52 protein-coding genes (2 of these 52 only partly in view) are annotated in these 55,758 nt (G+C 68.6%); 20 read left to right on the forward strand and 32 right to left on the reverse strand.

From position 1 onward, the window contains the following. Window positions 1-3: the end of a Gfo/Idh/MocA family protein gene (locus tag H1Q64_RS23740; protein WP_237906998.1), read on the forward strand. Its footprint begins 1,083 nt before the window's first position; the window shows 3 of its 1,086 coding nt (coding positions 1,084-1,086); the start codon falls outside the window, past its left edge; it ends in the stop codon at window positions 1-3. Between the two features lie 289 nt (window positions 4-292). Here H1Q64_RS23740 and H1Q64_RS23745 read toward each other — a convergent pair whose 3' ends face one another. Continuing rightward, window positions 293-1,147 (reverse strand): LysR family transcriptional regulator, encoded by an 855-nt coding sequence (locus H1Q64_RS23745; protein WP_237906999.1) that lies wholly within the window; start codon window positions 1,145-1,147, stop codon window positions 293-295. 143 nt (window positions 1,148-1,290) lie between these two features. Between H1Q64_RS23745 and H1Q64_RS23750 the strand changes: the two genes are divergently transcribed. Further along, complete coding sequence (locus tag H1Q64_RS23750; protein WP_237907180.1) at window positions 1,291-2,274, forward strand: zinc-dependent alcohol dehydrogenase family protein; 984 nt, start codon at window positions 1,291-1,293, stop codon at window positions 2,272-2,274. Window positions 2,275-2,422: 148 nt separating this feature from the next. Here the strand turns inward: H1Q64_RS23750 and H1Q64_RS23755 are convergent, their stop codons facing one another. The 5 genes from H1Q64_RS23755 to H1Q64_RS23775 form a co-directional block, all read right to left on the reverse strand. Further along, a complete protein-coding gene (locus H1Q64_RS23755) occupies window positions 2,423-2,812 on the reverse strand; it encodes a hypothetical protein (protein ID WP_237907000.1) in 390 nt (129 codons plus the stop codon). Window positions 2,813-2,997: 185 nt separating this feature from the next. Then, entirely contained in the window at window positions 2,998-3,306 is a 309-nt protein-coding gene (locus H1Q64_RS23760) for a hypothetical protein (protein ID WP_237907001.1), read from the reverse strand. A 425-nt stretch (window positions 3,307-3,731) separates the two neighbouring features. After that, entirely contained in the window at window positions 3,732-4,514 is a 783-nt protein-coding gene (locus H1Q64_RS23765) for an ABC transporter ATP-binding protein (RefSeq protein ID WP_237907002.1), read from the reverse strand. After that, window positions 4,508-5,530 carry an ABC transporter permease gene (locus H1Q64_RS23770; protein ID WP_237907003.1) on the reverse strand — a complete coding sequence of 341 codons (1,023 nt, stop codon included), beginning with the start codon at window positions 5,528-5,530 and terminating at the stop codon, window positions 4,508-4,510. Before H1Q64_RS23770 ends, H1Q64_RS23765 begins: the two co-directional genes overlap by 7 nt. A 1-nt stretch (window position 5,531) precedes the next feature. Beyond that, the gene (locus tag H1Q64_RS23775) at window positions 5,532-6,569 is read right to left on the reverse strand and encodes an ABC transporter substrate-binding protein (RefSeq protein ID WP_237907004.1); all 1,038 of its coding nucleotides are present in this window, start codon (window positions 6,567-6,569) and stop codon (window positions 5,532-5,534) included. Window positions 6,570-6,704: 135 nt separating this feature from the next. Between H1Q64_RS23775 and H1Q64_RS23780 the strand changes: the two genes are divergently transcribed. After that, on the forward strand, window positions 6,705-7,016 hold the full coding sequence (locus tag H1Q64_RS23780) for a YdhR family protein (RefSeq protein ID WP_237907005.1): 312 nt from the start codon (window positions 6,705-6,707) through the stop codon (window positions 7,014-7,016). 227 nt (window positions 7,017-7,243) lie between these two features. Here H1Q64_RS23780 and H1Q64_RS23785 read toward each other — a convergent pair whose 3' ends face one another. Then, window positions 7,244-8,560, reverse strand: a complete 1,317-nt coding sequence (locus tag H1Q64_RS23785; RefSeq protein WP_237907006.1) for an oligosaccharide flippase family protein — start codon at window positions 8,558-8,560, stop codon at window positions 7,244-7,246. Window positions 8,561-8,659: 99 nt separating this feature from the next. On the opposite strand from H1Q64_RS23785, the gene H1Q64_RS23790 reads away from it, so the two are divergent. Then, window positions 8,660-9,040 (forward strand): hypothetical protein, encoded by a 381-nt coding sequence (locus tag H1Q64_RS23790; protein ID WP_237907007.1) that lies wholly within the window; start codon window positions 8,660-8,662, stop codon window positions 9,038-9,040. A 17-nt stretch (window positions 9,041-9,057) separates the two neighbouring features. Here the strand turns inward: H1Q64_RS23790 and H1Q64_RS23795 are convergent, their stop codons facing one another. Then, complete coding sequence (locus H1Q64_RS23795) at window positions 9,058-9,888, reverse strand: FkbM family methyltransferase (RefSeq protein ID WP_237907008.1); 831 nt, start codon at window positions 9,886-9,888, stop codon at window positions 9,058-9,060. Between the two features lie 440 nt (window positions 9,889-10,328). Here H1Q64_RS23795 and H1Q64_RS23800 point away from each other — a divergent pair, with 440 nt between their 5' ends. The 12 genes from H1Q64_RS23800 to H1Q64_RS23855 all read left to right on the forward strand — a co-directional run bounded on the left by H1Q64_RS23800 (window position 10,329) and on the right by H1Q64_RS23855 (window position 26,300). Beyond that, the gene (locus tag H1Q64_RS23800; protein ID WP_237907009.1) at window positions 10,329-12,317 is read left to right on the forward strand and encodes a GumC family protein; all 1,989 of its coding nucleotides are present in this window, start codon (window positions 10,329-10,331) and stop codon (window positions 12,315-12,317) included. After that, window positions 12,308-13,048 (forward strand): polysaccharide biosynthesis/export family protein, encoded by a 741-nt coding sequence (locus H1Q64_RS23805; protein ID WP_237907010.1) that lies wholly within the window; start codon window positions 12,308-12,310, stop codon window positions 13,046-13,048. Before H1Q64_RS23800 ends, H1Q64_RS23805 begins: the two co-directional genes overlap by 10 nt. Then, window positions 13,045-13,857, forward strand: a complete 813-nt coding sequence (locus H1Q64_RS23810) for a WecB/TagA/CpsF family glycosyltransferase (protein ID WP_237907011.1) — start codon at window positions 13,045-13,047, stop codon at window positions 13,855-13,857. Before H1Q64_RS23805 ends, H1Q64_RS23810 begins: the two co-directional genes overlap by 4 nt. Then, window positions 13,854-15,176 carry a hypothetical protein gene (locus H1Q64_RS23815; protein WP_237907012.1) on the forward strand — a complete coding sequence of 441 codons (1,323 nt, stop codon included), beginning with the start codon at window positions 13,854-13,856 and terminating at the stop codon, window positions 15,174-15,176. The genes H1Q64_RS23810 and H1Q64_RS23815 overlap by 4 nt, the downstream gene beginning before the upstream one ends. A gap of 250 nt (window positions 15,177-15,426) precedes the next feature. Beyond that, window positions 15,427-16,275: a class I SAM-dependent methyltransferase gene (locus tag H1Q64_RS23820; RefSeq protein WP_237907013.1), complete on the forward strand. Its 849-nt coding sequence runs from the start codon at window positions 15,427-15,429 to the stop codon at window positions 16,273-16,275. Window positions 16,276-16,284: 9 nt separating this feature from the next. Further along, window positions 16,285-17,865 carry an exopolysaccharide biosynthesis polyprenyl glycosylphosphotransferase gene (locus H1Q64_RS23825; RefSeq protein ID WP_237907014.1) on the forward strand — a complete coding sequence of 527 codons (1,581 nt, stop codon included), beginning with the start codon at window positions 16,285-16,287 and terminating at the stop codon, window positions 17,863-17,865. Window positions 17,866-17,915: 50 nt separating this feature from the next. Next, window positions 17,916-18,857, forward strand: coding sequence for a glycosyl hydrolase family 18 protein (locus H1Q64_RS23830; RefSeq protein WP_237907015.1), 942 nt, complete (start codon window positions 17,916-17,918; stop codon window positions 18,855-18,857). Window positions 18,858-19,057: 200 nt separating this feature from the next. Next, window positions 19,058-19,564: a sigma-70 family RNA polymerase sigma factor gene (locus H1Q64_RS23835; protein ID WP_237907016.1), complete on the forward strand. Its 507-nt coding sequence runs from the start codon at window positions 19,058-19,060 to the stop codon at window positions 19,562-19,564. Further along, on the forward strand, window positions 19,564-20,511 hold the full coding sequence (locus H1Q64_RS23840; protein ID WP_237907017.1) for a FecR family protein: 948 nt from the start codon (window positions 19,564-19,566) through the stop codon (window positions 20,509-20,511). The genes H1Q64_RS23835 and H1Q64_RS23840 overlap by 1 nt, the downstream gene beginning before the upstream one ends. Window positions 20,512-20,623: 112 nt before the next feature. Beyond that, complete coding sequence (locus H1Q64_RS23845) at window positions 20,624-23,134, forward strand: TonB-dependent siderophore receptor (protein ID WP_237907018.1); 2,511 nt, start codon at window positions 20,624-20,626, stop codon at window positions 23,132-23,134. Further along, window positions 23,134-24,366 carry an efflux RND transporter periplasmic adaptor subunit gene (locus tag H1Q64_RS23850; protein WP_237907019.1) on the forward strand — a complete coding sequence of 411 codons (1,233 nt, stop codon included), beginning with the start codon at window positions 23,134-23,136 and terminating at the stop codon, window positions 24,364-24,366. The genes H1Q64_RS23845 and H1Q64_RS23850 overlap by 1 nt, the downstream gene beginning before the upstream one ends. Beyond that, window positions 24,363-26,300: a MacB family efflux pump subunit gene (locus tag H1Q64_RS23855; protein WP_237907020.1), complete on the forward strand. Its 1,938-nt coding sequence runs from the start codon at window positions 24,363-24,365 to the stop codon at window positions 26,298-26,300. Before H1Q64_RS23850 ends, H1Q64_RS23855 begins: the two co-directional genes overlap by 4 nt. 343 nt (window positions 26,301-26,643) lie before the next feature. On the opposite strand, the gene H1Q64_RS23860 is transcribed toward H1Q64_RS23855, so the two are convergent. The 11 genes from H1Q64_RS23860 to H1Q64_RS23910 form a co-directional block, all read right to left on the reverse strand. Then, a complete protein-coding gene (locus H1Q64_RS23860; RefSeq protein ID WP_237907021.1) occupies window positions 26,644-26,991 on the reverse strand; it encodes a RidA family protein in 348 nt (115 codons plus the stop codon). Window positions 26,992-27,048: 57 nt separating this feature from the next. Beyond that, a complete protein-coding gene (locus H1Q64_RS23865; protein WP_237907022.1) occupies window positions 27,049-27,828 on the reverse strand; it encodes a transporter substrate-binding domain-containing protein in 780 nt (259 codons plus the stop codon). A 35-nt stretch (window positions 27,829-27,863) separates the two neighbouring features. After that, window positions 27,864-28,226 (reverse strand): RidA family protein, encoded by a 363-nt coding sequence (locus H1Q64_RS23870; protein ID WP_237907023.1) that lies wholly within the window; start codon window positions 28,224-28,226, stop codon window positions 27,864-27,866. 40 nt (window positions 28,227-28,266) lie between these two features. Next, window positions 28,267-29,394 (reverse strand): NAD(P)/FAD-dependent oxidoreductase, encoded by a 1,128-nt coding sequence (locus H1Q64_RS23875; protein ID WP_237907024.1) that lies wholly within the window; start codon window positions 29,392-29,394, stop codon window positions 28,267-28,269. A 17-nt stretch (window positions 29,395-29,411) separates the two neighbouring features. Beyond that, on the reverse strand, window positions 29,412-30,821 hold the full coding sequence (locus H1Q64_RS23880; protein WP_237907181.1) for an NAD(P)/FAD-dependent oxidoreductase: 1,410 nt from the start codon (window positions 30,819-30,821) through the stop codon (window positions 29,412-29,414). Window positions 30,822-30,826: 5 nt separating this feature from the next. After that, the gene (locus H1Q64_RS23885) at window positions 30,827-31,123 is read right to left on the reverse strand and encodes a (2Fe-2S)-binding protein (RefSeq protein WP_035681439.1); all 297 of its coding nucleotides are present in this window, start codon (window positions 31,121-31,123) and stop codon (window positions 30,827-30,829) included. Then, window positions 31,104-32,237 (reverse strand): NAD(P)/FAD-dependent oxidoreductase, encoded by a 1,134-nt coding sequence (locus H1Q64_RS23890; RefSeq protein WP_237907025.1) that lies wholly within the window; start codon window positions 32,235-32,237, stop codon window positions 31,104-31,106. Before H1Q64_RS23890 ends, H1Q64_RS23885 begins: the two co-directional genes overlap by 20 nt. A gap of 8 nt (window positions 32,238-32,245) precedes the next feature. Continuing rightward, on the reverse strand, window positions 32,246-33,046 hold the full coding sequence (locus H1Q64_RS23895; RefSeq protein ID WP_237907026.1) for an ABC transporter permease: 801 nt from the start codon (window positions 33,044-33,046) through the stop codon (window positions 32,246-32,248). Then, window positions 33,043-33,951, reverse strand: a complete 909-nt coding sequence (locus tag H1Q64_RS23900; protein WP_237907027.1) for an ABC transporter permease — start codon at window positions 33,949-33,951, stop codon at window positions 33,043-33,045. Before H1Q64_RS23900 ends, H1Q64_RS23895 begins: the two co-directional genes overlap by 4 nt. A 23-nt stretch (window positions 33,952-33,974) precedes the next feature. Further along, window positions 33,975-35,018 carry an ABC transporter ATP-binding protein gene (locus H1Q64_RS23905; protein ID WP_237907028.1) on the reverse strand — a complete coding sequence of 348 codons (1,044 nt, stop codon included), beginning with the start codon at window positions 35,016-35,018 and terminating at the stop codon, window positions 33,975-33,977. 67 nt (window positions 35,019-35,085) lie between these two features. Then, the gene (locus tag H1Q64_RS23910; RefSeq protein WP_237907029.1) at window positions 35,086-36,120 is read right to left on the reverse strand and encodes an ABC transporter substrate-binding protein; all 1,035 of its coding nucleotides are present in this window, start codon (window positions 36,118-36,120) and stop codon (window positions 35,086-35,088) included. Between the two features lie 161 nt (window positions 36,121-36,281). Between H1Q64_RS23910 and H1Q64_RS23915 the strand changes: the two genes are divergently transcribed. After that, window positions 36,282-37,187: a LysR substrate-binding domain-containing protein gene (locus tag H1Q64_RS23915; protein WP_237907030.1), complete on the forward strand. Its 906-nt coding sequence runs from the start codon at window positions 36,282-36,284 to the stop codon at window positions 37,185-37,187. A gap of 20 nt (window positions 37,188-37,207) precedes the next feature. On the opposite strand, the gene H1Q64_RS23920 is transcribed toward H1Q64_RS23915, so the two are convergent. The 5 genes from H1Q64_RS23920 to H1Q64_RS23940 form a co-directional block, all read right to left on the reverse strand. After that, window positions 37,208-37,972, reverse strand: coding sequence for an amino acid ABC transporter ATP-binding protein (locus tag H1Q64_RS23920; RefSeq protein ID WP_237907031.1), 765 nt, complete (start codon window positions 37,970-37,972; stop codon window positions 37,208-37,210). 52 nt (window positions 37,973-38,024) lie between these two features. Further along, window positions 38,025-38,687, reverse strand: a complete 663-nt coding sequence (locus tag H1Q64_RS23925) for an amino acid ABC transporter permease (RefSeq protein WP_237907032.1) — start codon at window positions 38,685-38,687, stop codon at window positions 38,025-38,027. 106 nt (window positions 38,688-38,793) lie between these two features. Further along, window positions 38,794-39,648 carry a transporter substrate-binding domain-containing protein gene (locus H1Q64_RS23930; RefSeq protein ID WP_040137497.1) on the reverse strand — a complete coding sequence of 285 codons (855 nt, stop codon included), beginning with the start codon at window positions 39,646-39,648 and terminating at the stop codon, window positions 38,794-38,796. Window positions 39,649-39,816: 168 nt separating this feature from the next. Further along, complete coding sequence (gene dapA / locus H1Q64_RS23935) at window positions 39,817-40,716, reverse strand: 4-hydroxy-tetrahydrodipicolinate synthase (protein WP_237907033.1); 900 nt, start codon at window positions 40,714-40,716, stop codon at window positions 39,817-39,819. A 372-nt stretch (window positions 40,717-41,088) separates the two neighbouring features. Beyond that, entirely contained in the window at window positions 41,089-42,243 is a 1,155-nt protein-coding gene (locus tag H1Q64_RS23940; protein ID WP_237907034.1) for an alpha-hydroxy acid oxidase, read from the reverse strand. Between the two features lie 219 nt (window positions 42,244-42,462). On the opposite strand from H1Q64_RS23940, the gene H1Q64_RS23945 reads away from it, so the two are divergent. Then, window positions 42,463-43,899, forward strand: coding sequence for an FAD-binding oxidoreductase (locus H1Q64_RS23945; protein WP_237907035.1), 1,437 nt, complete (start codon window positions 42,463-42,465; stop codon window positions 43,897-43,899). Window positions 43,900-43,964: 65 nt separating this feature from the next. Next, window positions 43,965-44,588 carry a helix-turn-helix domain-containing protein gene (locus H1Q64_RS23950; RefSeq protein ID WP_237907036.1) on the forward strand — a complete coding sequence of 208 codons (624 nt, stop codon included), beginning with the start codon at window positions 43,965-43,967 and terminating at the stop codon, window positions 44,586-44,588. Between the two features lie 203 nt (window positions 44,589-44,791). Here the strand turns inward: H1Q64_RS23950 and H1Q64_RS23955 are convergent, their stop codons facing one another. Genes H1Q64_RS23955 through H1Q64_RS23970 form a run of 4 tightly spaced genes read right to left on the reverse strand, consistent with a single transcriptional unit; the run spans window position 44,792 to window position 48,794 of the window. Beyond that, a complete protein-coding gene (locus tag H1Q64_RS23955) occupies window positions 44,792-46,006 on the reverse strand; it encodes an ABC transporter substrate-binding protein (RefSeq protein ID WP_237907037.1) in 1,215 nt (404 codons plus the stop codon). A 41-nt stretch (window positions 46,007-46,047) separates the two neighbouring features. Then, the gene (locus H1Q64_RS23960; protein WP_237907038.1) at window positions 46,048-46,827 is read right to left on the reverse strand and encodes a 3-hydroxybutyrate dehydrogenase; all 780 of its coding nucleotides are present in this window, start codon (window positions 46,825-46,827) and stop codon (window positions 46,048-46,050) included. 47 nt (window positions 46,828-46,874) lie between these two features. After that, window positions 46,875-47,825: a 3-keto-5-aminohexanoate cleavage protein gene (locus H1Q64_RS23965; RefSeq protein WP_014198993.1), complete on the reverse strand. Its 951-nt coding sequence runs from the start codon at window positions 47,823-47,825 to the stop codon at window positions 46,875-46,877. Window positions 47,826-47,882: 57 nt separating this feature from the next. Further along, window positions 47,883-48,794: a 3-hydroxyacyl-CoA dehydrogenase family protein gene (locus tag H1Q64_RS23970; protein ID WP_237907039.1), complete on the reverse strand. Its 912-nt coding sequence runs from the start codon at window positions 48,792-48,794 to the stop codon at window positions 47,883-47,885. A 275-nt stretch (window positions 48,795-49,069) separates the two neighbouring features. Here H1Q64_RS23970 and H1Q64_RS23975 point away from each other — a divergent pair, with 275 nt between their 5' ends. After that, entirely contained in the window at window positions 49,070-50,497 is a 1,428-nt protein-coding gene (locus H1Q64_RS23975) for a sigma-54 interaction domain-containing protein (RefSeq protein WP_237907040.1), read from the forward strand. Window positions 50,498-50,526: 29 nt separating this feature from the next. Here the strand turns inward: H1Q64_RS23975 and H1Q64_RS23980 are convergent, their stop codons facing one another. The 4 genes from H1Q64_RS23980 to infC all read right to left on the reverse strand — a co-directional run. Beyond that, window positions 50,527-51,096 carry a hemerythrin domain-containing protein gene (locus tag H1Q64_RS23980; protein WP_237907041.1) on the reverse strand — a complete coding sequence of 190 codons (570 nt, stop codon included), beginning with the start codon at window positions 51,094-51,096 and terminating at the stop codon, window positions 50,527-50,529. Window positions 51,097-51,155: 59 nt separating this feature from the next. Further along, window positions 51,156-54,299 (reverse strand): efflux RND transporter permease subunit, encoded by a 3,144-nt coding sequence (locus H1Q64_RS23985; protein ID WP_237907042.1) that lies wholly within the window; start codon window positions 54,297-54,299, stop codon window positions 51,156-51,158. 5 nt (window positions 54,300-54,304) lie between these two features. After that, window positions 54,305-55,447, reverse strand: a complete 1,143-nt coding sequence (locus H1Q64_RS23990; RefSeq protein WP_237907043.1) for an efflux RND transporter periplasmic adaptor subunit — start codon at window positions 55,445-55,447, stop codon at window positions 54,305-54,307. A 205-nt stretch (window positions 55,448-55,652) separates the two neighbouring features. After that, window positions 55,653-55,758, reverse strand: partial view of a translation initiation factor IF-3 gene (gene infC, locus H1Q64_RS23995; protein ID WP_035673684.1) — the 3' portion only. The gene runs 428 nt beyond the window's last position; 106 of the gene's 534 nt are visible here — the last part of the coding sequence; its start codon lies off the right edge, out of view — the gene reads right to left on this strand; its stop codon occupies window positions 55,653-55,655.

Consider the following 55,758-nt stretch of genomic DNA (forward strand, 5'->3'; position numbering starts at 1 on the left):
TGATGCCAACAACGTTTGAACAGTTCCGGCTGCCCGGATGCGACACGTCCTTGGCAGCATCGACTCCTGACCTGAGTGGCAACCTTGATATTGCTAAGGTCGCGAGCACGGGGGACCGATGCGTCGACTCGACCACCTCGGGCTTGATCCGCCGGTAGTCCCCGGCGACTTGGCTGGGCGAGGTCTCTTCGACGACACGCTGCGGATACATCAGCGGCGGGCGCCGGCGCGCCTCGTTGGTTCACGGCGCGGCGAGCCTTCCATGGCAAAGCCGACCGGGCAGAACATGGTGTCAATCTTTCGAAAAACGCTCAATTGTCAGATCGAGCAAGGCGCGCAGCCGCGCCAAACGGCGAAGATCCTGATGATAGCCGATCCAAACATCGCGTCCTGGTGGCGGCTCGCCAAGATCGATGACCTGCAGTCCGTCCAACGCATCCCCAATAGGGCGTGGGAGAACAGCCAATCCGACGCCTAAGGCAGACATATAAGCCTGGGCATCGCGGTTGTTGCTTCGAAACGCGACGCGGGCATTTGGGAGCATTCGCTGGAGCCACGCGACATCCGGCATGCCGCCGAAGGTGGTGTTCATGGTGACCAATGCGCAGCCTGTGCCATCACCAACGGTCGGCGTTGGGCTCCCCGCGACACCGTAAAGAGCGTATTCGATGCGGGTCAGCTTGCGCTGCACCACCTCCGGCTCGTCGAACGGACGGATGCGATACACGAGGTCCGCCTCCCGCCTCGAAAGACTTAAAAACCGCGCATCGGTCAGCAGTTCCACAGTGACGCCCGGATGGCGCTGTGTGAACTCATAAATGAGTGGTGTCAGTATGTGGAGGCCGAACCAGTCGGAGGACGACACCCGTAAGTTGCCCTCCAAACGCCCACCCTGTCCAGCCAGAACGCGCTCCAAGGCAAGGCTTTCCTCCTCCATGCGCTCGGCATGGCGCAGCACGGCAGTCCCTTCATCCGTCAGCACGAGACCATCGCTTGTTCGCTGGAACAGCGTGTGGCCGACCGCCTTCTCCAGCGCGCGCAAACGTCGCCCCATGGTCGGCTGGGTCTGCCCGATGCGTCGAGCCGCCGCGCCGAGCGTGCCCTCGCGGGCAATCGCCAGAAAGACTCGAAGGTCGCTCCACTCCATGTCGCATCATACAGAAATGCATGCCCTGCGAACAAGAATGTTAATTTTCAAACAGCTGTGTTTGGCCGAACCTTTGAACCAGTCGCGGCAACGCACAAATCCCTGGAAGGTTCACGATCATGTCCCATGAATTGAGCAACTCAATGCGCGCTTTGGTGCTGGACGCGTACGACGCCCCGTTTCGTCTGACCGATGTTGCGCGGCCAGCGGCCGGGCCTGGTCAGGTTCTGGTGCGCATCGCCGCCAGCGGCGTCAATCCGCTGGACACCAAGATCCGTGCCGGCGCCGCGGCGCACGCCAAGCACCCGCTGCCGGCGATACTCGGCATCGACTTGGCGGGAGAGGTCGTTGCCGTCGGTTCCGGAGTCACCACCTTCAAGGCGGGCGATCAGGTCTATGGGATGACCGGCGGCGTCGGTGGCCGGCAGGGCTCGCTCGCGGAATACGCCGCGGTCGAGGCCGACTTGCTTGCGCACAAGCCGGCCAATCTGACAATGCGTGAGGCGGCTGCGCTGCCGCTGATCACCATCACGGCCTGGGAGGGATTGGTTGATCGCGCCGGCATCCGAGCCGGCCAAACGGTTCTGGTGCAGGGGGGTGCCGGCGGTGTGGGCCATGTGGCCGTACAAATTGCCCGTGCATTTGGAGCGGCCGTCTGGGCGACGGACTCCGCGGACAAGAAGGCAACCGTCGAGCAGCTGGGCGCCACCGCCATCGATTACCGCGCCGAGACGGTCGAAGCGTACGTTGCCCGTCACACGCAAGGCCGCGGCTTCGACTTGGTTTATGACACCGCTGGTGGGCCGGTGCTCGATGCCTCCTTCCAAGCGGTCCGGCGCTTCGGGCATGTGGTCAGTTGCCTGGGCTGGGGGACGCACGCGCTGTCGCCGCTGTCATTCCGTGCAGCGACCTATTCAGGCGTCTTCACCTTGCTTCCTATGCTGACGGGAGAAGGAATGCGGCATCACGGTGACATTTTGTGCCAAGCGGCCTCCCTGGTCGAATCTGGAAAGCTGCTGCCTCGGCTCGATCCGCACCACTTCTCCCTGGAGCAGGCTGAGGAGGCGCATGTCGCGATCAAGGATGGAAGCGCCAGAGGAAAGATCGTCGTCGACATTGCCGCGTGACTTCGGCCAAGGCGGCAGGCTGCCAATCTGCTTGAGACTACGGCCTTTTCCTGCTTTGAGACGCTTCAGTCCGCGCCACGGCACTGCGTTCGGTGAGCAGGCGGTCACCGTAGCGCAGCACCGTCTTGATGTCCTTCCAGCCGCCGGCCTAGGCGATGGCCGCGACCTCGTGGCCGTCGGCCAGCAGATCCTGGGTGGTGCCGGCGCGCACGCTGTGCCCGGAGAAGCGCTGCAGCACGCCAGCGTCGACGGCGCGGTCGTTGAGCACGCGGATCGCCGCGGTGTCTGAGAGCGGCGCGATGCCGGCGCGGTGCACACGGACGAAGACGACACCGCGCGCCGCCGCGAGGGCGACCCGGCGGGCTTGCACACGGGCGTCCTCCGCGGTAGCGGAGTCCGGGTCTGGAGGCGCCGCGAGCGCTTGGTCGAACGCTGCGGCGTGGGCCTCGCGCCACGCGTCCAAGGCCGTCACCGTCGGGGCGGTCAAGGCCTTCCAGCGCAGCGCGGTCGGCGTTACTGAGGCTCGACCACCGGTCAACCAGGAGCAGCTTCGCTTCTGGCAAATCGAACCAGAAGTGCCGGTCGGACAGATCGGCGAAGACCTGGGCCACCTCAGCACCCGTCCAGAGATCCTGACGCTTAAGGGCGTGAAGATAGAGACGGAGAAACAGGTGGTCGTCGCGCAACGACCACCCGGTGGCGATCCGACGCGCAACCGCACCATCAAGCTGGGCAGGCAAGCTGGGCAAGCTGGGCAAGCTGGGCAAGCCTATCCCATGCGCCGGCGAGGACCCGAACAAGTTCCGTGTGGTCGAGAGCGTGTTGGTTGGGATCGCTGTCGCCCGCCGTGTGGTCTCCGCGCCATGTCCAGTGCGGTGCGGTGGCGACACGGTTGATGGTCTGGTGCAGCCAGTCGCGCTCATCGGGCTGTTGGTACTGGCGCGCGAGCCGATAGACCCGGTCCAGCTCCGCCTCGAGCGCACGCAGGAGGCTCAGCAGCCAGCCAGCCGAGGCTGGCAACGCGGCGACCACCTCCCGGTGTTCCGGATGACCATCCCACGCCAGCCGGACAGAAACGAGGAGAAAATGGATCGAAGGTCTCCGCAGCGCTTGCGTCCGCGGTGTCGGTCCACAACCACCGCTGTTCGATGCGCACGGCGGGACGCAGGAACTCCGCCAACCGGTAGACGTCAGCCTCGTCCGGCGTCTCACCGGCGGCGTGGAGACGCCTGAGGATTTGGTACGCGTAGCGCTCCCGCCCGTGGCGCTGGAGATCATCGGCCACGAGCAGCACCAAAAACCAGAACCGACGGACGGCGGGGGCCATGACGGAGAGGTGTCATCAACCTGCCATTGCAGTTCGACAAGCTCGTCGCGCGAGAACCCCTGCACATCCGTAACAGTGTCGATATCGTTCTGCGCCGCCACAGTTAGGGTGGGGGCGACACGCACCCCACCTACCAGCTCCCGGCAAGGCCCAGCAGTTCCAACGCCTTGTGGCGCAGCTCCACCAGCACCGGGTCGTCGCGGTGGCGGGGATAGGGGCGGTCGACGACGATCTCCGCCTTGATGCGGGCCGGGCGCTCGCTGAACACGATGACGCGGGTGGCCATCAGCAGAGCCTCCTCCACGTCGTGGGTCACCAGCAGGGCGGTGAAGCCGGCGCGCCGCCACAGCGCGACGATCTCGCCCTGCATCTGGATGCGCGTCAGGCTGTCGAGCTTGCCCAGCGGCTCGTCCAGCACCAGCAGGCGCGGGTCGTTGACCAGCGCGCGGGCCAGCGCCGCGCGCTGCGCCATTCCGCCGGAGAGTTGGTGCGGGTAGGCCTTGGCGAAACCGTCCAGCCCGACCAGCCGCAGCGCCTTGTCCACCCGGTTGCGCCGCTGGCGGAGCACGCCCTGCGCCTCCAGCCCCAACGCCACATTGTCCCAGACGGTGCGCCAGGGGTAGAGCGTCGGGTCCTGAAAGACGACCACCCGCGACGGGTGCGGCCCGCTGATCGGCAGCCCGTCGGCCAGAATCCGGCCCGCGCGCGGCGGCTCCAGCCCGGCGACGAGCCGCAGCAGCGTGGACTTGCCGCAGCCCGACGGGCCGAGCAGCGCCACGAACTCGCCCGGCTTGGCGTGCAGACCGACCGTGTCCAGCACGGGCAATGGCGCGCCGTGCAGGTCGAAGGCGTGGCTGACGCCCTGGACCTCCAGTTCCAGACCGGCCGGGAGGTCTTGTTCCAGCGCTACCATTTCAGCAATCCCTTCTGCCAGGCGAGCAGCCGGTCGCGCACCTTGAACAGCAGCGTGACGAGGCTGGAGCACACCAGCGCCATCACCAGCAGCGCCGCATACATGTTGGCGTAGGCCGCCCAGCCCTGCGCCCATTGCAGGTACCAGCCGAGCCCGGCCTTGACCCCCATCATCTCCGCCACCACCAGCACCGCGAAGGAGGCGCCGAGCCCCATGAACAGGCCGACGAAGACGTGCGGCATCGCTGCCGGCACCGCCACCTTCAGAACCAGGAAGCGCGAGGACGCGCCCAACGTGCGGGCGATGTCGTAGTAGGCCGGGTTGACGCCGGACACCCCGGACCAGGTCAGGATGGTCACCGGCACCCCGGTCGCCAGCGCGATCAGGAAGACGCTGGCGCTCCAGCTCGATGGGAAGGCGAAGAAGGCGATGGGCAGCCACGCCGTGGCCGGCAGCGGCCCGATCAGCCGCAGCACCGGATGCACCCAGTAGCCCACGGTCCGCGACCAGCCGATGGACACGCCGGTGACGAAGCCGACGAAGGCGCCGATCCCGTAGCCGAGCAGCAGCAGCTGCAGCGACGCCACGGTGCATTCCAGCAGGCGGGGCCACTCGTCCAGATAGACCTCCAGCAGCGCCTGCGGCGGCGCGAAGAAGGGACGCGGCAGCAGGTCGAGCTTGGCGGTGACCAGCTCCCAGCCGATCACGCCGAGCGCCAGCACCACCAGCCAGGGCGCCGCGGCCCGCAGCCGCTCCCCCACCGCGCCGAACAGGCGCAGCAGCGGCACGGCGAAGGCCAGCGCGCCGCCGACCACCGCGAGGAGGCTGGCGAATTCTCCGGTGCGCACCCATTCCTCCGTTTCCGGCCACAGGGCGGTCAGGGCGGCGGCGGCCAGCCAAGCGGCACTGGCCGCCACCCCGCCCAGCCACAGGCGCGGAGGCGCGGGGGAACGGCTGCGGTCCACAGCAGCACCCCCGCCCGCTGCCAGCGCCGCGGCGTCATCGAGGCTGCTCATCTCAGCCCAGCACGTCGGCGTAGACGCGGTCGGCGAACTTCGCCGCGTCGGTGCTCTGCTTGAAGACCTGCACGCCCTTCAACTCCTCCGCGTAGAGCGCGATCTCGCGCTTGATGTCGGCGCCCACCGGGTTGTGGTCGTGCGTCTGGCTGGAAAGCTGGGCGGCGAGGTCCTCGATGCTGCTCTTCGGCGAGTACTGTTGGTAGACCTTGGCGGCCTCCACCGGGTTGGCGGCGGCGTAGTGCTGAGCCTCGAACACGGCGCGGGTCACCGCGGCGGCGGCGGCCTTGTCCTCGCGCAGCAGGCTGCCGCGTGCGCCGAGCACGCAGCAGACGCGGTTGGCGAATTCGCCCGACAGGTTGGTGGAAATCTCCACCAGATTGCCGGACTTCAGGAAATTGTAGGTCACCGGGTCCCAGTGGGCGACGGCCTGCGCCTCGCCCTTATCGACCGCGATGGCCAGCAGGTCGCCGGGAAAGACGCGCCACTCCACGTCCTTGTTCGGGTCGATCCCCTGCTTGGCGAGCTGGATGGAGAACAGGTGCTTGGCCGGGCTGGACAGGTCGCTGATCGCCACCGTCTTGCCCTTCAGCCCGGCAAGGCTGGTGATGCCGCCGTTCTTGGCGGCCAGCAGGCGCATGCAGCCGCCATGGACGCCCGCGATGATGCGCACGTCGAAGCCCTGCTCCAGCGGCTTCAGCCAGCGCAGCGCCATGCCGTGGCCGATGTCGGCCTTGCCGGTGGCGAGCGCCTCCAGAAGCTGCTCCGTCGTGCCGGCGAAATTGACGAACTCCACGTCCAGCCCGTGCTTCTCGAAGAAGCCGTTGTGCTTGGCCACCGCCACCGGGGCGCCGCACACCGCGCCGGTGTTCCAGGCGAGCTTCAGCGGCTTCAGCGCGGCGGGCGTCGGGGCGGCGACCAGCCGGGACGCCACGCCCGCGAAAGGCAGCGCCAACGCGCCCGCCGCCGCCACCTTCAGCAGCCCGCGCCGCGAGGGCGTCGCCGCCGAGATTCCCGAACCGTTCCGATGCGTGCTCATGGTCGTCGTCGTCCTTCGATCAGGGAGCATTCACTTTTTATGAATGTGAATACATGATTTTCATGGACTATATTCAACAGCCTCGCTTTATAATGTCAACTGTTGAAGTAGAGAAATAACGCACGGAGGCCCCCCATGATCACCGCCATCGTCCGCTACCGCCTTCCCGCCGCGATCGGGCGAGAGGAATGCCGGACGCATTTCCTGTCGATCGCGCCGGGTTTCGGCGGCGTGCCCGGCCTGATCCGCAAGCAGTTCATCTGGAGCGAGACCGGCACCGCCGGGGGCGTCTACCAATGGAAAAGGCTGGAGGACGCCCAACGCTTCTACCAGGGGCCATGGCTGGATGGCATACGGCAGCGATACGGCACCGATCCGGAAATCGAGTTCTTCGAGACCTTCGCGGTCACGGACAATCCGGGCGGGGTGGTGTCGGTGTTGACGTGAGCCTGCCATGCCCTGCGGATGCGTTCGAAGGGCGTCCGGCCCGCGAGCGCCTTGAGGAACCAAGCACCATCGCGATCGACAGCAGGACCTGTCGTTCGGCGCCGGCGATCTTTGGCATCACCCTCCAGCCGATCATCCGGGATATCGGCGCCTGACGCCGTCAAACAGACACCAAGAATTCCGGAGCGGTTCGCCGTTGGACGCGGCCCCTGACTTGGTCAATTTGGTCAGGGGCGGCCGAAGGCGGCGGGGCCCGTATGGCTCTTGAACAGCACGAGGCGCACCAGCGTCGTTCCGATCGCTCCCTGGGCGACCGTCAGGGCGGTCACCGCCGCCGCCCCGGTCATGCCGAAGACCGGGATCAGGATGGCGCCAAGCACGATGCACACCGCCAACTGCAGCAGGTTCAACCGGCGCAGCGTGCGCCCATGCCCGGTCATGGCCAGAAGGATGTCCTGGCAGGCCAGAAGGCAATGGATCATCTGGCCCACGGCGAGGATGCGCAGCGCCGTCGCCGCGCTGCCGAACCCCTGCCCCACCAGACCGAGCAACAGTTCCGGCACGATCATCATGACCGACACCATGGGCAGGCTCAGCGCCGCGACGGCCAGCATGATGTTACGGTTCATAGTCAGCAGACGGGACGTCTCGCCGCGGCGATGCAGTTCGGCGTAGTTGGGCGCGGCGAAGGTGCCGATGCTGATGACGACGACCCAGACCAGCATGGAGATGCGGTTCGCCACGCTGAACGCGCCGACCGAGGCCGCGTCCACGAAGACGCCCAGCGCGAGCACCGGCAACGACGCCAGCGACACCTGCACCAGCTCGACGACGAACAGGGGAAGCGCGGTGTGCCAGAGCGACGGCAGAACCTCCGCCGGCCTGTCCGAAGACGCGGCATCGGCGACCACGGAATGGTCGGTGAAACGGCGGCGGTCGCGTGCGAGAAGGGCCATCCCGACCGCGGCGCTGAACGTCAACGCCCCGGCCAGGGCCAGGATCAGGGAGTCGAGGCTGGAAACCCCCGCCACCAGAGCGGCGAGCATCAGCACCGGCCACAGCGCGTTCTGCACGAACTGCGCAGCGATGCCCCGCTTCAGACCCGCCAGGGCCGATCCGATGGTGATGGTCAGGGTCTGCGGCAGCAGGGCCAGGGCCGACAGGCGCAGCGGCGTTTCGAGGTCCGGCGCACCGAACAGCAGGTGCGACGCCGGTCCCGCCAGGGCAAAGGCCACCACCGCGGCCAGGGTCGCGGCGAGTCCCGTGCCGATCAAACCGGTCCGCAGGTCACGGCCGGCCGCCCGTCCCTGGCCGATGGCCAGTTCGGCGGCGATGTGCCGCGTGATCGCCCGTTCGAGCCCCAGCCGCGCCATGGTCGATGCCAGGCCGATCCAGGTCAGGCATAGGAAGAACAGGCCGGCATCATGGGCGCCCAGCGCGCGCGCCGCTATGATATAGAGGCCGAGCTTGCCGACGACCTCCACCCCGCGCAGCCCGAGGCCGACGCCGTAACGCCCGAGGGCATGCCATGTCTGGAGACGCATCACGCTCTATGGGATAAAGGGTTGTTGCGGAAGCGGAAGAGATGCGGAGACGCGCGGCGGCTCCGCCGTGTTGCGCCGCGCGGGGAGAACAGTCGGTTGATGACCATGGTGACGAAAGGGCGAGGGCACTGGAGAGTCCATGCGGCGCTGGCTTTGTGCCTTGCCGCGGCGCTGCTCGGTCATGGCCGCCCGGCCGCCGCGCAGGACGAGGAGGAATGGCGCGCCATCGACATCCGCCAGGAAATTCGCGCCCATTTCGACCGTCTGCCCTATGGCTGGTGGATTCGCGAACCCGAGTTGCATCTGAACACCTACGAGGTCGAGGTCCACCTTCCCGAATGGTGGCGCGGCAACCCGACCTCGGCGGTGAACAATCTGTGCCCCGAGCGGCAGAGCCGCATCTGGAAGGTGGCGAAGATCCTGACCTTGCGCCCCTTCTACCAGAAGCGGCCCTGGCCCGAGGTCGATTGCCGCCGCTGATATCACCGCTGGCGCGGTCAGCTCCCGCTTGATTGGCCGAGCGCGGCGCGCAGCCGGTCGGCCACGCCATCGCGCGCGACGAAGATGAAATTGTTGATGTAGATCCGCCCTTTGACCCGGTGGGTGCCCGCCGCATTGAGGGCCGAGCGGGACTGGTGGCGATCCGGGTCGAAGCCGTCCAGCGTGCACAGGCGTCCCGCCAGGACGAAATAACCGCGATAGCCCAGCGGGGCCAGCCGCGCCTGCAACGCCGCCAGGGCTCCGGGATTGTGCCGCTCCTCCGCCTCGATCAGCAGGTTGGGACGGTCGCGCCCGATCAGGCGGAGGCCGCCGCCGACCACCGCGGACTCGTGCCCTTCCACATCGATCTTCAGGAAACCGACCGGGCGATCGTCGTAGCGGTCCAGCGTCCGGCGCGGGACGGTGACCGCCTCCACGTCCTCGCCATGGGCGCCCACCGCCCCCGCCTCGACCGAGGCCAGGGCGGACGAGCGCGGCACATGAAGCACGATCGACCCGTCGTCGTCGCTCAGCGCACACCCCTCCACCCGCAGCCGGCCGGACGCGATCAGCGGCGCGAACTTGCTCTCCAACAGCGCCGCGAGCTTCGGATTCGGCTCGAAGGCCGTCACGCTGGCCGCGACCCGGCAGAGCCAGAAGGTGTAGATGCCGCTGTTGGCGCCGATGTCGTAGGCCGCCTCCCCCGGAACGCACAGGGCGGGAAGCAGACGCAGCTCCGGCTCGGCGTAATAGGGCGCGAGGCGGTCGCGAAGCCAGGTCAGGCGACGGAACATCCGCGGGTGGCGAAGCTCGATCGCGGCTTTCAGGGAGGACAGGCTGTGGTTCATGGCGCGTGGCTCGGTGGGGCTGGGGCCGGCATCCTGGCACCCAACCAAAAGTGAGGGGTTTCGGCAAAAAGCAAATAGCTAAAAATTGAGACAAAATGCTTCAAAACCCCAACCACCTCATGACAGGTCTATACCGGACGTGGTAAACCATACCAGCAAAGTGTTCGATCCACACGCTACGGTACCCGTAAAAGATGCTGTCCCAACATCTGGAAAATCGCAGGCAAAGTCAATCGGCTGACCAGCCGGATGGCTCGTCGGGGCAGCAATCGCATGGGGTGCTGTTTTCCAGCGGTGTGTCGGCATTTACGCCGCGCGATCTGCTGATTCTCGCTTTTTATCACAAGCGCATTATCCTGATTGTCGCTCTTCTTTCAATCATTGCCGGGCTGACCGCCGCGACCTATGCGCGCACGCGCTACGCCGCGGAAAGTCTCGTTATGATGATGATCGACCGCGCGCATGCGGGGATCAGCGACGTGGCCGGGACCCTGCCCTCCATCCTGTCGATCGACGGGCTGAAGTCGGTGGACAGCGAGATCCGCATCCTGGAAAGCCGCCGGGTGATCGAGGACACGCTGAGCGCGCTGGGCCCCGTCACCCTGTTCCCGGAAATCGCGCGCCCGCGCCTCTTTGGCCTTCTGCCCGCCGACAGCCCGCAGGACCAGCTCGAAAAGGCCATCGACAAGTTCAAGCGCCGCCTTCAGGTGGAGCAGCAATCCTCCTCCAACATCGTGCGCCTCAGCTTCAGCCACGAGGACCCGGACCTCGCCGCAGACACCGTCAATGCCCTGGCCGACGCCTACCTGAAGCGCCGCCGCGCGATCTTCGACATCCCGCGCTCGCCCTTCCTCGCCTCCGAACTGGCGCGCCACTCCGACCAGCTGAAGAGCCTCGAGGGGCAGATCCAGGCGCTGAAGTCCGAGTACGACATCGTCGACCTCGGGCAGGAAAGCCTGCTCGCCGCCAACCAGGTGGACAGCATCGTGCAGCGCCGCCGGCAGACCCAGGAGCGCCAGGCGGCCCTCCAGGCAGAGGTCACGGCGGCCAAGAAGCGGCTCGCCGCCCTGCCGGAGCGGGTGTTCGACTTCCGGGAGCAGAGCAACCAGACCCAGAACGACGACGACCGCAACGTGCTGCTCCGCCTGGAGCTGGAGCGCGACCGGATGGCCTCGCAGTTCCTGCCGGACTACCCGCCCCTCCAGGAGCTGGAGCGGAAGATCCGGACGGTCCGGCAGTCGATGAAGGGCGGCGACAAGCCGGTCTACAACACCACGCGCGAGGTCCGCAACCCGTCCATCCCCTTCCTGAACAACCATCTGCTGACACTGGAGATCGAGCAGGACGCGGTGGCCCGGCAGCTCGACGAGCTGAACCGCCAGCACACGGTGGCGGTGGAGAAGGTCGGGCGCCTGCGTAAGGCGGAAAGCGAGCTGCGCGACCTGGAGCGCACGCGCGGCGTGATGGAGGACATCTACCGCGACTACGCCCAGCGCACCGAGGCCGCCCGCGCCGAGGAGGAGGCCGCCAAGGTGCGCTTCTCCAACGTCCGCGTCGTGCAGCCGGCGGTGGCCCCGGCGACCGGGACGAGCATGGCGCCGAGCTTCATCATCGCCGGTCTGGTCGGCGGCATCCTGCTGGGCGGGGCGGCGGGCGTGCTGGCGACATGGCTGCGCCAAGTCTACATCCTGCCGCACGAGATCGAGCGCGACCTGGGCGTCCCGGCCATCGCCAGCTTCTCCGACACCGACGGCGAGCTGGTGTCCCCCGGCGCCCAGCAGGAGCTGATCCATCTGGCCGCCCAGCTGCGCGACCATGGCCTGGACGACCAGCCGATGGCCCTGATCCAGTTCGTGACCGCCAACGAGGGCGACGGCGACGCCGTCGTGGCGCGCGGGCTGGCGCTGGAATTCGCCAAGGGGCGGGGCCTGCGGACGCTGGTCATCGACCTCTGCGGCGACGGCACCGGGCAGCTGGCGGCGATCAACGCAGGCGCCGACGGCGAGGCGGCCGGGGAAGCGGACAACGGAGCCGGCGAGCGGCTGCCGACCATCGAGCCGCAGGGCACCGGCGACCTCGAAGCGCTGCCCTCCGCCGTGCCGTTGCTCTGGGTGTCGCGGCAGGCGACGGGATCGGCGCTGGGCAGCCTGCGCACCCCCATCGCCCAGTCACGCCAGATGCTGGAGCGGCTGAATCAACGCTTTGACATCATTTTGATTCTGTCGCCGCCGATCGGGAACAGCCATCTTGCCCGCCGGCTGTCGCCGATGGTGGATGCGAACATCCTGGTCGCCCGCGCCGAGCACACCCGTGCGCCGGTCGCCGCCCGGATGCGCGACTCCATCCTCGCGTCCGGCGGCGACATCGTCGGCTTGGTGCTGACCGGCCGTCACTTCCACATTCCCCAGGTGATCTACCGATGGCTGTGATGCGGATGGCCGCGATGCGGGGCTTCCTGTTGGCGGCGTTGCTGGCGCTCGGCGCGTGCACCGGCCAGTCGTTGACTCCAAAGGAAGCGATGCCCGAGGGCTTCGCCCGCTGGGAGGACTCCACCCCGCCCTACCGGCTGGGTCCGGGCGACCGCTTCCAGGTCAAGTTCATGCTCGCCCCCGACATGGACGAGGAGGTGATGATCGGTCCTGACGGTTCCGCCGGGCTGCGCATGGCCGGGCAGGTCGACGCCGCCGGGCTGACGCCGGGCGAGCTGGCCACCGTGGTCGAGACGCGCGCGCGGCGTTGGATGCGCGCCCCGCAGGTCAGCATCGGGCTGAAGGAGACCCCGTCGAACCGCGCCTACATCGGTGGCGCCGTCGCCCGCCCCGGCACCTACCTGTTGAACGGCCGCATCGGCGTGATGGAGGTGATCATGCTGGCCGGTGGTTTCGACCGCGAGGCGCGGTACGAGGAGGTGGTGCTGATCCGCCGCAACCCCGAGAACAAGCCGATGCTGCGCACCATCGACACCCGGCGGTTCATCGAGACCGGGGCAGCGGTCGGCGACGTGCCGCTGGTCGCCGGCGACATCCTGTTCGTGCCGCGCAGTTCCATCGCCGAGACCGGCCTGTGGGTCGAGCAGTTCATCAACCGCGTCGTGCCGTTCGAGCGCACGTTCAACTACACGATCAGCCGTCAAACCGGCGCGATCACGACCTTCCCATGATGAAGTCCCAGACCGAACCGGGGCGGGGGCACCCGACGGACACCGTCTTTGGGGTCGCCATCACCCGCCTCGACGTGGCCGGTGCCGCCCAGGCCATCGACGGGCGTGCGCCGGGGGAGCCCTTCGCCTACGTCGTGACGCCGAATGCGCAGCATGTGGTGCGGCTTCACCGCGGCGACGACGCCCAGTTCCGCGCCGCCTACGACGACGCGTGGCTGCGGCTGTGCGACAGCCAGATCATGCGGCACCTGTCCCGGCGGCTGTTCCGCAAGCCGCTGCCCAGCGCCAGCGGCAGCGACCTGACAGCCCACCTGTTCGCGCACGTCATCACGCCGGACGATACCGTCACGGTGATCGGCGGCAACGACGAGCTGGAGCGCCGCCTGCGCGACCGCTTCGGCCTGACCCGGCTGGCCCGGCACGAGCCGCCGATGGGCTTCTCCGCCGACCCGCGGGAGGTCGAGCGCTGCGTCCGCTTCGTGCTGGACCACCCGGCCCGCTTCGTCTTCCTGGCGGTCGGCGCGCCGCAGTCGGAGTGCCTGTCGCTGGCCATCCGGAACACCGGACAGGCCACCGGCGTCGGACTGTGCGTCGGCAGCTCGCTTCTGTTCGTGACGGGACTGGTCGAACGCGCGCCGCCGCTGTTCCGCCGCTTCGCCCTGGAATGGCTGTACCGGCTGGCCCAGAACCCGCGCGGCCACGCCCGGCGGGTCTTCGTGGACTCCCTGCCGCTGCTCGGCATCGCGCTGTCGGCCTGGTGGTCGGAGCAGCGGAGTCAGGCGCGCCCGAAGCCGGCGGCGCGCCCATGATCGTCGAGCTGGGAGCCCGGCAGCGCGGCCGCATCCTGTCGCCCGTCCGGGTGGCGGCGCCCCGCCGTTCCCAGCACCGCTCCCTGACGGTGATGATCCTGCTGGCGGTGCTGCCCCTGTTCGGGCAGAGCTTCCATTATCTGGTCGATATCCCGCCGCTTTACGCCCTGTCGAAAAGCTGGCCGGTCCTGACCATCCCGCTCGCCGTCTACGCGTTGGCGCAGATCGAGCTGCCGTTCAAGTCGCTGTGCATCGCCCTGCTCGCCTACCTCGTGGCGATCACCCCGGCGGTGTCCATGGTCCAGCTCGGCAACGGGCTGACCGATGCGATGGCGACCACGGTCAAGGTCTGGCCCTTCGCCTACTACTTCTCCCTCGCCGCCCTTCTGACGCTGCTGCGCCCGACGCTGCCGCAGGTGCGCGGCGCGCTGATCGCGCTCGGCGCCGGCACCTTCGTCATCATGCTCGCTTTGTGGCTGGTCCTCCCGCCGGAGGCCTACGCCACCGACCCGCTGAAGAGCAAACTGTTGATGTACGACGTCGAGCGCGGACCGCGCATCTTCATGCCGATGTTCTTCGGCGTGCTGTTCCTTTTCTACCTGTCCCGGCAGTTCTGCGCGTACCGGGAATGGTGGACCATCCCGCTGCTGCTGATCGGGCTGCTGCTGATGGTCCTGATCTACAAGCAGCGCACGGCTCTGGGCAGCGTGGTCCTGGTGGTCGGCTTCGCCATGATCACCTCGGCGCGCGGCTGGTGGCGGATCCTGGCGGTCGGCATGGCCCTGCTGACGACCGTCGCCCTGGCCGCCGTCTACAGCGCGGACCTCGCCAGCCGGGCCGAGCAGATGCTCGGCGCCTCCCTGTCGATCCGGCAGAACTCCATCGTTCTGGCGCTCGACTTCCTGGAGGTGACGCCGTTGCGTTGGTTGCTGGGGGTGGGCGCCGTCACCCGCTTCAGCAACGTGACCCTGGCGGACATACTGGGCAACAACCAATTCTATCTCGCCGACATCGGCTGGATCGGCATCGTCTTCGAATACGGCGTCATCGGCGCGGTGCTGATCGCGGCCTTCTACGTCGCGGCACTGCGCAGCGCCCGCAAGGCCGCCACCGGCGACGATCCCATGACCCAGGCGCTGGGCGATTACGTCCTGTTCGCCCTGGCGACCTCGACCATCTACTCCGTCGTCTTCACGCCCGGCGAGGTCGCCAGCGTGATGGCGCTCGCCCTCTACTGGCGCAACGCCCGCCGGCAGGCCGGCGCCCAGCGCCCCCTTCACTCACCGAAACGCCCGCTCTTCGGCATGGGAAGACCATGACCGCCGTCTCCGCATCCCCAGCCTTGTTCCGCCGTCTGATCGCCATGCATGGCGGGAATCCCCAATCATGAGCATGACCAATGAACCGCAAGGCACGCGCAGCAGGATCATCACGCTACGCCTCTCCGGAAAACTTCAAAATGCGACAGAATTGCGAAATCCGGTTGTGACTCTTTGTCGAAATTTATCGCCCTGGCGTCGCCAATGCTGGCTTAAGCCATTTTAAATAGTGTGATAGTAAGAGGTCATCATGTCACCTCAACCCCCAATAGCATTTTCGCCGCCGCTGCACCGCTACGTGCATGGCGGCCATCGCCGTGTGGACGGCTGGCTGTCGAGCCTGGATGCCAACCTGATCGCCACGGTCGGAGTCTGGCAGAGCGCCCAGGGCGTGGCGGGGAGCGTCGGCGAGATCGGCGTCCATCACGGACGGCTGTTCATCCTGCTGGCGCTGGTGCGCCAAGCCGGTGAGCGGGCCTTCGCCATCGATCTGTTCGACGACCAGCAGTTCAACATCGACCAGTCGGGGCAAGGCGACGAGACGGCCTTCCGCGCCAACCTCGTCCGCTTCGGAATCGAACCGGCGTCGGTCGAGGTGGTCAAGGGCAACTCAACGACTCTCGCCTGGACCGGCCTCGCCGGCCGGCTGGGTCCTGCGGTCCGCCTGTTCAGCATCGACGGCGGCCACACCGCCGACATCACGCGCCACGACCTGGGCATCGCCGACGACAGTTTGGGCGATGGCGGGGTGATCGTCCTCGACGACTACTTCAACCCGGAATTCCCCGCCGTGTCCGAAGGCATGTGCCGCTTCATGGCCGAACGGCCGGGAGCCCTGGCGCCCTTCGCCATCGGCGACAACAAGCTGCTTCTGGCACGCCCAGACTGGGCGGAGCGCTACCGCGCCATGTTGGTCGGTGCGATGGCTTCGCGCCATTACGTACGCGACACCGAGTTGTTCGGGCAGCCCGTCACCGTGTTCCGCACGCCGCGGACGCCGATGCAGTTCATCCGGCAGACCGGCCTGACCCGCCGGCTTCGCTCCCATCCGCTGGGACAGGCGTTGAAGCCGATCATCCGCCGCTTCGTGCAGGGGTAAGAGACCGCCATGCGCGACGACGTGCAGGTCCGTTTTCCGGCTGAGGAGCGAAGCGCTGTTCCGGACCCTGCCGCGTCGCCGCCAGACGTCCAGCCGGAGGGTGAGCCGGACAGCGCGCCACCTCCCAGCGACTTCGCCGGTGCGCGGGATGGCTGGCTGCACTGGACGCATGGACTGGTCAATCGGCTGGTGAAGGGGGCGGACGGGTTCCTTCTGTTGCTCGCCGGCCTGGCCGCCTGGGCCACCTGGGCCACCTGGGCCGCCCAAACGGACGAGACGTCGCTTGACGACGGCCGACTGCTCATCCAGGCGGTCATTTTCACGGCCGTCACGCTTGGCGTCTATCTGCGCGCCATGACCACCATCGGCGCCTACCGTGTCGAAAACTACCGGCACTGGGGGAAGTCGCTGTTGGACGTGGTCGGAGGCCTGCTGCCGGCCGGCACCGTCCTCTCCCTGCTCGTCTGGGCCTTCTTGCCGGAGGTCGGCCCGTCGGACATGCTCGCCCTGTGGGGTGGGACGGCGCTCGCCTGTCTCGGGCTGGGCCGTGTGGTGGCGGCGCAGGGCGTGCGCCTTCTGGAGGAGCGCGGGGTGCTGCGCCGCCGGATCGTCATCCTGGGCGCGACCGACGTCGCGGAGCGGATGATCGCGCATCTGGCCCTGCCGGAACACCGGGCGAACTACAGCATCCTCGGCCTGTTCGACGACCGTGACAGCGGCCGCCGGCCCGCGTCCCTGGCCGGCCTCCCGGTGTCCGGCGACCTGACAGACTTCAAGCGCTTCCTGCCGGACAACCGCGTGGACATGGTCGTTATCGCCCTGCCCTGGCGGGCGGCGATGCGCATCCACAGCCTGCGCATGCAGCTTCAGATGATCTCCCTCGACATCCTGATTCCGCTGGACGAGGAGAGCATCCGGCTGCGGCTCGCCAACCTGCGGCACATCGGCGACATCCCGGCCCTGCTGGTGATGCGGCAGCCGCTGCGCGGCATGCAGATCATCGTGAAGCGGATCGAGGACGTCGTCGTCGCAGGCCTCGGCCTGCTCGTCGCCTCGCCCTTCATGCTGGCCGCGGCCATCGCGGTCCGCCTGGACTCGCCGGGGCCGATCATCTTCCGGCAGACCCGCGTGGGCTTCAACAACCGCCCCTTCACGATGCTGAAGTTCCGCACGATGAAGGTGGACGACAGCGACGACGGCGCCGTCGGCACCAGCCGCGACAACCCGCGGATCACCCGCGTCGGCCGCTTTCTCCGCCGGACGAGCATCGACGAGCTTCCCCAGCTCTTCAACGTGCTGGCCGGCGACATGTCGGTGGTCGGCCCGCGCGCCCATGTCCCGAACATGCGGGTCGGCAACCAGCGCTACGCCGAGGTGGCGCGCGAATACGCGGCGCGCAGCCGCGTCAAGCCGGGGATCACCGGCTGGGCCCAGATCAACGGCATGCGCGGCGGCATCCACACGGTCGAGAAGGCGCGCGTCGGGGTTGACATGGACATCCACTATATCGAGAACTGGTCGCTATGGCTCGATGCGAAAATCATCATCAGCACCGTGACCACCGGCCTGTTCGGGCGCGACGTGTTCTAGGATTCCTGGCGCTCGCCGTCGGGCTGCTGGCGGGTGGCATGGTGGGTGGCATGGCGGACGCGAAAGCGGACGGGCTGCCGGCGCGCCCCCTGCTCGTCTATCACGACAGCTGGTACGAGCGCCCGGCCACCGGCCCGGCCGCGACGACGCTGGCGACTCTCCCCGGCTACATGAATCTGGTCGCCCTGTCCTTCGTCCGGCCGGACGCCGCCTATCCCGGCCGCCTCGACCTCAAGGGGACCGGGCTGCAATACGGCTTTTCCGGCACGGTGCTGAGGGACGCCATCACGCTTCTGAAGCAGCGCCAGCCGGACACCCGCGTGCTGCTCGCCGTCGGCGGGGCCAACTACGCCAATTGGGACGCGCTGAATCTCGACGCGCTGGTGCGGCTGGTCCACGATCTCGGGGTCGACGGGATCGATCTGGATTTCGAGCCGGTGTCCCCCGGCTGCTCCGTCCGGGGGCGGGTGCGCTGCCTGTCCGACGCGGCCTGGCTGGATCTGGTCGCGCGCTTTCGCGAAGCCTTCCCGCGCCCCCTGCTGCTGACCGTGCCGGGCTGGAGCATCGGGGCGTATGGCGAGGGCGCGTTCCGGGACGCCCAGCCGCGCGGCCCCCACACCGGGTCGATCCTCAACCTGCTGCGTTCCCCGCAGGCGGCGGCGATCGACCTCGTCTCCATCATGGCCTACGAGGCCGGCCCGACCTTCGATCCCTGGCAGGCCTGGCAGGCTTACCGGCAGGTCTGGAAGGGGCCCCTCGCCCTCGGCGTCCAAGTGCCGCCGAGCCAGCTCGGCGGGCCGACCTACACGGTGCCGCTGGCGGAACAGCTCGCGCGGAACGTCGCGCAGGACCCGCAGGGCGGCATGATGCTCTACCCGCTGCTGGGGCGTCCGCCCGGCACGGTCGGTCCGGACAATCCGGACGGCCGCTTGCTGTCCCAGGCGCTGTGCCGCGGGTTGGGCCTCGACGGCTGCTCCGAGACGCTGCGCTGACAGGTCCCAAGCGGGACGACCGATGCCGCGTGCTTTTGCACAGGCACGGGGCGTCCTGACTTTCAGACGATCGCCGCGCCCCATCCCCTCACCTGCCCTCATCAAAGATATTTTCCCGGGCCGATGTATAGATTGCGAATGATTCGCATTCGTGCTTAGGAGTGGGTTGCGAGGTTTTGCGAACGGATGTCGTCCACGTCATGGCTGAAAGAGACCGGTCTTCCCTGCTGGGTCTGCTGCTCGACCATTATGAAGAGATGACCGGCCATCTGGCCCGGCGCCTGGGGTCGCTGTGCCTCGCCGAGGACGTCGTGCAGGACACCTATCTGCGGCTGCGCAGCCTGACCGCCTTGCCGGAGATCGACAACCCGCGCTCCTACCTGTACCGCATGGCCGACAACATCGCGCTCGACCGGATGCGTGCGGAGACCCGCCGGGGGCGGCGCTTCGCCCCGGCGGAACTGGGGTTCGACCGTCCGCTGGACGAGCCGGATGCCGAGGCGACACTGGAGCACAAGCAGCGGCTGGAACGGTTGAGCCGGGCGCTGGACGAACTGCCGCCGCGCTGCCGCGAGGTGTTTCTGCTTCACAAGTTCGACGGGCTGAGCCATGCCGACATCGCCGCGCGCCTCGGCATCTCGCGCAGCATGGTGGAGAAGCATGTCATGAAGGCCCTGGCCCACTGCCGCGACCGGCTGGCGCTCTGATGGAGCGCGAGCGCGATCAAGCGGACTTACCGGACGACCCGCGGGACGCCGCACTGGCGTGGTTCGTGCGTCTGGAATCCGGCGACGCCGACGCGGCGGACCGCCGGGCCTTTCACGCCTGGCTGGCGCGGGACCCGGCCCACCGCCACGAATACGACCGGCTGGCCGGGCTGTGGGGCGATCTGGACCGGGTTGCCGATCCGCGCAAGGAACGCCGTGCCGCGCCGACGCGGCGCCGTTTCCTGGCGTTCGGCGCCGTCGGCGGGGCGGCGGCCTGCGCCGCGGCGCTGGGCGGAGCGGTCGTCCTGACCGGCTGGCCGGCCGACCTGAAGACCGGAATCGGCGAGCGGCGGACGGTGGCGCTGGACGACGGGTCGGTCCTCACCCTGGACGCCGACAGCGCGGTGGCCGTCGCCTTCACCGCCGGAGAACGGCGCGTCCGTTTGACCGAGGGGCGGGCGCATTTCCTCACCGCTCCCGACCCGGAGCGTCCCTTCGTCGTCGCCTGCGCCAATGGGCGCGTCTCCACCGCCGACGCCAGCTTCGTGGTGCACCGCTGCCTGGACTCCGTGGTGGTGGCGGTGGAATCCGGAACGGCCAGCCTGACCACCGGGATGGAGCCTCCCCTTCCCGTCGCCACCGGGCAAAGCCGGTCCTACGGCCCCGAGGGTCCCGGCCCGTTGTTGAGCCAGGGCGTGGCGGTGGAGAACGCGTGGCGGCACGGCCGGCTGGTCTTCCAGGGACAGCCGCTCGACGCGGTGATCGCCGATCTCAACCGCTACCACCCCGCCCGCATCGTGCTGTGGGACCGACCGCTCGCCGGTCTGCGCTTCGACGGCAGCGTGGACATCAGCCGGCCGGACGCCGCCTTGAACGCCATTCTCCGCACGCTCCCCTTGCGCACGCTGCGTCCTGTTCCCGGCCTGGTCATCATCCGTTCCGTCTAGCCGGTTCGTATCAAATTTTTTCCAAATCAAGGTGAGGTGGTCGCCACCGGACAGCGTCGTGACTTGCATACGCGAAAATGCAACTCATTCGCAAAATGACGGGGTCTCGGTGATGATCGATGTTGGGGGGCGCCTGCTGCGGGGGCAGACGGCGCGCGGGAACAAGGTGTGGGGAAACAAGGTGCGCACCGGTTGGGCTCCGGCGTTGCTGGGCATGCTGCTGGCATCGACCGCGCTGCACGGCGCCATGGCGGCGCCCGTGACGCCCCATGATGCGCCTGTGCAGGTGGCCCAGCAGGGCCGGACCGTCAACTTCGCCATCGCCGCCGGCCCGCTGCCGGGCGTGCTCGCCGCCTACGGGCAGGCCACCGGCCTTCAGGTGCTCTACCCCTCCGACATCGCGCAGGGCGTCTCCTCGCCCGGTGTGACGGGCACGCTGGCGCCCCAGGACGCGCTGATCCGCCTGCTGACCGGCACCGGCCTGATCGCGCGCTTCGTCGATACCGACACGGTGACGCTGGAGAAGCTGCCGGCCCAGGCCGGCGGTGCGGCGGTGCTCGACCCGGTGACTGTTCAGGGCGGCATCTCCGGCGATCCGGGCCGCAGCGAGGGCACCGGCTCCTACACCACCGGCTCGACCAACAGCGCCACCAAGCTGAACCTGTCCCCGCGCGAGACGCCGCAGTCGGTCAGCGTAATGACCCGCCAGCGCATGGACGATCAGGGGCTGAACGAGATCCGCGACGTCCTTGACCAAACGGTCGGCGTGGCGCGGATGCAGGCCGGCGCGCTGGGCAGCGACGGCTCCGAAGTCTTCTCGCGCGGTTTCGCGGTGAGGAATTATCAGGTGGACGGCATTCCGCGCTCGACCGTGTACGGCTTCGACGACTCCATCTCCGACATGGCGCTGTTCGACCGCGTCGAGGTGGTGCGCGGGGCGACCGGCCTGCTGAACGGCGTCGGCGACCCCTCCGCCGCGGTCAATCTCGTCCGCAAGCGTCCGACCTCGATGGTCCAGGGCTATGCCGAGGGGCAGATCGGCTCCTGGAGCCGCTACCGCGGGGAGGCCGACCTGTCGGGTCCTCTGACCGAGAACGGCCGCCTGCGCGGGCGCGTCGTTGGCGCCTACCAGGACAACGACAGCTTCATCGACCGCCTGCACGAGCGCAAGAAGGTGCTCTACGGCATCCTGGAAGCCGACATCACCGAGGACACGACCTGGAGCGTCGGCGTCGAGTACCAGAAGCACCGCTCCGACGACGCCTCGCGCGCCGGCTTTCCGCTGTTCTACGCCGACGGGACGAAGACGAACTTCTCCCGCTCTTACAACAGCGGCGCCAACTGGGCGTACTTTATGCACGACAACCTGACCGTCTTCAGCGACCTGAAGCACCGCTTCGGGAACGGCTGGACGGCGACGCTGAACGTGGAGCGCAACAACCGCGAATATGACGGCCTGCTCGGCTACGCCGTGCGCGGCAACCTGAACCGAGACGGTTCGGGCATGGGGATCTGGCCGGGCCGCTGGAACTCGGACCTGGAGCAGACCTCGGTCAATGCCGACGTCAGCGGCCCCTTCGAGCTGTTCGGCCGGCAGCACGAGCTGATGGCGGGCGTCGGCGGCTACTACGCCAAGCGCAAGGGGCTTGATTACCCGCTCTGGTACATCACCGGGTACGATTACTCGATCCCCAACTACTTCACCTGGAACGGCAACATCGCCCAGCCGACGCTCAACCCGACCGGCTGGTCGCAGACCGACGAGCGGCAGATGGCCGCATACGCCGCGACCCGGCTGCGCCCGACCGACACCCTGTCGTTCATCTTCGGCAGCCGCATCAGCCGCTGGTCGCAGGAGGAGAAGAGCCACCCGAACACCGGCGTGGCGACCATGAACAAGCGGTCCGAGAACGGCGTGCTCACGCCCTACGCCGGCATCGTCTACGACGTGACCGACATCTGGTCGGTCTACGCCAGCTACACCAGCATCTTCAAGCCGCAGGACTACAAGGACGTCAGCGGCCAGACCCTCGACCCGCTCGACGGCAACGCCTACGAGGCCGGCGTGAAGGCCGAGTTCTTTGGCGGCCAGTTGAACGCCAGCGCCGCCGTGTTCCTGATTCAGCAGGACAATCTGGGCGAGGTCGATCCCGGCCGCTTCACCCCCGACGGCGGGCAGGCCTACCGCGCGGTCAAGGGTGCGGAGAGCAAGGGCTTCGAGCTGGAGGTGGCCGGCGAGGTGATGACCGGCTGGCAGGTCGGCGGCGGCTACAGCCGCACCACGGTCAAGAACGCCAACGGCCAGCGGATGATGACCTACGTCCCGCGCGACATGGTCAAGCTGTTCACCACCTACCGCCTGCCGGGCGCCTGGGATCGCCTGACCGTCGGCGGCAACTTCCGCTGGGAAGGCGCCATCTACAATGGGACCGGTGCCCGGCGGTACGACCGTGACGGCTACGCAGTGGTCGATCTGATGACGCGCTATCAGTTCACGGACAAGGTCTCGGCCACGCTGAACCTCAACAACCTGTTCGACGAGAAGTACCTGACCAGCATCCAGAACAACGGCTATTACGGCGAGCCGCGCAACGTCCTGCTGTCCCTGCGGGCGACGTGGTGATGACGGCGCGGCGGTCGGCGGCCTCCAACTCCCGGCGCGGTGTCCGCCGCGGCCTCGCCGCCGCCGCGCTGGTCCTCGGCGGGCTGGCCTCCGCCGCCCTGCTGCGCCCCAGCGACCCCTCCGCCTCGGCGGAGGTGGCGGTGGTCGGCCGCGGGACGGTCGAGGACACGGTGACGGCGCTCGGTAAGATCCAGCCGCGCGCCTACGTCGATGTCGGCGCCCAGGTGTCCGGCCAGTTGACGCGTCTGCATGTGGCGGTCGGGCAGATGGTCCGCGAGGGCGATCTGCTGGCCGAGATCGACCCCGCCCTGCAACAGGCCAAGGTCGAGGCCGGGCGCGCCGAGCGCGCCCGCCTCACCGCCCTTCTGGCCGAGCAGCGGGCGCGCGCCGACTTCGCCGAGGCCCAGCTTGCCCGTCAGGCGGCGTTGCGGCGCAGCGGGTCGGGGCGCGGCGAGGCCTACGACCAGGCCCGCATGGAGGCGCGCATCGCCGCCGCCCAGGTCGAGGCCACCCAAGCGCAGATCCGCCAGACGGACTCGACCCTCCAGGCCGACGAGGCGCAGCTCGGCTACACCCGCATCTACGCGCCAATGAGCGGCACGCTGATTGCGGTGGACGCCCGCCAGGGCCAGACCATCAACTCCGCCTACGAGGCGCCGGTCCTGATGCGGATCGCCGACCTGTCGACGATGACCGTGTGGACCCAGGTGTCGGAAGCCGACGTGACGCGGCTGACGGACGGCATGCCGATCTACTTCACCACGCTCGGCCATCCGGGGCGGCGCTGGACCGCGCGCCTGCATGAGATTCTGCCAGCACCGCCGAAGCCACCCGCCGCGGGGAATGGCGGCTCGTCCGCGTCCGGGGGCGGCGGGGCCGCCAACAGCGTCGTGCTCTACACCGCGCTGTTCGAAATCGCCAACGACCGGGGGGAACTGCGCCCGGACATGACCGCCCAGGTCTTCTTCGTGGCCGCCGCGGCCAAGGATGCCGTCACCGTGCCGGTCGCCGCCCTGACCCTGGCCGCCTTGACACCGTCCGACGAGGCGGCGGAACGGCACCGCGTGACGCTGATCGGCAGCGGCGGCGCCATCGAGACGCGCGAGGTCCGCGTCGGGGTGCGTGACCGCTTCAACGCCCAGATCCTGGAGGGGCTCGCCGAAGGCGAGCGGATCGTGGTGAGCTGGAAAACCGACGACGGCCGCCCGCCCAAGATCGGATTCCGGCTATGAGCGGCCCGCTTCTCGTCCTGGAGGACATCCGCAAGACCTACATCAGCGGTGGCGGCCTGGCGGTCCAGGTGCTGCGCGGCGTCTCCCTGACCGTCGAGGCGGGGGAGTTCGTCGCCATCGTCGGCAGCTCCGGCTCCGGAAAATCGACGCTGATGAACATCCTCGGCGGGCTCGACCGTCCGACCTCCGGGCGCTACCGCGTCGACGGGCGCGACGTGACGGCGCTGGAGGGCGACGAGCGGGCGGCGCTGCGGCGGGACGGGTTCGGCTTCGTCTTCCAGCACTACCATCTGATCCCCGGCACGACGGCGCAGGAGAATGTCGAGATGCCGGGCCGCTACGCGGGCTTGCCCGCCGCGCTGCGCGAAGGCCGCGCCGTGGAGTTGCTGGGCCGCCTGGGGCTGGAGGAGCGGCGCCATCACCGCCCCAACCAGCTTTCGGGCGGCCAGCAACAGCGCGTGTCGATCGCGCGGGCGCTGATGAACGACGCCCCGGTGATCCTGGCCGACGAGCCGACCGGTGCTTTGGACAGCGCCAGCGGGGCGGAGGTGGTGGCGCTGCTGCGGGAGCTGTCCGCCGCCGGCCGTACGGTGATCCTCATCACCCACGACCGCAAGGTGGCGGAGGCCGCCGGCCGGGTGATCGAAATGCGCGACGGCCGCATCGTCACCGACAGCGGCCGCCCGGCTCCGTCACCGGCGGAACCCTCCCCTGCCCCGGCGGAGCGCGAGGCCGCCGGCGCCTCCCTGTGGACCGACGCCGGGGAAGCCCTGTCGGCGGCATTGCGGTCGCTGGGGGCCAACGGCTTCCGCACGGCGCTGACCCTGCTCGGCATCGTCATCGGCGTGGCGTCCGTGATCGCCCTGCTCGCCATCGGCGAGGGCGCCAAACAGGCGGTGATGGCGCGGGTCGGCGCGCTGGGGGTGAATCTGGTCTTCGTCGTGGCGGGCAGCGGTGATCCCCGCCTGCCGGTCACGCCGCTGACCGAGGCGGACGGCGAAGCCATCCTGCAATTGCCCAACGTCGAGAGCGTGATGCCCTACCTCGACACGCCGGTGATGGTCCGCCACGGCAACATCGACCACCGCACCGAAGGGCTGGCGACCTCGGCGTCGCTGCCGCTGACCCACCGCTGGCCGGTCGCCCGGGGGGCTTTCTTCACGCGTGCCGACGAACGGGCCGGGGCGGCGGTGGCGGTTCTCGGCCACCGCGTCGCCGAACGGCTGTTTCCGCGCGGGGAGTCGCCGTTGGGCAAGCATGTGCTGGTGAACAACATTCCCTTCCTGGTGACCGGCGTGATGGCGCGGAAGGGCGACCTGACCGGCAACCAGAGCACCGACGACTGGGTGTTCGTGCCGCTGTCCACGGGCGTGCAACGGCTGATCGGCAAGCCGGACCTGGAGTTGATCCTCGTCTCGGTGCACGACGTGGCGCGGATCGGGCAGACCCGCAACGCCATCAAGGCCCTGCTCTCCGAGCGTCACGGCCAGGAGGATTTCCAGATCCACGACGGGACCGCGCGCATCCAGGCGGCGGCGGAGACCCAGGACACCATGACGCTGCTGCTCGGCTGCGCCGCGGTCATCACGCTGCTGGTCGGCGGTATCGGGGTCATGAACATCATGCTGGTCAGCGTGACCGAGCGGACCCGCGAGATCGGCATCCGCATGGCCGTCGGCGCCCGCGCCGCCGACATCGAGCGGCAGTTCCTGATGGAGGCGGCTCTGGTGGCGGGATTGGGCGGATTGGTCGGTGTCGCGCTGGGGCTGGCCGGCGGCGCGGTCATCGGGCTGCTGGCGATGCCGGTGGTCTTCACCGTGACCGCGATCGCCGGGGCGGCGGCCTCCGCCGTGCTGACCGGCATGGTCTTCGGCCTGATCCCCGCCCGCCGGGCGGCGCGGCTCGACCCGGTGGTGGCGCTGGCGAGCGACTAGGTTCTGCCGCCGAGCGCGGAGTGCAGACACCGTCTGCGCCGTCAACCCATTCTGGTCGGTCATTCCGTGGATTTACCCCACCGACCCGCATTTTGGCGGTAAGTATCAGATAGTCGGATGGATGAAACGCCGGAGACGTCTCTTTCGCGATTATGAAGCCCACATTGACGTCTCCGGCGGCATGAAACAGCTCGCTATGGCGAGCCTGCCACTGAACAGGTTGTCAAACCGTCTCTGAGCGAAGGGGTTCGGGCCGAGCAGCGCAAGCTGATCAAATACAGCCACTTGGCTTTCAATCTTCTGAACTTCGCACGCGTTCCCACCCCCCTGCTCCAGGCCGCCGTCAGACGGCCGCCGTCACCACCACCTCGATCAGGATCGACGGGTCGCCCAGGTCGGCGACGCCGATGGTGGCGCGGGCCGGCAGGTCGTCGCCGTTCAGCCACTCCAGCCACGCGGCGTTCATGGCGTCCTTGGCCTTCATGTCGGTGATGAAGAGCTGGGCGGACAGCAGCTTCGTCTTGTCCGTGCCGGCCATGGCAAGCACGGCGTCCAGCTTCCTGCAGATCTGGGCGGTCTGCTCCTGCATGCCGACGCTGACGTCGTCGGCGATGATGCCGCCGAGGAAGGCGATGCCGTTGCTGACGACGACGCGGTGCATGATCTTGGTCTTCTCAATGCGCTTGATCACGAGAACTCTCCCGGTTTTGGTTGGTATCGGTGGGGTTGTTGGTCAAGGGGTGCTTTGTCAGGGAGTGACAGTGAAATCGACGTATTTGGCGGCGATGCGGGCCAGCGTGCCGTCCTGCACGACCGACGCGATGGCGGCGTCGAAGGCGGCCTTGAGGTCCGCGTCCTCCTTGCGCAGGCCGACGCCCACGCCGGGGCCGAACACCTCGGCGTCGACCAGCGGCTTGCCGACGAGCTGGAGCGACTTCGAGGCGTCGGCCTTCACCCAGTCGGACGCGGTGGCGCCGGTGGTGATGGCGGCGTCGATGCGCCCGCTCTTCAGGTCGGCCAGCAGGTTCGACGCGGTGTCGTAGTTCTTCAGCGAGACGGTCTTGCCGAAGTGCTTCTCGACGTAGCGGTAATGGGTGGTCGAGGTCTGGGCGCCGACCGACTTGCCGGCCAGGGTGGCCTCGGTTCCGTCGATGCCGCCGCCTGTGGCCGCCACGAAATAGGCCGGCACGACCATGTAGGGGGCGGAGAAGGCGATGGCCTTCGCGCGCTCCGGCGTGATGTTCATGGTCGCCATGATCGCGTCGTAACGGCGCGACAGCAGGCCGGGGATGATGCCGTCCCAATCCTGGGCGACCACGGTGCAGCGCCGCTTCATGCGCTCGCACAGCGCGTTTGCCAGCTCCACCTCCAGCCCGCCGAGCGTGCCGTCGGGGGCGGTCATGTTGAAGGGCGGGTAGGCGCCCTCCGTCGCGATGCGCAGGGGCGGGCCGTCGGCGCGCGAGTCCGAGGGGACGGCCACCACGAGGGCGCACAGGCTCATCGCCAGCCCGAGGGCCAGACGTTTCATGGAAAACTCCGGTTTGGTAAGTCGGTAGGAGCCGATCAAAGGGCCGCGATCACCTGGATCTCGACCAGCAGGTCGGGGTCGGCGAGCTTGGCCTCGACGGTCGCGCGGGCCGGGGCGTTGGCGCGGTCCACCCAGGCGTCCCAGGCGGCGTTCATCGCCGCGAAGCCGGCCATGTCGGCGAGATAGACGGTGGCGGTGAGCAGCCGGCTCTTGTCCGTGCCGGCGCGCTCCAGCAGAACGTCGATCTGGCGCAGCACGTCGCGGGTCTGCGCCGTCACGTCGTGGGTCACGCCGCCCATGGCCTCGAAATCGGCGATCTGGCCGCACAGATAGACGGTGCTGTTGTGAACGACCATCTCGCTCATCCGGGGGCCGCAATCGAAACGCTGAATCGTCAAAACGTGGGTCTCCTGAAAAGGCCGCTCCGCCACACGGCGGTCACGCGGCGGCCGCCGTGTGGCGGAATCGCTGGATGCGGAAGGCGTCGATGGGCAGGTCGCTCGCCCCGCGGGTGATCAGGTCGGCGGTGATCCGCCCGACGATGGGGCCGAGCTGGAAGCCGTGGGCGGAGAAGCCGAAGGCGTGGAACACCCCCTCCTCCGTGCCGCTGGGGCCGATCACCGGGATATCGTCGGGCATCCGCGCCTCGATCCCCGCCCAGGAGCGGACGATGGTGGCGCTGCGCATGATCGGGAACAGGTCCCACACCGTGCGGGCGTTGGTGCTGACCTTGGCGAAGTCCAGGTCCGTCCGGTTCTCGTCGCGGTAGGCCCGGCCCAGGAGCCCGCCGCCGATCAGCACCGTCCCGTTGGGAAACTGCTTGAAGGACAGGGTGCGGCCCGTCGCCCCGACCACCGGCTTCAGGAAGGGCGGCACGCGGGCGGTGATCATCAGCATGGGCGCGATGACCTCCAGCGGCACCGGCTCGCCGAGTTGGGCGGCCAGCCGGTCGGCCCAGGCCCCGGCGCAATTGACCAGGACCGGCGCCTCGTGCGCCACGCCGTCCGCCGTCTCCACCCGCCAGTTGCGGCCCGAGCGGGCGACCCGCGCCACCGCCGCCCCCTCGTGGAAGCGCGCACCCAGACTCTCCGCCTTGCGCTTGAAGGCAAAGGTCGTGCGGTAGGGGATGGCCGCCCCGTCGCGTCGCGACACCAGGGCGCCGAGGCAATGCTCGGCGATGGACGGGACGAGGCGGCGCAGCTCCGCCTGATCCACCACCTCCTCGTGCGTGAAGCCGAGCGCTGTGAGCTGGGCCGCCCGCTCCCGACAGGACTCAAGCTCCGCCTCGGTCTCCGCGACCTTGAGCTGGCCGTGGCTTTCGAAGCCGCAATCGTCGTCCACGAGGTCGCGGATGCCGTGCCACAGCGCCATCGAGGCGACGGACAGCGGCACCTCCGCGGCGTGGCGGCCGAGCTGGCGCACCCCGCCGGCGTTCACGCCAGAGGCGTGGCGGCCGATGTGGTCCTTCTCCAACACCAATGCCCGGACCCCGCGCATGGCGAGGTGCAGCGCGGTGGAGCAGCCGTGCAGGCCGCCCCCGACGATGATGACGTCCGGCTCCGACATGGCGTCCCCCTGCCCCGTCAGTGGTGCATCACGGCGGCCACCTCGTCCTCGGCCTTGGGCAGCGAGGCGAGTTCGGCCAGCGTGATCGGCTTCACCGGCGGGCGCAGCCGGTAGTAGCCGACCTCCGCCGGGGAGACGCCGCGGGCGTCGGCGATGACCTCGACCACGGTCGGGCCGCACAGCCGCCCCTGGCATGGCCCCATGCCGCAGCGCAGGAAGGACTTGGTCTGGTTCGGCCCGCTGACGCCCAGCTTCACGGCGTCGCGCACCTGCCCCGCCGTCACCTCCTCGCAGCGGCAGACGATGGTGTCGTCGGCAGGGACGCGGAAGTCCTTGCCCGGCCGGTAGAGCGCGTCGAGGAAGTCGCGGCCGCGCAGCGCCCGGTCCAGCGCCTCGCGGTGCGGGGCGGCGTCGCGGTCGCGGGTGGCGCGGTCGATGGCGCCCAGCCGGTGCAGGGCGTCCAGCGCCGTCAGCCGGCCGCGGTGCTCCGCCGCCAGCGCGCCGCCGATGCCGGCCCCGTCGCCGGCGATGGCGACTCCCGCCACCGACGTGGCGCCCCAGCCGTCGACGTCCGGCACCCAGCAGCGCTGCGCCTCGTCCCAGGACTGGGCGCAGCCGATGGCGTTGGCGAGGTTGATGTTGGGGATCACCCCGTGATGCAGCAGGAGCGTGTCGGCCGGAAGTCGCTGCTCCGCCCCGTCACCCTGGCGATAAACGACCGACTGCACGCGCCCGTCGCCCTCGGCGCGCAGGGCCGAGACGTTGCCGATCACCTTGACCTTACGCCGGACCTCCAGAAGCAGCTTCAGCCCCTTGCCGACATAGCCGGAGCGGGCGAAGGCCGGCAGGAGCGGCATGGCCTGCCGCCAGTTCTCCCGCGGCGTGGTGTCGAGGATCGCGTCGATGCGCGCGCCGGCCCGCAGATATTGCCAGGCGAGCAGCCAGAGCAGCGGCCCGCTGCCGGCCATGACCACGCCGCCCGAGGCCACGAGGCCGGAGGTCTTCAGCAGGATCTGCGCCGCCCCCGCCCCCATCACGCCGGGCAGCGTCCAGCCGGGAACCGGGAAGGGCCGCTCCAGCGCGCCGGTCGCCAGGATGACGTGCCGCGCCGGCAGGATGCGCGCCGCACCGTCGCGCGACAGGCCGATGTCGAGCGTGCGCGAGACGCTCCACACCGCGGTGCCGGGCAGGTAATCGGCGCCGCTGTCGCGGAACGGCCCGACCAGATCGGCGCCGTGCCAGTAGTCGGTCCCGAGGACGCTGGGATTCTTCACCGGCGAGCGGGTGATGGCGCGGTAGATCTGGCCGCCGGGGGCCGCCTGCTCGTCCAGCAGGACGGTGGACAGGCCGCGCCGGGCGGCCAGCGTGGCGGCGGTGAGGCCGGCCGGGCCGGCGCCGATCACCGCCAGATCGTAACGAGGCTTCAGGTCGGTCACCGGTCGATCTCCCGCTTGCCGTTCTGGGTCTCAACCCGCATTCCGGGGCGGACGCGGATCTGGCAGCCCTGCTGGTTGCCGGTGCCGTCGATGGTCACCAGACAGTCGAAGCACACGCCCATCATGCAGTAGGGGCCGCGCGGCGCGCCGGACACCGGGGTGGTCCGGCAGGCACCGACCCCGTTGGCGATCAGGGCGGCGGCGACGCTGTCGCCGGACAGCGCCTCGGCCGGGCGGCCGTCGATGGTGAAGGAGACGCGCTCTCCGCCCGCGTCAGGCAACCGCTGGAACATGGAACCTCCGGGCGCTGAAGGCCGAGAATTCGTCGGGCAGGGTGCCGGCGGCTATGTGCGGCGCCAGCGCCAGCGCGTGGTTGGCGGCGAGCGTCACGCCGCTGTGGCAGGTGGCGACGAAGGCGCCGGGCATGGTGGTGGACTGCTCGTAGATCGGGAAGCCGTCCGGGGTCAGCACGCGCAGCGCCGCCCAGGTCCGCACCACGTTCAGCTTGCCGAGCAGCGGGAAGATGCGCAGCGCGCGGTCGGCGATGGTCGAGGTGACGCCGTTGCGCACCGTGGTGTCGAGCCCGACATCCTCGAAGCTGTCGCCGATCATCACCCCGCCCTCGTCGGTCTGGCGGATGAAGCCGACCGGGAAGTTCAGGAAGGGGGCGGTCTTCTCCGTCACGATGATGTGCCCGCGCTCCGGCCGCACCGGGGCGTCCAGCCCGACCATGGGGGCCAGCCGTCGCGCGTCGTGGCCGGCGGCAATGACCACCTTGCCCGACCGCACCTCGTCCCCCGAGGCGGTGACCATGCGGAATCCGCCGTCGCGCGGCTCGATCCGCTCCACCCGGTGGTGCGGCAGGTAGGAGACCCCGGACAGGCTCATCCCGCTGTGCAGCGCGCGCAGCAGCTTCAGCGAATTGCAATGGCCGTCGAGCGGGCAATAGCTCGCCCCGACCACGTCCTTGCCAATGAAGGGCATCTCCTTCGCCACGGCGGCGCGGTCCATCATCTCGTAGTCGTAGCGGACGACGTTCGGCTGGTTGTGCAGGCGGCGCAGCTGGCCAGCGCGCTGCTCCATCTCCTCCTCCGACAGCAGGGGCAGGAAGCCACCCGGCCGGCGGTAGCACACGTCGATCCCGGTCTGCTCCTGAAGCCGCTCGGCGAAGCCGGTCCAGCTGTCGGAGGACATCTTGGTCCAGCCGGCGTATTCCGGCAGCCCCAGCCCCTTGCCCTGCACCCAGACCAGGGCGAAGTTGCCGCGCGACGGGCGGACAGCGACGTCGCCCTCGTCGAGGACGGCGACCGTCTGCCCCTGCTGGGCGAGGCCCCAGGCGATGGCCGACCCGACCAGCCCGCCGCCGATCACGGCGACGTCGCAGTCGGACCTCGTTAACTCGGTCATGGTGACGCTCACTCCTGTCCGCGGCCGACCAGCAGCCGCTCAAGCCCGTAGAGCCGGTCGAGCACCAGCATCGCCGCCACCGTCATGAAGATCAGCGAGGCGGACACCGCGGCGACCAGAGGGTCGATGTTGTCCTGGATGTAGAGGAAGAGACGCACCGGCAGCGTCGTCGTCTCGGGCGAGGCGATGAAGACGGTCATCGTCACCTCGTCGAAGCTGTTGATGAAGGCCAGAACCCAGCCGCTCGCCACGCCCGGCAGGATCAGCGGCAGCGTCACCCGCCGGAAGGTCGTCCAGGAGGTGGCGCCGAGCGAGGCCGCGGCGTTCTCGATGGAGCGGTCCATGCCGGTGGAGGCCGCCAGGATCAGCCGCAGCGCGAAGGGCAGGATGATGACCACGTGGCTAAGCACCAGCCCGGCGAAGGTGCCGCCCAGCCCGATCTGCGTGAAGAAGCGCAGGAAGGCGATGCCCAGCACGATGTGCGGCACCATCAGCGGCGACAGGAACAGCGCCGTGATCGCTTCGCGCCCCGGGAACTGGTGGCGGGCGATGGCCAGCGCCGCCGGGACCGAGAAGGCCACCGCGATGGTGGAGCTGACCGCCCCCAGCAGCAGGCTGTCGCGGAAGGCGCGCGCGAATTCCGGGTTGTCGCCGATGGCCTTGAACCAGCGCAGCGACAGCCCCTCGGTCGGCAGCGACAGATAGCCCTGCGAGGTGAAGGCGACCACGCAGACGACCAGGATCGGCGCCAGCAGGAAGGCCAGGAACAGCGTGTGGAAGACCAGGGCGACGGGGCCGTTGCGGTTCATTCGAACACCTGCTTGTAGCGACGTTCGACCAGCCGGTTGCAGCCGACGATGATCACGATGTTGGCGAGCAGCAGAAGAATCGCGATGGCGGCGCCCAGCGGCCAGTTCAGCGTGTTCAGGAACTCGTCGTAGGCCAGCGTCGCCGCCACCTTCAGCCGCCGCCCGCCGATGATCGCCGGGGTGGCGAAGGCGCTGGCGGCCAGCGCGAAGACGATGATCGAGCCCGACAGGATGCCCGGCACGACCTGCGGCAGCACCACCCGGCGCAGCACGGTGAAGGGCTTGGCGCCCAGCGACAGCGCGGCGTTCTCGACCTGCGGGTCCAGCCGCTGCAGCGACGCCCAGACCGACAGCACCATGAAGGGCACCAGCACATGCGTCAGCGCGATGATGACGCCGGTCTCCGTGTACATGAACTCGATCGGCGTCGCGATCAGCCCGACCGCCATCAGCGCCGTGTTGATGATGCCGGTGGAACCGAACAGCAGCGCCCAGCCGAGCGTGCGCGACACCACCGAGATCAGCAGCGGTCCCAGAACGACCAGCAGGCACAGGCCGCGCCAGGGCGACCGCATGCGGCGCAGGATGTAGGCCTCCGGCGCGCCGAGCATGGCGCAGAGCAGAGTAACCACCACGGCGATGCGGAAGGTGCGCAGGAAGATCTCGTGGAAATAGTCGTCGGTGACGATGTCGATGTAGTTGCCGAGCTGCCAGACGTCCTCGATGCCCGTGTAGAATCCGAAGCTGTTCAGCGACAGCAGCCCGGTCATGACCAGCGGCACCAGCAGCAGCACGGCGAACAGCGCCAGCGCCGGCAGGCTGAGCAGGTAAGGCGCCAGCGGGCGCCGTTCCGGCCGCGGCGGCGGGGCATCAGCCGCCGTGTCCGTGCCCGGAGAGACGATCATTGATTTATGAGCGTCCACGGCGGTCATGCCTCACCCGCCATCACGCGCATGTCCTCCGCGCGCCAGCCGACCATGACCGGCTCGTTCTCCGCCGGCAGGGTCTGGCCGTCGTGCTGGCGGATCACCGTCAGGTCGCCGGCCTCCGTGCGGATTTCGAACAGCCATTGGGTGCCCTGGAAGACCCGCGCCCGGACGAGGCCGGGCACGCCGGCGCCGTCCACGAAGCGGACCTTCTCCGGCCGCACGGTCAGCAGGCCCGGACCGTCCGGCAGCTCCGCCGCCACCGGCCACGCCGTTCCGGCGACGTCGATGCGCCGCCCGGCGCCGTCGCGGCGCACCGTGCCCTGGAGCAGGTTGGTGCGGCCGAGGAAGTTGGCGACGAAGGCGCTGGCTGGGTTGTCGTAGGCGTCCTGTGGGGCGGCGACCTGCTCGACCCGGCCCTTGTTCATGATGACCACCCGGTCGGACAGGGCCATGGCCTCCGCTTGGTCGTGGGTGACGAGGATCATGGTGGTGCCGACGCTGCGCTGGATGCGCCGCAGCTCGATCTGCATCTCCTCGCGCATCTTGGCGTCGAGGTTGGACAGCGGCTCGTCGAGCAGCAGCAGGCTCGGCTTGATGACCATGGCGCGGGCCAACGCCACGCGCTGCTGCTGGCCGCCGGACATGCGCCGCGGGTAGCGATCGCCGAAGGCCCCCAGCCCGACGAGTTGGAGGGCGTCGCGCACCATCCGGTCGCGGTCGGCGCGCGGGATGCCGCGCATCTCCAGCCCGAAGGCGACGTTCTCCGCCGCCGTCATGTGGGGGAACAGGGCGTAGCTCTGGAAGACGATGCCGAGCCCGCGCTCGTTGGGCTTCTTGGCCAGCAGGTCGGCGCCGTCCAGCGTGACCCGCCCGGCGCTGGGGTCGAGGAAGCCGGCGATCATCTGGAGCGTCGTGGTCTTGCCGCAGCCCGACGGGCCGAGCAGCGAGACCAGTTCCCCCTTCTCCACCGTCAGGGACATGTTGTCGACGGCGACCCAGGGGCCGAACCGCTTGGTCAGCCGGTCGAGGACAAGGTAAGGCATGGCGTCGTCTCCCACCAAAGAGCCTGGAAAACTCCGGCCCGCCGCGGGTGCGGGCCGGAAGCGGCGGTCAGCGCTCGATCTCGCGGGTCCAGCGCTTGTTCCAGGCCTCGCGGTTGGCGTTGATGGTGTCCCAGTCGACCACCAGCAGCTTGCCCATCTGCTCGGGGCCGTAGGGGATTCCCACCTGCTGGTCGGCGGTCAGGGTGACCGTCTTGTTGACCGGGCCGAAGCCGGCGCCGGTTGCCATCACGGTCTGCACCTCGGGCGACAGCATGTGCTGGATGAACTGCTGGGCTTCCGCCGCCTGCTTGCTGCCGGTGATGGCGCAGGCCGCCGAGGCCAGCACGACGCCACCCTCCTTCGGGTAGACGAAAGCGGCGGGGAAGCCGGTGTCGGCCAGCGCCTTTGCGCGGCCCGAGCCCCAGACGGCGACGGTGGCCTGCCCGCTCTGGAACAGCTCGGTCATCTTGCCCGGCGACGGCTCGTAGGCGAGCACGTTCGGGTTCACCTTGTCCTTGAAGGCCTTGAAGCCGGGATCGATGTTCTTCTCGCCGCCGCCGTCGAGCCGCGCCATCATCACCAGCGCGTGCAGGCCGTAGCTGTTGTTGATCGGCGGGACGACCAGCTTCTTGCGGAACTTGGCGTCCTCGATGTCCTTCCAGGAGGCGGGGGCGGCCCAGCCGTTCTCGTCGAAGACCTTCTTGTTGTAGACAATGCCGGTGCCGACCGCGCCGACGCTGACCGCCTTGCCCGAGGGGATCTTCGCCAGATCGTAGAGATCGTCGTAGACCGGCGCCTTGGCGATGTCGGCGCAGAATCCCAGCGCCACCGCCTGGTACATCGGACCGTCGTCCAGGATCACCACGTCGATCTGCTGGTTGCCCTTCTGGGCCTGGAGCTTGGCGAGGTTGTCGGTGGAATTGCCGGCGACATACTCGATCTTCACGCCCGTCTTGCTCTCGAAGGCCGGGATGATGTCCTTGCGCATGGTCTGCTCGAAGGACCCGCCATAGGCGGCGACATACAGGGTCTTCTGCTGCGCCTGCGCGGCGCCACACCCCAGGGCGGCGGTTGCCATCAGGCCGTACACCAACGCTCGCATCTGTCCCTCTCCTGTTCCGGTTCATTTCGCCGCGGTTGCGCGTTTTGTCGCACCAACGGAGCGTCGCGCCCCTCTGGCATAATCGTCAAATCGAATTGTTTGTGGCGTCTATAACTGAATGTTATACTGCAACGCATCGGACACCTTTGGGCCACTCTTGAATGCTGAATCCGCGCCAGATCGAGGCGTTCCGCGCCGTCATGCTGACCGGCGGAATCACCGCGGCGGCGGAGTTGTTGAACATCTCGCAGCCGGCGGTCAGCCGCCTGATCGCCGACCTGCAATACGCGCTGAAGCTGACGCTGTTCGAGCGGCGCGGCTCGCGCATCGCGCCGACCAGCGAGGCCATGTCGCTGTACCAGGAGGTGGAGCGGTCCTTCGTCGGGCTGGAGCGGATCGAGCAGGCGGCGCGCGACCTCCAGGAGCGCCGGGCGGGCACGCTGCGGGTGGCGGCCATGCCGGCGATGGCCATCGGCTTCCTGCCGCGCTTCGTCGCCCGCTTTCTTGAGGAGCGGCCGCGGGTGGATGTGTCGCTGTGGGGCAGCAGTTCCCCCCAGGTGCTCGATTGGGTGGCCGCCGGCCAGTGCGAATTGGGCTTCGGCCAGTCGGCGGTGGAGCACGCGACGGTGCTGTGCGAACGGATGCCCAGGGTGCGGGCGGTCGCCGTGGTGCCGAGCAACCACCCGCTGGCCGCGCGCAAGCGGCTCGTCCCGGAGGATTTCGCGGGCGAGGCCTTCATCGCGCTCGGCGCCGCCACGCTGATGCGCTATTCCGTCGACGCGATGTTCGCCGAGCACGGCGTCGCCCGGACCATGCGGGTGGAGACGCAACTCACCATGATCGCCTGCGCCATGGTCGCCGCCGGGGCGGGAATCTCGATCGTCGATCCCTTCACGGCGCAGGAGTATGCGGGGCGCGGCGTCGCCATCCGCCCCTTCGAGCCGGCCATCACCTTCGAAATGGTGGTTCTGCATTCGGCGCAGCGGTCGCTGTCCACCCTCGCGCAGGATTTCCTGGGGGGGTTCCGCGACGCCGTCGCCACCTTCCGCCTGCCCGAGCAGGACTGATTCCGGTTCAGCCCCCGGATTCAGCCGCGTGTGTGGAAATGACTGAGGAAGGCGCGGGTGGCCTCCTGCTGTGGCCGGTCGATGACGTCGCGCGCCGGCCCCTCCTCCACGATCACGCCGTCGCGCATGAAGATCACGCGGTCGGCAACCTCGCGGGCGAAGGCGATCTCGTGGGTGACGATGATCATCGTCATGCCCTCGGCGGCGAGGTCGCGCATCACCCCCAGCACCTCCGACACAAGCTCCGGGTCAAGGGCGGAGGTCGCCTCGTCGAACAGCATCACCTCCGGCTCCATGGCGAGCGCGCGGGCGATGGCGACGCGCTGCTTCTGCCCGCCGGACAGCCGGTCCGGGTAGGCGTCGGCCTTGTCGGCCAGCCCGACCTTGGCGAGCAGCCGGCGCCCGATCGCCTCGGCCTGCGCCTTCGGCATCTTCTTGGCGGAGACCGGCCCCTCCATCACGTTGCCGAGCACGGTCATGTGCGGGAACAGGTTGAAGTGCTGGAACACCATCCCGGTGTTGGAGCGGAACTTCGCCTGCGCCTTGGGCTTCGGCAGCGCCTTGCCCGTCTCGAAGTCGAAGGCGTCGTCGCCGATGCGGATGCGGCCGCCGTTCGGCACCACCAGCAGATTCAGGCAGCGCAGCAGCGTGGACTTGCCCGATCCGGAGGGGCCGATCAGCGCCACGACGGCGCCGGGATCGACCTTCAGGGTGATGTCGCGCAGGACGACCAGCTCGCCGAATTGCTTCCTCAGCCCGGCGACTTCGATCTTGGGGGTGCTCATGGAACGGGGCCTCTCGCGTTGGATCGCCGGGGGAGCGTCAATGGTCCGGACCTCAATGACCCGTCTGGAGCTGCTTCTCGCCCCGCTTCACGATGGCCGTCAGGGGAACCAGCACGACGAAGTAGATCAGCGCGACGATGGTGTAGACCTCCAGCGGGCGGAAGGTGTCCGTCGCGGCGACCTGCCCCTGGTAGAGAAGGTCGGGCACCGCCACCACCGAGACCAGCGAGGTGTTCTTGAACTGGATGATCGACTGGTTCATCAGCGGCGGGATCATGCGCTTGATCGCCTGGGGCAGCACGATGCGCCGCATCACCTTGGCCGGCGTCAGGCCGAGCGCCAGCCCGGCCTCCGTTTGCCCCGCCTCGATCGAGACCACGCCGCCGCGGATCACCTCCGCGTAGAAGGAACCGCCGTAGAGCGACAGGGTGAGGACGGAGGCCGTCACCGCGTCGATCTGGATGCCGGTCAGCATCGGCAGCGCGTAGTAGAACCACAGCAGCTGCACCAGCAGGGGCGTGCAGCGGAACAGCTCGATGTAGGCCCAGGAGATCCAGCGCAGCACCGCGAAGCGCGAGAGCTGGGCCAGCCCGCCGACCAGCCCGAGCAGCAGGCCCAGCACGACGACGGCGGCCGTCAGGCCGATGGTGACCAGCGTGCCGTTGAGGAACAGCCAGCGGTATCCCCAGAGCATCTCGAAGTTGAAGGTGTACATGGCGGGCCTGCTTGCAAAACTTCGGAACGGCGGCCGAATCCCCGCGGGGCCGGCCGCCGTGCGCCATCGGAACCCAGGTCCGTCGACAGATCCGTCGACGGGGCCTTTAAAAGGTGATGCCTTCGGGGATGTCGCTCATGGCGATGTCCACCTTGGCGAGGCTGTTCACCACCGCTTCGCGGATCAGGCCCAGGCCCTGGGCGTAGACGATCCAGGTGTTCACGAAGTCGCGCAGGGTCTTGTCCGGCTCGCGCCGCACCGCCGCGTTGGAGGTGGAGCCGAAGATCGGGCGCGGCACGATCACCTTGCCCAGCGACGGGTCGCGCTTCACCGCGCGCACGCCGCCCATCCAGAAGATCGACTGCGCGTCGGCCCGGCCGCTGCGCACGGCCAGCGTCGCCTCGTCCAGCGACTTGAAGCGGATGAGCTGGGCGTTCGGGCAGAGGCGGCTGGCCACCTGGTCGTGGGCGGAGCCGACGTCCACCGCGATCTTCACCTCCGGCTTGTTCATGTCGGCCCAGCTCTTCGGCTCGAAGCCCGGCTTGGCGATGACGACCAGGGCGCTGTTGTAGACCGGGACCGTGAAGTCAACGGCCAGGGCGCGTTTCGGCGTCGGATTCATGCCGAACATGACGTCGATCTTGTTGGCCTGGAGGTCGAGGATGGCGTTGCCCCAGGTGGTCTCGACCACCTCGATGCCGACGTCCATGTCGGCGGCGAGCGCCGATCCGATGTCCCAGAACTGGCCCGACCACTGGCCGGTCGTCTGGTCCTTCATGATCCAGGGGGCGCCGGTCGCCACACCGCCGATGCGCAGCTTCTTGGCCTTCAGGACCCGGTCGAAGGAGCTGCCGCCCTCCTGCGCCGCGGCCGGGGCGATGCCCGCCGCCATGGTGGCCCCGAAAGCCCCGACCGCCGCGCCGGCGCCCAGAAACCCGGCCAGTTCCCTGCGATTCACCATGTCCGTCTCCCTTGTGGTCCGTCGGGCTGTCCGACCGGATGTGTCGTGACGTGTGTGTCGTGACGTGTCTTCAGGCCATTCCGTGTTCGTTGACCGGCCGCCGCCGCGGCTTCGCGTTGTTGGGGCGCTTTCCGGGGGAAAGAGCGCCCGAAGTGTTCCTTTTGGCCGTCAGGCGAGCGCGATATCGCGCGCGTGCCGGGCGACGGCCTGGAGCTTCTCGGTGGTCTCGGCGGTCGGCGCGGTCAGCGGCAACCGCACCCCGCCGACCGGCATGCCGGCCATCGCCATGAAGGCCTTCAGCGGGCCGGGGTTGGTTTCCAGGAAGATGGAATTCACCACCGGGTCGATCCGGGTCTGCTCGGCCAGCGCCTCGTTCAGCTTGCCGGCGTGCGCCAGTTCGAAGATGCGCAGCCAGATCTTCGGGTAGATGGTCGCCGAGGCCAGCACCCCGCCCCGCGCGCCCAGCGCGACGTGGGTGGCGAACAGCGGCTCCTCGCCGCTCAGCACGGAGATTTTCTCGCCGGCGTACTTCATCGTCTTGATGAATTCCGGCATGTCGTAGGAGGAGAATTTCATGCCGATGATGGAGCCGTCCTCCGCCATCGCCTGCACGCCCTCGGCGGTGACCGCCACGGTGGTGCGGCGCGGGATCTGGTACAGCATGACCGGCAGGTCCACCGCGTCGCGGTAGGCGCGGAAATAGGCGCGCATGCCCTCCTGGGTGCCGGCGGCGTAGTAGGGGGTGACGGTCATCACCGCGGCGGCCCCGGCAGCGGCGAAGTCGCGCCCGGCTTCGACCGCGTCCTGGAAGCCGGTGGACAGCACGCCGGGGATCACCGGCTTGCTGCCGGCCTCCTCCACGCAGGCGGCGACGACGCGCTTGCGCTCGTCCCGCGACAAAGCGGGATATTCGCCGGTGCCGCCGATCGGCACGACGCCGGACGCCCCGGCATCGAGCTGGTGCCGCACCAGCCGCTTCAGGCCGACGGTGTCGACGGAACCGTCGACCGTCAGCGGCGTGACGATGGCGCTGTAGAGGCCGCCGATCTCCGAATGGGTGAGTGCCATGGGGTCCTCGGATTTCCTAAGCGTGGCATTTGAGGCTGGCGTGACGGTGTGCTGCGGCCGCGGGGCGGCCTCGCCCCCGCGATGCGGGAAGCCGGTTCGGGACGATCGGAAGAAGCGCGATGAAACGAGTCCGATGAAATCGACAAAGACCGGCGCGCCGCCGGAAATCCGTGCCTGAACCCGCACCCGGATCAACGCTCGGGTGGGGGCCGGAGGGAACGGGGGCGATGGAGCGTCCCTTGTGAGACCTCGATCCGGCCCCGTCCGCTTCCGACAAGGAAGATGTGACCCTATTTTTCCTTTTGCTGCAACAACAAATCGTTTCGTGGATGAAAAGTGACGATACGATAAAATCCGGCGCGCCAACACACGTCAACGTGGCCGTTCCACCGTCCCCGCGATGTCGGCCACGGTCGGGGCGCCGAGGAAGCCCATGGTGGTCAGAAGCTCGCGCCGGACCATCTCCAGCACCGCCTGCGCACCCGCCGCCCCGTCGGTGGCCAGCCCGTAGAGAACGGCACGGCCAAGCATCACGCCCTGCGCTCCGAGCCCCAGATAGCCGGCGACGTGGCTGCCGCGCCGCACCCCGCTGTCGGCCAGAACGGTCACCCGGTCGCCGACCCGCTCGGCGATGTCCGCCAGACAGCGCACGGGGTGGATGGCGTGATCCAGGTTGCGGGCGCCGTGGTTGGACACGACGATCCCGTCCACGCCCAGTTCGGCGGCCTTCTCCGCGTCGTCGGTGCGCAGCACGCCCTTCAAAATCAGCTTGCCCTTCCAGGCGTCCCGCAAGCTCCGCACGTCGTCCCACCCCACGTCCTGGGCGAGGCTGATCTCGTCGCCGACGGCGACCCGGCCCAGCGCGGTGCGGAACTCGTCGGGATAGTGGGCGTAGGTCGGCACGCCGCCGTTGCGCAGATACTTGCCGAAGACCCCGGCGAGCCAGCGCGGGTGGGCGAGACAGTCCAGCCCGGCGCGCAGCGACGGCTTGATCGGAATCCCGAAGCCGTTGCGGATGTTGTATTCGCGGTTGGGCGTCACCGCGGTGTCCACGGTCAGGACCAGCGCCTCCGCCCCGGCTTGTTCGGCGCGCCGCACCAGCTCGCGGGTGCGCTCGCGGCTGCGCCAGACATAGAGCTGGAACCACAGCCGCGCCCCGGATTCCCCGGCGATCCGCTCCACGGAGGTGATGGACTGGGTGGAAACGCAGAAGGGAATGCCGACCGCGGCGGCGGCCTTGGCCAGTTCCACCTCGCCGTCGTACCAGACCAGCCCGGCCACGGCGGTGGGCGCCACGACCAGCGGCATGGGCTGCCTCACCCCGAACAGGCGGGTGGTGGCGTCGCGTTTCGACACGTCCACCAGCACGCGCGGCTTGAAGACGAGGCTGTCGAGCGCCGTTTTGCTCGTCGCGATGCCGGTTTCGTCCTCAGTGCCGCGGTCGATGTACTCGAACAGGCCGCGAGGGAGGCGGGACCGTGCCCGTTGCCGGGCCTCGGCGATGTTGAGCGACGCGGTCACCGCCATGTCCCCGGTTTCCAGGGAAGGACGCATGCATCGCACGATTCGCAGGCTATGCCCATTGGGTGCTGCTCCGACAAAAATTATCTTTTCGGGAACAATTTTTCGTATGCTAGACATGACGAAACAGTATCGTCAACGTTCGATCGTCCCGGCCGATTGTCCGCCTCACCGATTTCCGCCCCGGAACCCGAACCCCGGCCCGAAGCCACAAGGATCTGCCCGATGCGTGACCCACAGGCTCTGCTGACGTCGTTGCGCACGCTCCTGGGGGAGCGCCATGTGGTCACGCAGGCGGCGGATCTGGAACCGCTGACCCGCGACTGGCGGGGCCGTTACGAGGGCACGGCGCTGTGCGCCGTCTATCCGGCGGACACGGAACAGGTGGCGGCGACCGTGCTGCTGGTGCGCGAGCATGGCGGGAAGATCGTGCCGCAGGGCGGCAACACCGGAATGTGCGGCGGCGCCACACCCTTCTCGGAGGAGACGGTGGTGCTGCGGCTCGACCGGCTGAACCGGGTGCGGCAGGTCAGCGCGCTGGACAACACCATGACGGTGGAGGCCGGCTGCATCCTGGCCGACCTGCAGGCCCGCGCGCAGGAGGCCGGGCGCCTGCTCCCGCTCAGCCTGGGGGCGGAGGGGAGCTGCCAGATCGGCGGCAACATCGCGACCAACGCCGGCGGCACGGCGGTGCTGCGCTACGGCCCGATGCGCGACATGGTGCTGGGACTGGAGGTGGTGCTTCCCGACGGCTCGGTGATGAACGACCTCAAACGGCTGCGCAAGGACAACAGTGGCTACGCCGTGCGCCACCTGTTCATCGGGGCGGAAGGCACGCTGGGGATCATCACGGCGGCGGTGTTGAAGCTGTTCCCGCAGCCGCAGGCGAACGCCACCGCCATGGCCGGCGCCGGGCATCTCGACAAGGCGCTGGAGTTGCTGGCCGCCGTCCGCTCCCGCCTCGGCGACCGGGTCAGCGCCTATGAGGTCATGTCGCACTCCCAGATGCAGCTCGTGCTCGACCACATTCCCGGCTGCACCCTGCCCTTCGCGGAGCCGCACCCCTGGTACGTGCTGATCGAGGCGGAGGACAGCTTCGCCGCCATGGATCTGGCCTCAATTCTTGAGGATTGCCTTGCCGACGCGCTGGAGCGCGGCCTCGTCGCCGACGCCGTGATCCCCAAGAGCGAAGCGCAGCGCGAGGCGCTGTGGCGCCTGCGCCATTCGGTGTCGGAGGCAAACAAGGTTGCCGGAATCAGCGTCTCCTACGACACGGTGGTGCCGCTCGACCGGCTCGACGACTTCGCGGCGGAGACGGAGCGCGGCGTGCGCGCCGCCTTCCCGCAGGCGCGCCTGCTGTTCGTCGGCCATGTCGGCGACGGCAACCTCCACGCTGTGATCCATTTCGACCACGACGCCTTTCCCTCCCGCGCCGAGTTTGAGGCGACGGCGGGGCAAATCAACGAGATTGTCGACACCGCGACGCTCACCTGCGATGGTTCGATCAGCGCGGAGCACGGGATCGGCCTCAGCAACCGCAAACGGCTCGCCCGCTCCATCGACCCGACGCGCTATCGGCTGATGACGCAGATCAAAGCGTTGCTGGACCCTGACCATATGATGAATCCTGGAAAGGTTCTGGTGTTCGAGGAACCTCAATGAAGCGGCCCGCCCTGACGACCAAGCATGTACGACGAATCGCGACACGACCGGCGGCGGACGACGCAATGGATGTGATTGACCGGCCCGACGCGGCCTCCTCCTCCCCTTCCCAGAGCGGGGCGGACGGAGAGCTGGACCTTGGCGTCCGGCTGAAGAATCTGCGCAAGCGGCTGGGGCTGACGCTCCAGCAAGCGGCCGACCGCACCGGGGTCGGGGTGTCCACCCTGTCCAAGATCGAGCGGAACGAGCTGTCCCCGACCGTCACCACCCTCCAGAAGATCGCCGGCGGGTTCGACATGGACGCGGCGGCGATCATCGGCGGGCAGACCCCGGCGCTGCGCGTGGCCGGCCGCCGCTCGGTGACGCGGTCGGGGGAGGGCCGCCCCTTCCCGACCGGCACCTGCAACAACGCCTGGCTCTGCCCGGACCTGACGAACAAGGTCATGAGCCCGATCATGACCACCGTCGTCGCCCGCTCGCTCGACGCCTATCCCGAATGGGCCAAGTACGACGCGGAGTTGTTCCTCCACGTCCTCTCAGGCACGCTGGTGGTTCACAGCCAGATCTACGAGCCGCTGCGGCTGGAAGCCGGCGATTCCATGTATTACGACGCCAGCACGCCCCATCTCTGGGTGTCGGAGGGTGACGAGGACGCACGCGTTCTCTGGGTCTACGCCAAGTACCAGTGATACGGACGGCGCCTGAAGGCTTCGTCCGTATCACCCTTTCAGTCAATGCTATCGCATTGATCTGTCGGGTTTGACCGTGGGCGGATGATGGAAGCCATCATCCGCCCATGGTATGGCGTCCGACCCGAGAAGAGGCCTGTACGACCGATCCCGCGCGGAACGACCGAAAGTCGAAAGGGGAGCGAGCTCGCCCCCCTCCACCGTCATTTTACCAGGGGGCAGCCGCTGTCCTTCGGGTTGATGTAGGCCTGCTCGCCGGGAATGGTCTTGAGGATCTTGAAGTAGTCCCAGGCTGCCTTCGACTCGCCCGGCGTCTTGATCTGCGCCAGATACATGTCGTTGAAGATCCGGCCGTTGTCGGCGATCCTCGCGTCCTTCATCATCATGTCGGTGATGGGCATGCTGCGCATCTTGGCGGCGACCTTGTCCGCATCGTCGGTGCCGGCCTCCTGAACGGCCTTCAGGTAATGCTTGACCGCCGAATAGACGCCTGCCTGGTTCATCGACGGCTTGCGCCCGGTCCGCTCCTCGAACGTCTTCGACCAGGCGCGGGTCTCGTCGTTCATGTCCCAGTAGAAGGAGTTCGCCAGCATCAGCCCTTGCGCGGTGTCGAGGCCCAGCGCGTGGATGTCGTTGACGTTCAGCAGCAGGCCGGCCAGCGTCTGGCCACCCTGGGGAATGCCGAACTCCGCGGCCTGCTTGACCGCGTTGATGGTGTCGCCGCCGGCGTTGGCGAAGGCGACCACCTCCGCGCCCGAGGCCTGGGCCTGCAGCAGGAAGGACGAGAAGTCCGAGCTCGCCAGGGGATGGCGGACGCTGCCCTTGATGGTGCCACCGAGCTGCTTGACGGTGTTGGCGGCCTCCGTTTCCAGCGAATGGCCGAAGGCGTAGTCGGCGGTGATGAAGAACCAGCTCTTCCGGCCCTGCTCGACCAGCGCGCGGGCGGTGGAGGACGCCACCGCGTGGTTGTCCCACGTCCACAGGAAGCCGTAGGGGCTGCAGTCCTTGCCCGTCAGATCGGTGGAGCCGGGGCCGGACATCAGGAAGATGCGCTTCTTGTCCTTGGTGATGCCCTGCACGGCCAGCGCCGCCGCCGAGTTCGGTACGTCGGCGACGACATCGACCTTCTCCACGTCGATCCACTGGCGCGCGAGGTTGGCCGCGATGTCCGCCTTGTTCTGGTGGTCGCCGACGATGATCTCGATCTTGGTGCCGTTGATGGCGTTGCCGAACTCCTCGGCGGCCAGCCGCGCGGCCACCGCCGAGCCCTCGCCGTTGATGTCGGCGTAGATTCCGGACCGGTCGGACAGCATGCCGATCTTGATGACGTTGTCCGACATCTGGGCCTGGGCCGTGCCGGACGCCAGGGCGGCGAAGGCGACTCCGGCGAGAAGGCCGGCAAGACGGGTGCTGCGCATGGTTCACTCCCTAAGGTGTTGTTTTCTTGGTGGTTGGAGACTCAATGTGTCGTGTAGCCGCCGTCCACGGGGATCGCCGTGCCGGTGATCGACGCGGCGGCGTCGGAGCACAGGAAGGCGATGGTGGCGGCGACCTCCTCCGGCGGAATCAGCCGGCCGGTCGGCATGCGGTCGAGAAACACCGCCTGGAGGACTCGCTCCTCCGGCAGGCCGGTGACCTGCGCCTGCTGGGCGATCTGCTTCTCGATGATCGGGGTCAGCACCGTGCCGGGGCACACCGCGTTGCAGGTGATGCCGTGCTCCGCGACCTCGATCGCCACCGACTTCGTCAGGCCGATGATGCCGTGCTTGGTCGCAACATAGGCGGGCTTGTGCGGGGCGCCGACCATGCCGAGGACCGACGCCGTGTTGACGATGCGCCCCCAGCGGCGCTCCCGCATCGCGGGAAGGGCCGCCTTGATGGTGTGGAAGGCGGCGCTGAGGTTGACCGCGAGCAGCAGGTCCCATTTGTCGTCGGGGAACTCGTGCACCGCCGCCACATGCTGCACCCCGGCGTTGTTCACCAGGATGTCGATGGGGCCGAGCGCCGCCGCGGCCTCCGCCATCATGGCGCGGGCCTCCTCCGGCCGGCTGAGGTCGGCCCCCGAATAGACGATCCTCGTGCCGCTCTGCGCCGCGATGTCCGCGCACAGCCGGTCGATCTCCGCGCGGTCGCCGAAGCCGTTGAGCATCACATGGCAGCCCTGGCGGGCGAGTTCGCGGGCGGTCGCCAGTCCGATGCCGGTGGTGGAGCCGGTGACGACAGCGTTTCTGTTTCGCATCTCTTTCCTTCTTTCGGGCGTCATGGATGTCCGTGGCGTGTCGCGGTTCAGAAGGCCACCTGATCGGCACCCTTCAGGGCGAGCATGGCGCGCGCCTCGGCGGGGGTGGCGACCTCCAGCGACAGCTCTTCGAGAATCCGGCGGATCTTCGCCACCTGCTCCGCGCTGTTCCGGGCCAGCCGGCCCTTGCTGAGATACAGGCTGTCCTCCAGACCGACCCGGACGTTGCCACCCATGACCGCGGCCATGGTCGTGAAGGGAATCTGGTGACGGCCGGCGGCGAGCACCGACCATTCGTAATCCGTCCCGAACAGCCGGTCGGCGGTCTCGCGCATGAAGACGAGGTTGCGCTGCTCCGCACCGATGCCGCCGAGAATACCGAAGATCGTCTGGACGAAGAAGGGCGGCTTCACCAGCCCCCGATCGACGAAGTGGGCGAGGTTGTAGAGGTGCCCGACGTCGTAGCACTCGAACTCGAAGCGCGTTCCGCAGCCCTCGCCCAGATGCTCCAGGATATAGGCGATGTCGCGGAAGGTGTTGCGGAAGATGAAGTCATCGGTGCTGCGCAGATAGGGCTCCTCCCAGTCGTGCTTCCAGCCCTGGTACCGGTCGGCCAGCGGGAAGATGCCGAAGTTCATCGAGCCCATGTTGAGCGAGCACATCTCCGGCCGGGCCTGGAGCGGGGCGGCGAGGCGCTCCTGCACCGTCATGTTGAGCGAGCCGCCGGTGGTGATGTTGAGCACCGCGTCGGTGGACTGCTTGAGGCGCGGCAGGAACTGCATGAACACCGCCGGGTCCGGCGTCGGCTGCCCGGTCCGGGGATCGCGGGCGTGCAGGTGGAGGATCGCGGCACCGGCCTCGGCGGCGCCGACGCCCTGCTCGACGATCTCATCGGGCGTCACCGGCAGCGCGTCCGACATGGTCGGGGTGTGGATTGACCCCGTCAACGCGCAGCTGATGATGACCTTCTTCTGTGGTGCCTTCTGTGGTGCGGCCATGGGACAGTCTCTGTGTGGGTTCGGTTCGAAAGGAAGGACGGTATGAACGGCGCGCGGTCACCCGCGCTCGACGCTGTCCAGCCGCTGGAGGTGGGCCGCCAGACGGGCGTGGGTCTCGGTCCGCTGCGCTTCCGTCCAGGTCCGGAAGCCGGCGCCGGATTTCATGCCCAGCCGCCCGGACGCGACGAGGTCGCGCAGCAGGGGCAACGGTTCCGGCGTCCGGTCGAGGTCGGGCAGGACATGCTCGTGCACCGCCAGGGTCAGGTCGGTGCCGACGAGGTCGGCGTTCTCCAGCGGACCCAGGACGGCGAGGCGGCGGCCGAAGCTGGCCTTGACCACGGCGTCCACCGTCTCGGCGTCGCACACGCCGTTCTGGACGAGCGCGATGGCCTCGCGCCAGAGCGCGTGTTGCAGGCGGTTGCCGATGAAGCCGGGAACGTCCTTGCGGACATGCACCGGCGTCTTGCCGATCGCGCTCAGCAGCGCGATCATCGCAGCGACCGCCGCGTCGTCGGTATCGGCGGTCTGGATGACCTCGACCAGCGGGATCTGGTACGGCGGGTTCCACCAGTGGGTGCCCAGGGCGCGGCTCTTGTCCCGGAGCGGTTCCATGATCCGGGTGATCGGGATCACCGACGTGTTGCTCGCCAGAAGCGCATGAGGCGGGGCGGCGGTCTCGACCGCCAGGAAGACCCGCTGCTTGAGGGACAGATCCTCCGGGACCGCTTCGATGACGACGTCCGCGTTGCCGACCGCGTCCTCCAGGGATCCGCAGGGCCGAACCCGGTCCGCGGCGGCGGCGTCCATTCCCAGACTCTCAAGGTTGCCGCGGACCCGTCCGACGATCCCGGCCCGGCGGTCGGGATCGGGCTCGTGGATGTCGACCGGGTGCCCGGCGACGGCAAACGCCTGGGCGATCCCATGCCCCATCAGCCCGGCGCCGATGATTCCAATACGCTGCTGCGTCATGCCTCTGTCGCGTCCCCCCTGCCTTGCGCCGACGCGATGGCTGTCCGTCCAATTGTTCGCGTCGCACATATTTTCTTCCCGCAATCAAAGCAAGGGGCGTGCCAGCCATGGGAATTGTTGGTATGGAGGTCCTTCGGTCGAGCCAGCGGGCGGATTGCCTGCGGATTTGAGCCCTTTGCCGCCGTGAGCCTGCGCCTCAGGGCTTCCGTCGTGTGCTGAATTTTGACAAAACGTGTTCAGAATATTGACAGAAACGACGCGACGGGAGGCGGGCCATGGCGGCAGGACGGGACGAGCATTTCGCGGCGGCGCGCGCGCTGATGGTGATGATCGACGAGATGATCGACGGCGCCATCCTCGTCGACAAGGACGCACGCATCGTCTGGTCCAATGATAAGCACGTCTGGTTCGATGACAAGCGCAAGGCGCTGCTGGGCATCCGCTCCCTCACCGAGGTGGTGGGGCAGCCCATCGAACGGGTCATCCCGCACAGCCAGATGCGCGACGTGGTGGAGACCGGCCGCTCCTTCCCGCTCGACATCATGCGCTATGGGGAGCACACGCTGCTGGTGAGCCGCCTGCCCCTGCGCGACGAGCAGGGGGAGATCATCGGCGCCCTTGCCTTCGCCCTGAAGAACAGCCTGACCTACCTCCGCCCCATCGCCGAGCGCTTCAACAAGCTGCAATCGCGGCTCGCGCGGATGGAGCAGGAACTCGCAGCCAGCCGGGCGCCGAAATACTCGGTCGAGAACCTGGTCGGCTTCAGCCCGGCGATGCTCCAGGTGAAGCGGCTGGTGCGCAAGGCGGGCCAGATCAACTCGGCGGTGCTGGTGCTGGGCGAGACGGGGACCGGAAAGGAGCTGGTGGCGCAGGCGATCCACGCCGCCTCGGATCGGGTCGACCGTCCCTTCGTCGGCATCAACGTGGCGGCGATTCCCGAAAACCTGCTGGAGGCGGAGTTCTTCGGCGTCGCGCCGGGCGCCTACACCGGGGCCGGCCGCCAGCCGCGGCCCGGAAAATTCCAGCTCGCGCATGGCGGCACGCTGTTCCTCGACGAGATCGGCGACATGCCGCTGCCGCTTCAGGCCAAGCTGCTGCGCGTGCTTCAGGAGCGCGAGGTCGAGCCGCTCGGCTCCAACCAAGTCATCAAGGTCGATGTCCGCATCATCGCCGCGACCAGCCGGCCGCTGCCGGAGATGATGCGGAACGGCACCTTCCGCTCGGACCTCTACTACCGACTCAACGTCTTCCCGATCCAGCTTCCGGCGCTGCGCGACCACAAGGAGGACCTGGAAATCCTCGCCTCGCTGTTTTCGGAACGGATGGCGGTGAGCCTCGACCAGCCGATGCGCGACCTCACCCCCGCGGCGCTCGACGCGCTGCGTGGGCACGACTGGCCGGGCAACGTCCGCGAACTGGCCAACGTCATCGAGCAGGTCTATGTGCGCACCGACGGCGAGCGCATCCTGGCCGACGACTTCGCCGACATCCTTCCCGGAGCCGCCGCCCGGCCCACCGCGTCGCCGGCGCGCAAGCGTCCCCTCGCCGACAGCATGGACGAACTGGAACGCTCCCTCATCCTCGCCGCGCTCGAGGACGCGCAGGGCAACAAGCTGGAGGCCGCGCGAAGCCTCGGCCTGTCTCGCACCAACCTCTACGCGAAGCTGCGCAAGCACGGCATCACCGCGGAGACGGAGGCTTAGCCGGCGCACCGCCCTGCCCGACCGCAGCGTTACAGCAGCAGGGCCTTCTCCCGCTGCACATGGCCCGACAGCCGGACCGTCTCCCGCTGGTCCAACGCGTTCCGCAGCTTGGGGAAATCGACCTCCTCCTCCTGCTGGACATGCTCCGCGATCAGCTGCCTCAGCGCGATGACGCGCCGCCGCCACGCGGGATCGTCCTTCGGCATCTGTTCGAGGGCATACAGGTGCATCTTCATGTCGGCGTGCTCGCCGTAGAGGTGCCGGGCGTCGGCCTCCTGATGCGCATGGTCGTGCAGCAGGGGGTAGACGACGTCCTCCTCGGCCATGGCGTGCGCGGCGAGGCGGCGCTTCAGACGGAGCAGCAACTGCGTCCGCTGGAAGGTCTCGCCGGTGTGCGTCCGCTCCATCGCGTTGAGCAGCGTCAGGATGTGGCGGTGGTCGTCCATCAGGGCGTCGAACGGGTCGCGCGCCATCGTCGTCCCGGCGGCCTGGGCGACCACCGGCGGCAGCAGGCGGCTGGCGAGGATCGCCACGGCGGCACCGCTGGCGAAGGCGATCAGGCCGCTTGTGGACCAAAGGTCCCTTCCTCTCCTGCTCATGATGTCCGTGCCTCCCGGGTCCATGGGTGTGTCCGACGTCCAACAGGGACCGGGCCGGGTCATTCCGCCGGAAATGTCTGCGCAGGCACGTCCGCCGGAGGTCGGTGTGGAACCAGCCGCTCGGTGAGGCGCTGGAAGGCGACGAACAGGACCGGCACGAAGATGATGCCGACCAGCGTCGCCGCGGTCATGCCGCTGAAGACCGTCGTGCCGATGGACCGCCGGCTGGCCGCCCCGGCGCCGGTGGCGACCAGCAGCGGCACCGCCCCCAGGATGAAGGCCAGCGCCGTCATCAGCACCGCGCGGAAGCGCTGGCGGGCACCCATCACCGCGGATTCGACGATGGGGTGGCCGGCGGCGCGCTGCTCCCGCGCGAACTCGACGATCAGGATGGCGTTCTTGGCGGCAAGGCCGACCAGCAGGACGAGCCCGATCTGCGCGTAGACGTCGTTGGCGATGCCGGCGACGCTCAGGCCGATGCCGGCCCCCAGGACCGCGATGGCGATGGACAGCAGCACGGCCAGTGGGATCAGCCAGTTCTCGTACTGCGCCACCAGGAACAGATAGCCGAACAGCACCGCCAGCCCGAAGATGATGACCGTCTGGTTGCCGATGCGGCTTTCCTGATAGGACAAGCCGGTCCATTCCGTGGCGTAGCCCGCCGGCAGGGTGCGGTTCGCCACCTCCTGCATCGCCGCCAGCGCCTGTCCGGAGCTGCCGCCGGGGGCGGCGTTCCCGTTGACCGAGGCGGAGAGGAACTGGTCGTAGCGGACGAGGCTGTCGGGGGCCAGCGTGTTACGGATGCTCACGATGCTGCGCAGCGGCACCATGTCCCCCGACGAACTCCGCACATAAAGCTGGTCGATGGCCGCCACCTCGTCCCGGTACTCCGCGGCGTCCTGCACCTGGACTTGGAAGACCCGGCCGTAGAGGTTGAAGTCGTTGACGTAGCGCGACCCGAGATGGGACTGCAGCGTGGTGAAGACGTCGCCCGGCGAGACGCCGAGCAGCGCCGCCTTGGTGCGGTCGAGGTCGACGAACAGGTGCGGCACGTCGGGGCTGAAGGTGCTGAAGACGGCCGACAGCCGCGCGTCCTGATTGGCGGCGACCAGCAGGCCGCGCAGCACGGCGCCGAGCTGTTGTGCGGTTTGCCCGCCCAGCGCCTGCACCTGGAGCTGGAACCCGCCGGTGCTGCCGAGGCCGGGGATGGAGGGCGGGTTGAAGGCGGCGATGGTCGCCTGCGGCACCGCAGCAAGCTGCGGCCTCAGCCGCCCCAGCAGCGCGTCCACCGTCTCGGCGGCCCCCCGCTCCCCCCACGGCTTCAGCACGACGATCTGCAGGCCGACGTTGGAGGCCGCCCCGCTGAGGATGCTGTAGCCGGCGATGGAGATCACATGGGCCACACCCGGCGTCGCGCGCAGCCGCTCGGTGACGTCGGTCATCACCGCCTCCGTCCGGCTGAGCGACGCGGCGCTCGGCAGCTGCACATTGACGAAGAAATACCCCTGGTCCTCCGACGGCAGGAAGGCCGTGGGCAGGCCGCGCAGCAACAGGAAGGCCCCGGCGGTCAGCAGGGCGAAGACGGCGATCCCGATCACCAGCTTGCGCGACAGCCAGCCGACGAGGCCGCCGTAGCGGTCGCGCACCCCGTCCAGCCCGCGGTTGAAGGCGGCCAGCGGGCGCCAGGGCCGGGTCGGCGGGCGCAGCAGCAGGCCGCACAGCGCCGGGGTCAGCGTCAGCGACACCATGCCGGAAATCAGGAAGGAGGTGGTGATGGTGACCGCGAACTGGCGGTAGAGCTGGCCGGTGATGCCGGGAAGGAAGGCCACCGGAACGAACACCGCGGCCAGCACCAGGGTGGAGGCGACGATGGCCCCGGTCACCTGCTCCATGGCGATGCGGCTGGCCGAGGGGGCGGGCTGGTCGGGATGCTCCTCCATCACGCGCCGGACATTCTCGACCACCACGATGGCGTCGTCGACAACCAACCCGATCGCCAGAACCAGCGCGAACAGCGTGATGGTGTTGGCGCTGTAGCCCAGCACCAGCAGCACCGCGAAGACGCCGATGATCGACACCGGGATCGCCAAGGTCGGGATCAGCGTCGCCCGCCAGTCCTGAAGGAAGACGTAGATGACCACCACCACCAGCAGGAAGGTGATGCCCAGCGTCAGCACGATCTCCTCGATCGTCGCGCTGACGAAGCTGGTGGTGTCGAAGACGACGGCGTAGTCCAGCCCCTCCGGGAAGCGGCCGGACAGCCGGTCCAGCTCCGCCCGCACCGCCTTGGCGACGTCCAGCGCGTTGGCGTCCGGCGACTGGTAGACGACCAGCGTCGCCGCCGGGTCGCCGTCCAGCTTGGCGGTGGAGCCGTAGCTCTGCGCCCCCAGCTCCACCCTTCCGATGTCGCCCAGCCGCACCACGCCGCCGTTCGGGTTGGTGCGCACGATGATGCCGGCGAACTGCTTGGGGTCGTCCAGCCGGCCGCGGGCGAGGATGGTCAGCTGCTGCTGCTGGCCGTCGGGGACGGGAGGGGCGCCGATCTGCCCGGCCGAGGCCTGGAGATTCTGGGTCTGGATCGCTGCGACCACGTCCGCCGCGGTGATGCCCAGCGCCGTCATGCGGTTCGGGTCCATCCAGACGCGCATGGCATAGGTCAGCGCGCCCATCACCTGCGCGTCGCCGACTCCGGGCACCCGCGCGATGGCGTCGCGCAGGTTGATGCTGGCGTAGTTGGAGATGAAGATCGGGTCGAACTGGCCGCCGGGGGAGAAGACGTTGACAGCCATCAGCATGTTGGACGACTGCTTGCGCACCGTGACGCCCTGCCGCGACACCTCCGTCGGCAGGGTCGGCGTGGCGAGCGACAGGCGGTTCTGCACGTTGATCTGGGCCAGATCCGGGTCGGTGCCCTGCGCGAAGGTGACCGACAGCGTGTAGGCGCCGGTGTCCGTGCTGGTCGAGGACATGTAGAGCATGCCCTCCACCCCGTTCACCTGTGCCTCGATCGGAGCGGCGACGCTGTCGGCGACGACTTGGGCGTTGGCGCCGGGATAGGTGGCGGAGACCTGCACCGAGGGCGGCGTGATCGGCGGGAACTGCGCCACCGGGATGGCCAGGATGGCCAGCGCCCCCGCGATGGTCACGACCAACGCGATGACGATGGCGAGGTTCGGGCGCCGGATGAACAGGCCGGAAAACATGGGCCTTATCCTCGCGGCTGCTGGGCGGTCTGGGGGGCTCGTTCGGGCTGCACGATCATGCCGGGGCGGACCTTCTGGGCGCCGCCGACGATGATGGTCTCGCCGACCTGGACGCCCTTGGGCACCGCGATCACCTGATCGAGCTGCGGCCCGGGCTCGATCGGGCGGCGTTGCGCCCGGTTCTGCTGGTCGAGCACCAGAACGTAGCTGCCCTGCTGGTCCTGCTGGATGGCCGACACCGGCACCACCGGCTGCCGCTCGGTCTGCGCCGGGCGGATCAGGACGGTCACATACTGGCCGGGCAGCAGAAATCCCTTGGGGTTCGCGAAGTCGGCGTAGACGGGGATGGTCCCGGTCTGCGGGTCGATGCGGTTGCTGGCGAAGGAGACCTTGCCCTTCTGCTCGTACTCGGAGCCGTCGGCCAGCCGCAGGGCCGGCACGAAGCGGTTCACCGCGTCGGCCGAGGCGAGATCGGGGGCGGCGCGCTGGACCTGCAGGATATCACGGTCGCTGACCGAGAAGACGACCCGGATGGGGTCGAGCTGGACGACGGTGGCGAGCGGGCCACTGGACGGGTTGACGAGGTCGCCCACCGTCATCGCGGTGGCCCCGATGCGCCCGTCGATGGGCGAAGAAATGCGCGTGTAGCCGAGGTTCAGCTCCGCCTGCCGCAGCTTGGCCTGCGTCTGCATGATGTCGGCGTCCGCCGTCTCCTGCGCCGCCTGGGCCTGATCGAGGTCGGCCTGGGAGATGTTGCCGCGGGTCCGCAACTCCTGCGCGCGCTGGAAGGCCCGTTGGGCCTCGCGCAGGGTCGCCTGGGCGCGGGCGAGGTCGGCCTTGGCGCTGTCCACGGCGGCTTGGTAGGGGGCCTGCTCGATGACGTAGAGCAGGGTGTCCTTGGTGACGTTCTGGCCTTCCTGGAAGGCCACCTGCTCGATGAAGCCCTCGACGCGGGCGCGGGCTTCGAAATCCTGGATCGCCTGGACGCGACCGATGAACTCGCTGGTTGGGGTGACGTCCCGTTCGCGCACCACCTCGGTCGTGACGGTGGGGGGCGGAGCATTCGCCGGTTGCTGGGCCAGGACCCCGCCCGAAGGGAGCAGGGCGAGCAGGCACGAGACGGCGAGGCCGTGGCGAAGGCGCAGCATCGAGGGGGCTCCCGTTCAACCGTGCCTTCTAAACAGGGCCGAGTCGATTGGGTTCAGCGATGCCGCTGAAAAGTACGATTGCTAAAGAAGAGACGGCTTTGGGGCGATCGCTTTGGCCGAAAACCTGCGGCCGAAAACGCATGGGGACCGCCCCACGAAGGGCGGTCCCCATGCCGTCAAACAGACTGTCGAACGCGTCGGCCGGTCAGCGCGGGGCGATGACCATGACCATCATGCGCCCTTCCATCCGGGGCATCTGCTCGACCTTGGCGATGTCCTCGAACTGGTCGCGCACACGGATCAGAACGTTC

The organism is Azospirillum brasilense (assembly GCF_022023855.1).
GTDB lineage: Bacteria > Pseudomonadota > Alphaproteobacteria > Azospirillales > Azospirillaceae > Azospirillum > Azospirillum brasilense_F.

Excerpts from the sequence above, each read along its gene's own strand:
- H1Q64_RS23960 (WP_237907038.1), bottom strand. The coding sequence starts at position 46,827 with ATGCGAAACAGAAACGCTGTCGTCACCGGCTCCACCACCGGCATCGGA.
- H1Q64_RS23900 (WP_237907027.1), bottom strand. The coding sequence starts at position 33,951 with ATGATCGTCTCTCCGGGCACGGACACGGCGGCTGATGCCCCGCCGCCG.
- H1Q64_RS23930 (WP_040137497.1), bottom strand. The coding sequence starts at position 39,648 with ATGGTGAATCGCAGGGAACTGGCCGGGTTTCTGGGCGCCGGCGCGGCG.
- H1Q64_RS23780 (WP_237907005.1), top strand. The coding sequence starts at position 6,705 with ATGATCACCGCCATCGTCCGCTACCGCCTTCCCGCCGCGATCGGGCGA.
- H1Q64_RS23815 (WP_237907012.1), top strand. The coding sequence starts at position 13,854 with ATGATCGTCGAGCTGGGAGCCCGGCAGCGCGGCCGCATCCTGTCGCCC.
- H1Q64_RS23805 (WP_237907010.1), top strand. The coding sequence starts at position 12,308 with ATGGCTGTGATGCGGATGGCCGCGATGCGGGGCTTCCTGTTGGCGGCG.
- H1Q64_RS23905 (WP_237907028.1), bottom strand. The coding sequence starts at position 35,018 with ATGCCTTACCTTGTCCTCGACCGGCTGACCAAGCGGTTCGGCCCCTGG.
- H1Q64_RS23965 (WP_014198993.1), bottom strand. The coding sequence starts at position 47,825 with ATGGCCGCACCACAGAAGGCACCACAGAAGAAGGTCATCATCAGCTGC.
- H1Q64_RS23750 (WP_237907180.1), top strand. The coding sequence starts at position 1,291 with ATGCGCGCTTTGGTGCTGGACGCGTACGACGCCCCGTTTCGTCTGACC.
- H1Q64_RS23890 (WP_237907025.1), bottom strand. The coding sequence starts at position 32,237 with ATGACCGAGTTAACGAGGTCCGACTGCGACGTCGCCGTGATCGGCGGC.
- H1Q64_RS23910 (WP_237907029.1), bottom strand. The coding sequence starts at position 36,120 with ATGCGAGCGTTGGTGTACGGCCTGATGGCAACCGCCGCCCTGGGGTGT.
- H1Q64_RS23855 (WP_237907020.1), top strand. The coding sequence starts at position 24,363 with ATGAGCGGCCCGCTTCTCGTCCTGGAGGACATCCGCAAGACCTACATC.
- H1Q64_RS23840 (WP_237907017.1), top strand. The coding sequence starts at position 19,564 with ATGGAGCGCGAGCGCGATCAAGCGGACTTACCGGACGACCCGCGGGAC.
- H1Q64_RS23770 (WP_237907003.1), bottom strand. The coding sequence starts at position 5,530 with ATGAGCAGCCTCGATGACGCCGCGGCGCTGGCAGCGGGCGGGGGTGCT.
- H1Q64_RS23985 (WP_237907042.1), bottom strand. The coding sequence starts at position 54,299 with ATGTTTTCCGGCCTGTTCATCCGGCGCCCGAACCTCGCCATCGTCATC.
- H1Q64_RS23990 (WP_237907043.1), bottom strand. The coding sequence starts at position 55,447 with ATGCTGCGCCTTCGCCACGGCCTCGCCGTCTCGTGCCTGCTCGCCCTG.
- H1Q64_RS23975 (WP_237907040.1), top strand. The coding sequence starts at position 49,070 with ATGGCGGCAGGACGGGACGAGCATTTCGCGGCGGCGCGCGCGCTGATG.
- H1Q64_RS23865 (WP_237907022.1), bottom strand. The coding sequence starts at position 27,828 with ATGAAACGTCTGGCCCTCGGGCTGGCGATGAGCCTGTGCGCCCTCGTG.
- H1Q64_RS23790 (WP_237907007.1), top strand. The coding sequence starts at position 8,660 with ATGACCATGGTGACGAAAGGGCGAGGGCACTGGAGAGTCCATGCGGCG.
- H1Q64_RS23955 (WP_237907037.1), bottom strand. The coding sequence starts at position 46,006 with ATGCGCAGCACCCGTCTTGCCGGCCTTCTCGCCGGAGTCGCCTTCGCC.
- H1Q64_RS23820 (WP_237907013.1), top strand. The coding sequence starts at position 15,427 with ATGTCACCTCAACCCCCAATAGCATTTTCGCCGCCGCTGCACCGCTAC.
- H1Q64_RS23970 (WP_237907039.1), bottom strand. The coding sequence starts at position 48,794 with ATGACGCAGCAGCGTATTGGAATCATCGGCGCCGGGCTGATGGGGCAT.
- H1Q64_RS23925 (WP_237907032.1), bottom strand. The coding sequence starts at position 38,687 with ATGTACACCTTCAACTTCGAGATGCTCTGGGGATACCGCTGGCTGTTC.
- H1Q64_RS23835 (WP_237907016.1), top strand. The coding sequence starts at position 19,058 with ATGGCTGAAAGAGACCGGTCTTCCCTGCTGGGTCTGCTGCTCGACCAT.
- H1Q64_RS23885 (WP_035681439.1), bottom strand. The coding sequence starts at position 31,123 with ATGTTCCAGCGGTTGCCTGACGCGGGCGGAGAGCGCGTCTCCTTCACC.
- H1Q64_RS23920 (WP_237907031.1), bottom strand. The coding sequence starts at position 37,972 with ATGAGCACCCCCAAGATCGAAGTCGCCGGGCTGAGGAAGCAATTCGGC.
- H1Q64_RS23775 (WP_237907004.1), bottom strand. The coding sequence starts at position 6,569 with ATGAGCACGCATCGGAACGGTTCGGGAATCTCGGCGGCGACGCCCTCG.
- H1Q64_RS23980 (WP_237907041.1), bottom strand. The coding sequence starts at position 51,096 with ATGAGCAGGAGAGGAAGGGACCTTTGGTCCACAAGCGGCCTGATCGCC.
- dapA (WP_237907033.1), bottom strand. The coding sequence starts at position 40,716 with ATGGCACTCACCCATTCGGAGATCGGCGGCCTCTACAGCGCCATCGTC.
- H1Q64_RS23945 (WP_237907035.1), top strand. The coding sequence starts at position 42,463 with ATGCGTGACCCACAGGCTCTGCTGACGTCGTTGCGCACGCTCCTGGGG.
- H1Q64_RS23895 (WP_237907026.1), bottom strand. The coding sequence starts at position 33,046 with ATGAACCGCAACGGCCCCGTCGCCCTGGTCTTCCACACGCTGTTCCTG.
- H1Q64_RS23795 (WP_237907008.1), bottom strand. The coding sequence starts at position 9,888 with ATGAACCACAGCCTGTCCTCCCTGAAAGCCGCGATCGAGCTTCGCCAC.
- H1Q64_RS23915 (WP_237907030.1), top strand. The coding sequence starts at position 36,282 with ATGCTGAATCCGCGCCAGATCGAGGCGTTCCGCGCCGTCATGCTGACC.
- H1Q64_RS23845 (WP_237907018.1), top strand. The coding sequence starts at position 20,624 with ATGATCGATGTTGGGGGGCGCCTGCTGCGGGGGCAGACGGCGCGCGGG.
- H1Q64_RS23875 (WP_237907024.1), bottom strand. The coding sequence starts at position 29,394 with ATGTCGGAGCCGGACGTCATCATCGTCGGGGGCGGCCTGCACGGCTGC.
- H1Q64_RS23800 (WP_237907009.1), top strand. The coding sequence starts at position 10,329 with ATGATGATGATCGACCGCGCGCATGCGGGGATCAGCGACGTGGCCGGG.
- H1Q64_RS23810 (WP_237907011.1), top strand. The coding sequence starts at position 13,045 with ATGATGAAGTCCCAGACCGAACCGGGGCGGGGGCACCCGACGGACACC.
- H1Q64_RS23785 (WP_237907006.1), bottom strand. The coding sequence starts at position 8,560 with ATGCGTCTCCAGACATGGCATGCCCTCGGGCGTTACGGCGTCGGCCTC.
- H1Q64_RS23850 (WP_237907019.1), top strand. The coding sequence starts at position 23,134 with ATGACGGCGCGGCGGTCGGCGGCCTCCAACTCCCGGCGCGGTGTCCGC.
- H1Q64_RS23940 (WP_237907034.1), bottom strand. The coding sequence starts at position 42,243 with ATGGCGGTGACCGCGTCGCTCAACATCGCCGAGGCCCGGCAACGGGCA.
- H1Q64_RS23830 (WP_237907015.1), top strand. The coding sequence starts at position 17,916 with ATGGCGGACGCGAAAGCGGACGGGCTGCCGGCGCGCCCCCTGCTCGTC.
- H1Q64_RS23825 (WP_237907014.1), top strand. The coding sequence starts at position 16,285 with ATGCGCGACGACGTGCAGGTCCGTTTTCCGGCTGAGGAGCGAAGCGCT.
- H1Q64_RS23950 (WP_237907036.1), top strand. The coding sequence starts at position 43,965 with ATGGATGTGATTGACCGGCCCGACGCGGCCTCCTCCTCCCCTTCCCAG.
- H1Q64_RS23765 (WP_237907002.1), bottom strand. The coding sequence starts at position 4,514 with ATGGTAGCGCTGGAACAAGACCTCCCGGCCGGTCTGGAACTGGAGGTC.
- H1Q64_RS23745 (WP_237906999.1), bottom strand. The coding sequence starts at position 1,147 with ATGGAGTGGAGCGACCTTCGAGTCTTTCTGGCGATTGCCCGCGAGGGC.